The following is a 56,579-nucleotide window of genomic DNA, read 5'->3' as shown; positions in this document are numbered from 1 at the left end:
CGGCAGGTAGAACAGCAGCGAAAACATGATCGCGCCGGCCGCCACCGACAGTACGAACAACAATCGCAGGCTCGGCAAACTGAACAGCGCCGCCGGCAACAGCGCATGCGGGCAACGCCGCTCCCAATGCCACAGCGCGATGATCGCGGCCATGCAGCCCAGGCCCAGGGCGGCGCTCAACGCCAGGCTCGAATGCCCCAGCCACTCCACAAATAGCTGCAGGCTGCCCAGGGCCAGTGCGATCAATAGCGCGCCGGGCCAGTCCAGGCGAATGCCGCTGCGCTGCTGCGGGCGGTACCAGGGCAGAAAGCGCCAGGCGATCAACAGCGCCAGGCACCCCAGGGGCAGGTTGAGGTAGAACACCGAGCGCCAGCCAAAGGCGCCGGTCAAGTAACCCCCCAGGCCCGGCCCGATGGCATTGACCACGCTGAACAGCGCACTCAAGAGCATTTGCCAGCGCAGGCGTTGGCGGGTATCGGGAAACAGTTCGGGAATGCAGGCGAACGCGGTGCCGATCAGCATGCCGCCGCCCACGCCTTGCAAGGCGCGGCCGATCACCAGCAGCAGCATGTCATTGGCCACGGCGCAGGCCAGGGAGGCCAGGGTGAAAATCAACGTGGCGGCGAGCACGAACGGCTTGCGCCCGTAGTAATCCCCCAGCCGTCCGAAAATCGGAATGGTGACGATGGACGCCAACAGGTAGCCGGTGGCAACCCACGCGTAGAGTTCAAAGCCATCGAGCTCGGCGACGATGCTCGGCAAGGCGTTGCCGATCACCGTCTGGTCGAGTGCCGAGAGCATCAGCACCAGGGAGATGCCGAGCATGGCCAGCAAGGCCTGCTGGAAACTCAGGGGCGGGTGGGCTGCCACGGTCATGGTCGGCCCTCAGCGCAACGCGGCGACGGCGGCTTTGATGCGCGCACAGCCTTGGTCGAGGGTGGTGATCGCGGTAGCGATCGACATGCGGAAAAACGGCGCCAGGCCATACGCCGTGCCCGCCACAACTGCCACACCCTGGCTTTCCAGCAGGTACATCACGACGTCGCTGTCGGTGTGCAGCACCTTGCCCTCGGGCGTAGTTTTACCCAGCAGGCCAGCGCAATTCACATACAGGTAGAACGCACCATCGGGCTTGCGGCAACTGAGACCGGGAATGGCATTGAGCAGCTCCAGGCAGCGGTCGCGGCGTTGCTGGTAGACCCGCACGCTTTGCTGGACGAAGCTCTGGTCGCCGTTGAGCGCTTCCACCGCCGCCGCCTGGCTGATCGAGCAGGCGTTGCTGGTGGACTGCGATTGCAGGGTGGCCATGGCGCCGATCAGGTCGGTGGGGCCTGCGGCGTAACCGATGCGCCAGCCGGTCATGGCGTAGGTCTTGGACACGCCGTTGACCACCAGGCTGCGCTCGCTCAAGGCCGGCTCGATGGCGAGGATATGCGGGTTGTCCAGGCCGTCGAAACGGATGTGCTCGTAGATGTCATCGGTCATCAGCAGCACATGCGGATAGTCCAGCAGCACATCGGCCAGGGCGCGCAATTCGCTGTGGCTGTAGCTGGCGCCGGTGGGGTTGCTGGGGGAGTTGAGCAGCAGCCAGCGGGTACGCGGGGTGATCGCCGCGCGCAGCTGGCCTGGGGTCAGCTTGAAGCCGTTGTGTTCAGGGCAGGCGAGGGTCACGGGCTCGCCTTCGCAGGCCAGCACCATGTCCGGGTACGACACCCAGTACGGCGCCGGGATCAGCACCTCATCGCCGGCGCCGAGGGTGGCGGCGAAGGCGTTGAAGATCGCGCTCTTGGCGCCGCTGGTCACCAGCACCTGCTGGGCGGTGTAGATCAGGGCGTTTTCCCGTGCCAGCTTGTCGACGATGGCCTGGCGCAGCTCCGGAGTACCGGCGTTCTGGGTGTAGCGGGTTTCACCGCGCTCAATGGCGGCACTGGCGGCCTGGCGAATATTGGGTGGCGTATCGAAATCCGGCTCGCCCACCACCAGGTTGATGATGGACTGGCCCTGGCGACGCAGCTCGTTGGCGCGGTCGGACGCGGCGCTGCTGGGCGATGGTTTGATGCGTTGCACACGGGCGGCGATGCGGGAGGCAGTCACGGGCGTTCCTCGTTGATGGTGTTGACGGGGGTCACAGTACGAGGGGTGGGGGAGGGCGCCATAAGATGAGTTTGTTCTGGTTTGATAGGAAGTGCTTATGGCTGGCGCTGCGCTGTTGTGGTGCGTCCAGTCCTGGCTGCTCCGGGCGGGTGCTTTGGATGGAGGATCAGGGGCACCCATAGCAAAGCCTTATGGGTGGTTATACCGATGGCCTGTCTTTTGCAAACCTGCCAGGTGTACGCAAAACCAAATGTGGGAGGGGGCTTGCTCCCGATAGCAGTATGTCAGTCACAGATGCATCAACTGACACTGCCTCATCGGGAGCAAGCCCCCTCCCACATTTAAGGCATCACTTGTCCATTACATGAGCATCGCCATTTTGAACCTGCGCCGCCTGAAGTACTTCGTGAAACTGGTCGACATCGGCAGCATGACCCAGGCTGCCGATGTGCTGCATGTGGCGCAACCGGCGTTGAGCCAACAACTGGCAACCCTGGAAGCCGAGCTGCAACAGCAGCTGTTGATTCGCACCAAGCGTGGCGTCACGCCGACCGAGGCGGGCAAGGTGTTGTATGCCCATGCGCAGATTATTTTGCGCCAGTGTGAACAGGCGCAGAGCGATATCAATGCCACCGGCCAGGCGTTGTCCGGGCAGGTTTCGGTGGGGCTGGCGCCGGGCACTGCGGCGTCGGCGTTGTCATTGCCGCTGCTGCGCACCGTGCGTGAGCGCCACCCTGGCATCCTGCTGTACCTCAATGAAAACTTCGGTACCACCTTGAGCGAGCTGATCATGAACGGCCGCATGGACATGGCCGTGCTGTATGGCGGGCGCGAGGTGCATGGCCTGAGTTTTGTCTCGTTGTTGCGCGAGCCGCTGTACCTGGTGAGTGCCGACCCGGCGATTGCTACACGTGAAGAAGTGCCCCTGGCCGAACTGGCCGACATGGACATGCTGCTGCCGCGCCCCTACAACGTGATGCGTCGGCTGGTGGATGAAGCCTTTCTGCGCATCGGCCTGAGTGCGCGGGTGGTGGCCGAAATTGAATCCTCGACCACGCTGACCGCCGCCGTGGCCGACCATTTCGGCTCGACCATCCTGCCGGAATCGTCGGCGCGGGTGATGGTGGCGGCCACTTCGGTGCACATGTGCCGCATCGTCGAGCCCGAGGTGGAGGCGCCGCTGGCGCTGTGCCTGTCGGGGCATTTGCCGTTGTCGGTGCCGGCCCAGGCGGTCAAGGCGATCCTGCTGGAGCTGGTGGCGACGATGCGTGGCAGCCTGATTTGAGTGGTCATAAGGTCGGCTTATCACCCCAAAGCCAAAGCGTCTTGGCCGCTTTTCGAGGGGCTCGGTAGATTGGGCCCATCCACTCAAGACACGCTCGACAGGCAGGGGCCATACATGGATTCAGCACGTATCAAGGGGTTGATGGATTTGCTGGCCGAATCCGATCTGCTGGAACTGAGCCTGACCGAAGGCGACAGCACGCTGCGGCTGTTCAAGCAGGCAGGTCAGGTGATCACCAGCGTCGCGCCGGCCGTGACCGCAGCGCCAACACCCGCAACCCCCGTGGCCAGCTCCGCCGTGGAGATCAAGGCCAGCCTCTATGGCGTCCTGCACCTGACGCCCGCCGTCGGTGAAGCGCCGTTCGTCACCGTGGGCCAAGCCATTGAAGCCGGCCAGACCGTGGCGGTGATCGAGGCGATGAAGATGTTCCATCCGGTCAAGGCCAAGGTTGCCGGCAAGTTGGTTGAGATTCTTGCCCAGGCCGGCGTCGAAGTCGAAGCGGGCCAGGCCCTGTTCCGGCTCGGTTGACCCCCACGCGTATTCGTTATTCAGGTGAATTCAATGTTCGACAAAGTGCTGATCGCCAACCGTGGCGAAATCGCCCTGCGCATTCAGCGTGCCTGCCATGGCCTGGGCATCAAGACTGTGGCGGTGCACTCCGAAGCGGACCGTCATGCGCAGTATGTGCAAAACGCCGATGAGTCGCTGTGCATCGGCCCGGCCGCACCGGGCCTGAGCTACTTGAACCAGACGGCGCTGCTGTTTGCCGCCAAGGTCAGTGGTGCCCAGGCGATCCACCCCGGTTACGGGTTCCTGTCGGAAAACGCCGGGTTTGCCGAGCGCATCGAAGCGGCCGGGTTGACCTTTATCGGGCCGAGCGCCGCATGCATTCGCACCATGGGCGACAAGGTGGCAGCCAAGCGCGCCATGCGTGAAGCCGGTGTGCCGTGCGTGCCGGGGCCGGATTCGAGCATGCCGAGCGACGACGCGAGCATCCTCGCCATTGCCGCCGAAATCGGCTATCCGGTGATCGTCAAGGCCGCCGGTGGCGGCGGCGGTCGCGGCATGCGCGTGGTACAGGCAGAGGCCGAGTTGTTGGCCGCCATAGGTCTCACTCGCGAAGAAGCGCGGTTGGCGTTCGGCAACCCTGAACTGTATATCGAGAAATTCCTCGGCCACCCTCGGCACGTGGAAATCCAGGTGCTGTGTGATGCCCATGGCCATGCGATCTGGCTCGGCTGCCGCGACTGTTCCCTGCAACGTCGCCACCAGAAAGTCCTGGAAGAAGCGCCGGCGCCGGGCATCGATCCCGCGCTGATCGCCACGGTCGGCGAACGCTGCGCCGAGGCCTGCCGCCGCATCGGCTATCGCGGCGTGGGCACTTTCGAGTTTCTGTATGAGGACGGCGATTTCTTCTTCATCGAGATGAACACGCGCCTGCAAGTGGAGCATCCGGTCACCGAGATGACCACCGGCATCGACATCGTCCAGCAGCAACTGCGCATGGCCCGCGGTGAAGTGCTCAGCGTGCGCCAGGAGGACGTTCAACTGAACGGCCACTCCCTGGAGTGCCGCATCAACGCCGAGGACCCGCTGACCTTTATGCCGACCCCCGGCCTGATCCAGCGTTGGGAAGTGCCCGGCGGCTTTGGTGTGCGGGTCGATTCCCATGTCACCACCGGCTACCGCGTGCCGCCGTACTACGACTCGATGGTGGCCAAGGTCATCACCCACGGCGCCACGCGTGAAGAAGCCATGGCGCGCATGCGCCTGGCCCTGAGCGAGATGGTCGTGGAGGGCATCAGCACCAACATTTCGTTGCACCGCGACATTCTTGATGACCCGGCGTTCTGCGCCGGCGGCGTCGATATTCATCACCTGGAGCGCTGGTTGCAGCAAAGGAGTCCGACATGAACACCGCCCCTGTCATCAGCCTGCTGGGCTCCAGCGCCTTGCTGTTCGAGGCGCCGGGAGAACTGGACCTAGCCCCGCAGCAGCGTATCTGGCGCCTGGCCCTGCAAGCCGGCGAATGGCCCGAGATCCACGAAGCCGTGCCCGGCATGAACAACCTGATGCTCACCTTCCTCACGCCGCCGCGTGAACTGAACGGCCTGTGCCAGCGCCTGCTGGAGGCCTGGGAGATGAGCCAGCCGCTGCCCCTGGAGGGGCGCATCGTCGAATTGCCGGTGGTGTACGGCGGCGAGTTCGGCCCGCACATGGCGGATGTGATTGCCCACACCGGACTGGATATCGAGACCATCGCCAACCTGCACTGCGAACCGCTGTACCCGGTGTACGCGCTGGGCAGCCACCCCGGTTATTGCTACCTCGGTGGCATGGACCCGCGCCTGGCCACGCCTCGGCGCCAGGTGCCGGTGCTGAATATCGGGGCGGGCTCGGTGTCCATCGGCGGGGTGCAGACCGGGGTGTCCGCCTCGGCCGGCCCCAGCGGCTGGAACACCATCGGCCGCACTGAAATGGCGTTTTTCGACCCCGCCCAAACCCCGCCCGCGATCTTGCGGCCGGGTGATTTCCTGCGCTTGCGCATCGAGAGGATCATTCGATGATCGAGATCTTATCGGCCACCGCCCTGGCCACCGTGCAGGACTTCGGCCGCTTCGGCAGCCTGGGTTATGGCGTGGGCACATCGGGCGCCATGGACCACCTGGCCCTGGCCCTGGGCAACCTGTTGCTGGGCAATCCCGAAGACGCTGCCGCGATTGAAATACCGCTGTTCCCGTTCGAGGTACGGCTGCTGCAGGACTGTGCCTTTGCGGTGACCGGCGCCGCTTGCGACGCCACCCTGGACGCCCAGCCCTTGCCACCGAACTGGGTGTGCCAGGGCCGCGAAGGCCAGGTCTTGAGCCTGGGCTATCCGACGTCTGGCAGCCGTGCCTATCTGTGTTTGGCGGGCGGGGTGGATGTGCCGTCGGTGCTGGGTTCACGCAGCACTCAATTGCGCGGCGAGTTCGGCGGCCTCGACGGCCGCGCCCTGCAACAGGGTGATCGGCTGGGGGCACTGCGCCCCGGTATCAGCCCGTTTTCGCTGGATGTTGGGGTGTTGGCGCCAAGCCTGGCGCTGCCGTTGCAGGTTGATGGGGTGCCTGCCATGCGCGTGTTGCCCGCCGCCGAATACGAGCGCTTCCAGGAGGCTTCCCGCGCAGCGTTCTGGGCCGGTGAATGGAAGATCACCACCCAGAGCAATCGCTACGGCTACCGGATGGAAGGCCAACCGCTGCTGCCCATCGCCCCGATGGAAATTCGCTCCCACGGCATCGTGCCGGGGGTGATCCAGGTACCCCACGGCGGCCAGCCCATCATCCAGATGCGTGACGCCCAGCCCAGCGGCGGCTACCCCAAGTTCGGCAGTGTGATCGAGGCCGACCTTTGGCGCCTGGGCCAGGCGCCCATCGGCGGCAAGGTGCGCTTTATCGAGTGCAGCTACCTGGAGGCCGTCGAGGCCCTGGAAACCAATCGCGCGTATCTGCGTGAAGTCAGCCGCCTGCTGGAACTGCACCGTGAAGGAGTGAAAGCATGACCCTTGAGGAAATTCGTCAATTGGCGCTGTGGCTCAAGGAGCACCACCTGGCCGGTGCCGAAATGAGCCGCCCCGGTGTGCACCTGACGCTCAAGCGCGGTGCCTCGGCCGCTGCTGTTGCGGCGCCTGCCGTTGCCGTGGTTGAAGACCAGGTGCTGCGCGCCACCGGCCTGGGGCGCTTGCTGCTGACCCATCCCCAACTGGATCAACCGTTCGTGGCGGTGGGCGATCAGCTCAGCGCCGGGCAACTAGTCGCGCTGCTGCAAGTGGGTGAGTTGCTGTTGCCCTTGCGCGCGCCCCGCGCCGCACGGGTCGTCGATGTGCGCGTGCCGTGCGGCACCACCGTCGGCTACGGCGAAGCCTTCCTTGGTGTGGAGTACCCCGCATGAAGATTGATTTGAACGCCGACCTGGGCGAAGGCTTCGGCCCGTGGCGCATGGGCGAGGATGAAGCGCTGATGCGCCTGATTTCATCGGCCAATGTCGCCTGTGGTTTCCATGCCGGCGACCCGCTGATCATGGACAACACGGTGCGCCTGGCCAAGGCTGGTGGCATCGACCTGGGGGCACATGTGGGCTTCCCGGACCTGATGGGCTTTGGCCGTCGGCAGATGAACATCGAGATCAAGGAGCTCGCCACCCATGTGATCTACCAGCTCGGCGCGCTCGCCGGGATCGCGGCGGTCAACGGCCATCGCATGACCCACATGAGCTTCCACGGCGCCCTGGGCAATATGGCCGCCGCCGATGCGGCGTTGGCCGAGCCGTTGGTGCGGGCGGTGGCGGCGTTTGACCCGACGCTGATCATCAGCTCCTCCAGCAGCCGCGCCATCGAGGGCGCTGCCGAGAAATGCGGCCTGCGCGTCGCCACCACGTTTCTCGCCGACCGTGCCTATGACGATGATTGCCTGCTGGTGCCGCGCAAGGTCGACGGTTCGGTGATCAAGGAGCCGGCAGCGGTGCTGCGCCGGGTGCGGCAGTTACTGGAGGAGGGCACCGTGACCGCCCTCAGCGGCAAGGTGCTGCGGGTGCCGGCCCATTCGATCCTGCTGCATGGCGACACCCCCGGCGCGGTCGAACTGGCGCGCACCATTCGCGCCGAAATCGAGCAACTGGGCGGCCGGATCACGCCGATTTCCCAGCTGCTGGCCGCGTCATAAGCAGGCCTTATCGCCACACAATCATTGCGTCTTGGTCCAGCGCCCGAAGGCTGGATAGAGTCGCACCATAACCCGTAGCACAAGGACCACCCCATGCCATTTTCCGACTACAAAACCGCGCTGGTCACCGGGGCTTCCTCCGGCATCGGCGCCGCCGTTGTCGAGCGTCTGTGCCAGGAAGGCGTGCAGGTGCATGCCCTGGCCCGCAGCGCCGACAAGTTGCAGGAACTGGCGGCCAGGACCGGCTGCATCGCCCACGCCATCGACGTGACCGACCTTGCCGGGTTGACCCAATTGTTCGCCGAGAACACCTTCGACATCCTGGTCAACAACGCCGGCGTCGACAAACCCGGTTCCCTGCTCAAGGCCGACGCCGACGGCATCGACCTGCTGATCGACGTCAACCTGCGCGCCGTGTTGCACCTGGCACGGCTGGCGCTGCCGGGCATGGTCGAGCGCGACTGCGGGCACATCATCAACATCAGTTCGATCGCGGCGGCCTACAACTTTGGCGGCAACTCCACCTACCACGCGACCAAGGCCGCCGTGAGCATGCTTTCGCGCCAGTTGCGCATCGATGCGTTCGGCAAGCGCGTGCGGGTCACCGAGATCTGCCCGGGTCGGGTCGCCACGGATATTTTTGCCCACGTGCACGGCGATTCCGAAGCCACCTACAAGCGCTTCGTCGAGGGCTTTGAATTGCCCCAGGCCGAGGACATCGCCAATGCCATCGCCTTCGCGATTGCCGCGCCGATTGCGGTCAACATCGGGCACATGGAAATCACCCCGACCTTGCAGGTACCGGGCGGGCTTTCCACCGCGCGGCCCCAGGACTACCAGGGCTGAATCCGAGCCCCGGCAAAAGAACGGATCGATCCGTCAGCGCTGCATCCCGCCACGGCCACGCCGGGTGATTTTGATTTCTGCCCTAGCCCAATGCCGATAGGGATTGACCATGAAGCAAGACTTCGATTTGGCCGCGATTCTGCAAGGCGAGTACGCCGAGCTGATCGTCAAGGGCATCGAAATGACCTTGCAGCTGGCGCTGTTCGCCTGGCTGCTGGCGATGCTGCTGGCGCTGACACTGGTCACGGTGCGCCTGACCGGTAACAAGCTGGCCGACCGCCTGGTGGCGGGGTATGTGTCGTACCACCGCAATGTGCCGACCCTGGTGCAACTGATGCTGTGGTACTTCGGCGTGCCGACGCTGCTTGGCGAGTCCACGCAACTGTGGCTGGCCAACCACAACACTGAATACCTGTTCTCGGTGATCGCCCTGGGCCTGTGCCAGGCTGCGTATTTCTGTGAAGACATGCGCAGCGGCCTGCGCGCCATTCCCGCCGGGCAGACCGAAGCGTCCAGGGCCCTGGGCCTGGGCTACGTGCGTTCGATGCGCTACGTGATCCTGCCCCAGGGCGTGCGTAACTGCCTGCCGTCGCTGATCAACCACACCGTGCTGCTGTTCAAGAACACCAGCCTGGCGATGGCGATCGGCGTGATGGAACTGACCTACGCCAGCCGCGAAGTGGAGAACTACACGTTCCGCACCTTTGAGTCGTACCTGGTGGCCACGGTTTTCTACCTGGTGTTTTCACTGCTGCTGATGGGGGCCGGGGCGTTGCTCGCCCGCCACTTCAGCAAAGCCCTGGCGAGGTAGACCGCGATGTTCGATATGTTTTCAATCGTGCAGCAGAACTGGACGCTGTTCCTGATCGGCCAATACCCCCACGGCCCGCTGGGCGGCCTGGCGAGTACCCTGATCCTGGCGGCGCTGGCGTTGCTGCTGGCGTTCCCGTTCGGCCTGCTGCTGGCCTTGGCGCGGGTGTCGCCGTGGAAGGGGTTGTACTGGGTCGCGACAGTGTGGGTCTACGTGCTGCGTGGCATCCCGTTGCTGATGGTGATCTTCTGGACCTACTTCCTGGTGCCGTTGCTGATCGGCCATAACATCACCGGCTTCATGACCATGCTCTGCACCCTGGTGATCTACCAGAGCGCCTACCTGTGCGAAATCATTCGCGGCGGCATCCAGGCGCTGCCGGCCGGGCAGTACGAGGCGTCCCGCGCCCTGGGCCTGGGCTATGTGCGCACCACGGTCTGGGTGATCCTGCCCCAGGCGCTGTACAACGCGCTGCCGAGCCTGATCAGCCAGTTCATCTCGATCATCAAGGAAACCTCCCTGGGCTACGTGATCAACGTGCAGGAAGTGACCTTCGCCGCCAACCAGGTCAATAACCAGCTGCTGACCAAGCCGTTCCAGGTGTTTTTCATCCTGGCGATCATCTACTACCTGCTGTGTTTCGGCCTGACCCGCCTGGCCGGTTGGGTGGAGCAACGCATTGCCCGCAAGCGCCTGGGCGATGGCGGGCAAACCGTGGCGGGCGGTCCGTTGCTGACCACCGATAATTGAAGAGGGCTGCGCTCATGCATCCAATGATCATGTTTTCGAAAATCAATAAATGGTACGGCGAGTACCAGGCGCTCACCGACATCACCGCCGAGGTGCAACCCGGTGAAGTGGTGGTGCTGTGCGGCCCCTCGGGTTCTGGCAAGTCGACGCTGATCCGCACGGTCAACCGCCTGGAAGACATCCAGGCCGGCCAGATCCTGTTCGACGGGCAGGACGTGCACGGCACCGACGCGCAGATCAACCGCCTGCGCAGCCGCGTGGGGTTTGTGTTCCAGAGCTTCAACCTGTTCCCGCACCTGTCGGTGCTGGAAAACATCACCCTGGCGCCGAACAAGCTGCGCAACCTCAAGGGCGCCGCTGCCAAACAGAAGGCCATGGAATTGCTCGACCGCGTCGGCCTGGCCCATAAGGCCGGTGCTTACCCGGCGCAGTTGTCCGGCGGCCAGCAGCAGCGCGTGGCGATTGCCCGGGCATTGGCGATGGAACCGCCGGTGATGCTGTTCGACGAGCCCACCAGCGCCCTCGACCCGGAAATGGTCGGTGAAGTGCTGAGCGTGATGAAGGGCCTGGCCAAGGACGGCATGACCATGATGTGCGTGACCCACGAGATGAACTTCGCCCGTGAAGTGGCCGACACCATCTGGTTTATGGACGCGGGGCAGATTCTGGAAAAGAGCAGCCCCGACGCCTTCTTCACCCAGCCTTCGCACCCGCGAGCGCAACGTTTTATCGCCGACCTGCGGGCCCATTGAGCTGCGGCGGCTTTGCTCCCTCTGCCATTTTTGCTGGTCCAACTTTCTGGAGATTTCCCATGGGGATGAAGCATCTGTTTACCGCGCTGGCATTGGGGCCATTGGCGATCGCCGTCGCACAGGCCGACCAGTTGAGCGACATTATGGCCAAGCAGTCCCTGAGCTGCGGCGTCTACGCCGACGTGCCGCCATTCTCCGCGCCGGACCCGAAAACCCGCGAGCTGGTGGGCATGGATGTGGACCTGTGCAAGGCCCTGGCCAAGACCATGGGCGTGGCCCTGGAACTCAAGCCGCTGTCGGTTGAAGCGCGGATTCCCGAAGTGAAAATGGGCCGCGTCGACGTGATCTTTGCCAACCTGGCCTACACCAAGACCCGCGCCGAACAGATCCAGTTCAGCGACCCGTACTACATCGCCAAGGAAACCCTGGTGGTGCGCGCGGCGAATGCCGACCAGCCGAAAAGCTTCTTCAAGGACAAGCGCATCAGCTCCACCAAGGGCTCCACCTCCGAGCAGTCTATCCGCCTTGCCGGGGCCACCCCGGTGACCTTCCAGGACACCGGCTCGGCCTACATGGCGTTGCAACAGAACAAGGTGGTGGGCCTGGTGACCAACACCATGACCGCGCTGAAACTGGTCAACCAGGCCAAGGCCAGTGGTGTCGAACTGGCCCTGGCCAAGGAGCCGATGGCCCTCGAACCGATCGGCGCCGGCATGCGCCGCGATGAGCCGGCGTTTCTGGCCAAGGTCAACGATTCGTTGATGACGATGGAGAAGGCAGGGGAGATCGATGCGATCTGGGACCGCTGGATCGGCCCGAACACCGAATACAAGATGGTCCGCGAGGACAAGGTGCAGAGCTTGAGCGCCTTGAAGTTCGAGCCGTTGCCGTAAGCGCTGGCGGTTGTAAGAAAGCCCGCCGTGGGTGATGCACGGCGGGCTGTTTTTTTACGGTGTTCTGTACTGAGGGCGCAGGGCCTCATCAATCATCCAGTGCGGTTGGCCGGGCCTGATGCACGTTCCGCCCACCCAGCGTTCGTGGCTGGCATGATCGAGCCAGTACGCCTGTCCGTTGAGCACGCTATGGCCCAACGGGGTCAGCGACAGCGGGCGGCGGGGCCAATCCAGATGCGTCTCGGTTTCCGTCAGCAATGGCTGCTCGCCATCGATCAACGGCCGCAACAGCGCATGAAACATCATGTCCCCCAGGAACGGCAGCGGGTCGCGACTGGCCATCAGCTCGGCGAACACACGGCCAAATGGCAGCGGCCCGGCTTCGGCGAGGTAGGTCAGGGCCAGGCGTTCGGTCAGCGACAGGCCATCGTGTGTTCCCGGCAACTCCTGTAATTGACGCAACAGCGCCGGCGCCAGCAAGGGCAGGGCCGGGTGTTTGCCATGGGCAAGCTCGGCCAACTGAGTCGGTGAGCTGTCGCAATAGGCCGACCACGCCTGTTTGGCCAACTGCACGGCATCGTCACCGATCAGCCGCCGCTGGGGCCAGAGCCACGCCAATACATCGGGCGCCAGTTGGCCGATGCCGATAAAACGCTCGACGCCGGGAATGCAATCCACCTCGATCAGCTCCAGCTTGGGCGGTGCCTGCTCCAGGCCGGCCAGGGCACGGATCAGGAACAACTGGTCATAGGCATCCGCCTCGCACCACAGCACGCTGTGCTCGGCACTGGCCAAGGTGTGGAGCTGAGCGTATTCATCGTCGACGCGGCGCGTGACGTCCGCTAAGGGAATGGCAAAGGCCTGGCTGATGAACGCGCTGCGCAGGGCGCGGAACTCTGCGGCGGGCACGTCGCGCACCGGGCCCATGCACAGCGGGTCGCTCAGCATGTGGAATTGGCCCTTGAACCCGGCAATCTGAAGGCTATGGGCAATGTCATTGCCGCAGCGCCAATGGGTAGTGCGTGCTTCGTCGCTGGCGGCAAAGTCGGGATGGCGGGCGGCGAAGTCAATGGCGTCGACATGGGCCTTGAGCTTGGGCCAACTGCTGAAACCCAGTTGCTTGGCGATCTCCCACTGAGCCTGGGACAGGGTGGCGCTGGGGTCATGGGCTTTCAGCTGGCGTAACAGTTCCTTGGCGCGCTTGCGCTGCTGCTCAAGGTTGAGACGGCCATCGGTGTTGGAGGATACAGGGCGTTGCGACATACGATCTCCTTGCACAAACCTTTTCCGCTTTAAGGTTGGGAGTCGTAGAAATGAGGTAGAGCTTCATTGTCCTGGGCGCAGCCCTTTCCGCGGAAGGTGGCGTAGAGAGCGCCAGGCGGGAAATATAGGCACTGCGGCGTTTGATTGCAAATCGGGCTTGGGATCGAAGCCGTACTCTTTTTTTGGTTTGCATGGGGTCAAGTGTGGGAGGGGGCTTGCTCCCGATAGCGGCCTCTGGGCCGACCATTTTTTTGGATTGGACCGGGTACATATCCATTGCTGCGGTAACGGCTACTTAGGGTTCCGCTCTTACAGCGGGTCACTTTTGGAAGAGCGCCAAAAGTAACCAAAAACGCTTCGCCCCACCACTCGGCACCTCGCCTAGGCTCGGTGTGCCCGTAATCCGACAGTGATGTGGGGGGCCGCCGCCACGCGCCATCCATGGCGCGGGGCGGCTAAACCGGCATCCCTGCCGGTTTACCCCCCAAATCACTATCGAATTCCGGCCAGCGTGGTTAACGGGGCGCCTGAGATCAAGATCAAAAGCAAGATCAAGGGCGGCTCGCTTCGCATCGTGGTTAGCGTTGGCTGCTACACAGCAGTGTAGATAGCGCTGATAATCCCAGTCGTAGGGAGGGCACACCCTCACATTTTGAATTACGGTGTTCAGCGAGTATTTATCCTTGCGGGTATCCAGGATTTTCTGGTGCGCGGCGATCAAACCCGGCAGTGGTGGCGATAGTTTGAATTTTTTCATGAAAACTTCCCGCGTCTGCCGCACCATTGCGCCCAACAGGTTTTAAGAGGAACACCGCGTCCATGAGCGCACTGATAGAAACCCGCGCCCTCACGCGCATGGACGAGCGCCGCCAGGTGCTGTTGCTCCAACCCACGAATTTCACCCTGAACCGCGCCGACCGGGTGTCGATCACCGGTTCCTCCGGCTCTGGCAAAAGTGTGTTGCTGCGCGCATTGGCGTTGCTGGACGCCCCCACCAGCGGGCAGGTGCTGTGGAATAGCCAGCCGATTGTCGATGCGCAGATTCCGCACTACCGCAGCCATATCAGCTACCTGTCCCAACGCCCGGCGCTGCTCGAAGGCACGGTGGAGGACAACCTGCGTTTTCCCTTCAGTCTCAAGACCCTGCGCCAGCGCCGCTTCGACCCGGAAGCGGTGACCACTTTGCTGGGGCATGCCGGTAAGGCGGCGGATTTTTTGACCAAGAACGCGTTGGACCTGTCGGGTGGCGAGGCCCAGGTGGTCTCGCTGATCCGCACCCTGCAACTCAATCCCGAGGTGTTGCTGCTGGACGAGCCCACCGCCGCCCTCGACCCCACCTCATCCGGCGATGTGGAAGCGTTGATCAGCGCCTGGTTTGCCGGTGATAACGCCCGCGCCTATATCTGGGTGTCCCATGACCTCGATCAGGCGCGGCGCATGAGCGACATCCACTTGCACATGAGTGCCGGGGTGTTGAGCGAGGCGGTCCAGCCATGAACTATCAAAACCTCACCGCCCTGGACATGGGCATCGCCGCTTCGCTGATTCTGATCAACGGTGCGCTCTCCCTGCTGCTGCGCCTGGGCCTGGGCCGCCAGTTGCTGTGGGCGGCGGTGCGTACCGTGGTGCAACTGTTGGCCATCGGTTACCTGCTGGGCTGGGTGTTCGAGTTCGCCTACTGGTATGTGGTGCTGCCGTTGATGTGCGCAATGACCCTGATCGCCGGGCTGTCGGCGGCGGGACGTGGGCGCCGCACGTACCGTGGGCAAAGGGTCGACAGCATCCTGTCGGTGTGGGGCAGTTCGTGGCTGGTGACGGCAGTGGGCTTGTTTGCGGTGATCCGCATCCACCCGTGGTACGAGCCGCAGTACGCGATCCCGATCCTCGGCATGATCCTCGGCAACACCCTGACCGGTGTGTCCTTAGGGATTGAGCGCATGACCCAGGAACTGACCTCGGGGCGCAACACCATCGAGATGATCCTGGCCCTCGGCGGCTCACGCTGGGAGGCGGCGCAGGAAGCGATCCGCCAGGCGGTACGCGCGGGGATGATCCCGACGCTGAACCAGATGACCGTGGTCGGCATCGTCAGCCTGCCCGGCATGATGACCGGCCAGGTGCTGGCGGGGGAAAGCCCGGTGGACGCGGTGCGGTATCAGATCGTGATCATGTTCCTGATTGCCGCGTCGTCGGCGTTGGGCACGGTGGGGGCGGTGTTGCTGACCTATCGGCGGTTGTTTTCCAGGAGCCACCGGTTTTTGCGTGAGCGCTTGCAAGAGCGCTAAGCGTTCAGTTAAGCGAAAGTGATTCACTGTAGGAGCGAGCTTGCTCGCGAAGAACTCAGGGCCACCGCGCTTATCGAGAATGAACGCGTTGTCTGGGCGTTTTTCGCGAGCAAGCTCGCTCCTACAAAAAGCCTAGGGCAAGCCCGCTCGCCACAAAAATATGGCTGACCCGAAGGGCTCGTCACAGCGTCAAGGATGATCCGCCACGCCAAAATCCAACACCACCTTCATCGCCTGAGTCTTGTCCGCCGCCAATTCAAACGCCTGCACCGCCTGCTCGAACGGCACCGTGTGGGAGATCACCGGGCGTACGTCGACGACCTGGCGATTGAGCAAGTCCACCGCCTGGGCAAACTCGCTGTGGAAGCGGAAGGTGCCGCGCAGGTCGATCTCGCGGCTGACCAGCAGGTTCAGCGGCAGCGACACCTCGCCGCCCAAGCCGACAGTGACCAGCACGCCGCGCGGGGCGATGCAGTCCAGGCCGTTACGCAGGGCCTGGGCGCTGCCGGAGACTTCGAACATCACCTCGAAGTAACCCTTCTCGGCGGTATAGCGCTTGAGCGCGTCGATGCCGTCGGCGATGTTGTGGGTGCGCGTGGCGCCCATTTTTTCCGCGCAGGCCAGGGCGCTGGCGGACAGGTCCACCGCGACGATTTCAGCGGCACCGGCGGCGTGCAGGCTGCCGATCAGCAGGTTGCCGATGGGGCCGCAACCGGTCACCAGCACGCGCTTGCCGAACACTGCGCCGGCCCGTTGGATCGCATGCAACCCCACCGACAACGGCTCGGCCAGTGCACCTTCGGCGAGGCTGACGTGATCAGCCAGCACATGTGCCTGATGCGTCTCGATCACCAGGCTCTGGCGAAACGCGCCCTGGACATGCGGGAAGGGCATCGCGCTGCCGTAGAAGCGCATGTCCAGGCAGTGGTTGGGCAGGCCTTGATGGCAATAGCGGCAAGCGCCGCAGGGACGCGACGGCGATACGGCAATGCGCTGGCCGACCTTGAACCGGCCGGCGTCCGAGCCCACCGCGTCGATCACTGCCGACACTTCATGGCCGAGCACCATCGGCTCGCGCAGGCGCACAGTGCCGAAGCCGCCGTGCTGGTAATAGTGCAAGTCCGAGCCGCAGATACCGCCGCGGGCGATGCGCACGCGCAGTTGCTCGGGGCCCAGGCTGTGAGGTTCGTCCTGGGGGCTGACCCGCAGGTCTTTTGAGGCGTGGCAGACAATGGCGTGCATAAGGTTCTCCAGGGTTACAGCGACGCGGTGATGCCACCGTCGACATAGAGGATATGACCGTTGACGAAACTCGCCGCGTCGCTGGCCAGGAACACTGCCGCACCGGCCAACTCAGCGACGTCGCCCCAGCGTCGGCTCGGCGTGCGTTGCACCAGCCAGTCGCTGAATTCGGGGTTGGCCACCAGGTTGGCGTTCAACTCGGTCTTGAAGTAGCCGGGGCCGATACCGTTGACCGTCAGCCCGTGCGGGCCCCAGTCGATGGCCATGCCCTTGGTCAACATCTTCAGCGCGCCCTTGCTCGCCGCATACGGCGCGATGCCCGGGCGGCCCAATTCGCTTTGCACCGAACAGATATTGATGATGCGCCCCCGCTTGCGCGGGATCATCGCCCGCGCCACAGCCTGGCCCACCAGGAAGGCGCTGTCGAGGTTGGTGCTGATCAGTTCGCGCCAGTGCTGCTCGCTGTAGTCTTCCAGCGGCCCACGGCGCTGCATGCCTGCGTTGTTGACCAGGATGTCCAAGGGCCCGAGGCGTTCCTCGATAGCGGCCACGCCGGCCTGGATCGCCGCGCTGTCGGTCACATCGAACGCCTCGGTGTGCACCTCCAGGCCTTCCAGCGTCAGCAGGGCGGCGGCGTCGCGCAAGGTGCTGCGGTTACGCCCGTTGAGCACCACCCGTGCACCGGCCTGGGCCAGGCCTCGGGCGATGGCCAGGCCGATACCAGCGCTGGAGCCGGTGACCAGTGCCAGCCGGCCATCGAGGCGAAAGGTGTCTAGAACGCTTTGCATGGGCATATTTCTCCGGGCGCGCTGTGATAATCAAAACCTTGGCTGATGGGCTTAACTTCACTCCGGTGTAGGGCGCAGGTCCAATGTTCATTTATGATCGGCTGATCAATATCCGTGATAACCGTGGAGGCTGGATGGAACTCAAGCACTTGCGCGCCTTTGTGGTACTGGCCCAGGAGCTGCATTTCGGCCGGGCGGCGGCGCAGTTGTCGATTGTGCAACCGGCGCTGAGCATGCAGATCAAGCTGCTCGAAAGTGGCCTGGGCGTACGCCTGCTGGACCGCAATCGCCACTCGGTGACCTTGACCGATGCCGGTCGAGTGTTCCTGCCCGAAGCCCAGGCGACCCTGCACCAGGCCGCGCGGGCGGCGGAGGCGGCGCGAGCCTCCAACCGGGGGGAAATCGGCCGGGTGCGCCTGGGCTTTGTGTCGTCGGTATTGCCGCAACTGTTGCCCGAGTTGATCCGCACGGTGCATCAGCGCTACCCGCGTATCGAGCTGGAACTCAAGGACATGCCCGGCCCTGATCAAGCCGCCGCGTTGAAAAATGGTCGCCTGGATTTCGGCTTGATGCGCCTGCCCGCCGCCTATCCTGGGGTGCAGACCCGCGTGGTGTTGCGCGAGCCATTCTGCGTGGCCTTGCCGATGGATCATCCATTGGCCGCACGGGATTCGATCCAACCCGGCGACCTGCTCGATGTGCCGGTGTACATCCTCGCACGGCGGTATGCGCCGGGGTTCTACGACGAATTTATCCAGGTTGTCGGCATCCCCCTGCAGATCGCGTCCGAACTGGGCGAGTTCACCACCATGCTCGCGCTGGTCTGCGCCGGGTTGGGCGTCGGCGTCTTGCCGCAGCAGGCCGCGCGGGCATTGCCGGCCAATTGCGTGTCGCGGCCGCTGGCGTTGGGAGCGTTCCAGGCCAGCACGGGATTGGCCTGGACCGAGTTGGACAGTGCAGTGAAGACCACGCTGTTTACGCTGATCGTCGAATTGTTTGGCGAGTGATTGTTTCACCCGGTGAAATGTTGGATTGTAAAACCTGTTAATTCCACTGATCGGCGCCGCATCAGGGCATTCAACTTGAGGTGATCACCATGAACCCCATCGAACAATCCCCCTGGCATGCCGGCGAACGGCAGTTACAAGCAGCGGTCGGCGTGGCCGAGCGCATGGCGGTGGTCGGCCCCAAGGTGATACGCGATCACCTGCCGGAGCAGCATCGGGATTTCTACCCCTTGTTGCCGTACCTGATGCTCGGTGTGGTGGATGAGCAGGGGATCCCTTGGGCGACGATGGTCGAAGGCGCGCCGGGGTTTGCCCATTCTCCCGACCCTTATACTTTGCAGATTGACAGCCTGCCGTCTGCCAGCGACCCGGCGCGGGCGGCCTTGCACAAGGGCACCGCAGTGGGCCTGCTTGGCATCGACCTGAACACCCGGCGCCGCAACCGTATGAACGGCCGTGTCGGCGTGCTCGATCACGATGGCTTATCGGTCGACGTGGTGCAGAGCTACGGCAATTGCCCCAAATACATCCAGCTGCGGCCGGTCAATGGGGTTGCACGTAAACCCGGCACTCAGGTCGAGCGTATGGATGGCCTGGACGCCTGCGCCCAAGCGCTGATCCGCAACGCCGACACGTTCTTCGTCGCCAGCTACGTGGATGTCGACGGTGAACGTTCGGTGGACGTCTCCCATCGAGGCGGCAACACCGGCTTTGTGCGCGTGGAGGGCGACGTGCTGACCATCCCGGACTTTGCCGGCAACCTGTTTTTCAACACCCTGGGCAACCTGGCGGCCAACCCGGTGGCGGGGCTGTTGTTTATCGACTTTGAATCGGGGGATGTGCTGCAGATCGCCGGGCGAACCGCGCTGATCCTCGACGGGCCTGAAGTCGCCCGCGTCGAGGGCGCGCAGCGGTTATGGACGGTGACCGTGGAACACGTGGTCCGCCGCCCGGCGGCGTTGGCCTTGCGCTGGCAGTTCGCGGAGTTTTCGCCGTTCAGTCTGGCGATGGGACGTTGGTAGCGTCAGCGTATTTACCCGGCCTGGTGAAGATCCAGTGCGGGAGGTCCCACTGCATCTGTGGCGAGCGGGCTTGCCCCGCGTTGGGGTGCGAAGCGCCTCTGATCAAGACGAATGCGGTTTATCAGGCGCGCCTCTGCGCCTGGTTTTGGGGCTGCTGCGCAGCCCAACGCGGGACAAGCCCGCTCGCCACAAGAATGCGGTCGCCTGAAATTGTCTATGCAAGACTCAAGACTTCGCGGCGAGGTTCGTCAGACGCAACCCGAAAGTTGCGTAAGAGCGGTCCGATGAAGACCCGGATTGCACTGAGATAAGGGCCTCACCTCATTCGCCACAGAAGCAGCAGGCGGGCTACCACGATGCCAGCGCCGGCATTTGCGCCCACGCCCCTCCCAGCGCCGTATACAGGTTCACCTCCGCCACCAGCTGCGCCAGCCGGTCCACGATCAGCCCCTGTTGCGCACTGAACAGCGAGCGCTGCGCATCGAGGAATGTGAGGTTGCTGTCCACCCCGCTGCGATAGCGGTGTTGGGCCAGGTCGTAATACGCCTGGTTGGCTGCGACGAAGTCCCGTTGTGCGTTGAGCTGGTCGGTAAAAGTCTGGCGGGCGGCCAGGCCGTCGGCGACTTCCTGGAAGGCGGTCTGGATGGATTTTTCGTATTGGGCCACGCTGATGTCTTTTTGCAGTTTGGCGTAGTCCAGGCTGGCGCGCAGGCTGCCGGCGTTGAAGATCGGCAGGTTGATTTGCGGCTGGAAGGTCCAGGTGCCCGAGCCTCCCTTGAACAGCCCCGACAGTTCGGTGCTGGTGCTGCCGGCGTTGGCGGTGAGGCTGACTGACGGGAAAAACGCCGCGCGCGCCGCGCCGATGTTGGCGTTGGCGGCGCGCAGTTGATATTCGGCCTGGAGGATATCCGGACGGCGTTGCAACAGGGCCGACGGTAAACCGGCCGGTAGCCGCGCCACCAGGTCGTCAGCCAATGGGCGCGCTGGCAGGCTTTGATCCACCGGGGCGCCCACCAGCAGGGCCAGGTTGTTGAGGTCCTGGGCCACCTGGCGTGCGTAGCGGGCCACGCTGGCGCGGGTGCTTTCGACGCTGGTGCGTGCTTGCACCACGTCCAGTGCGGAAGCTTTACCGGCGGTTTTGCTGCGGCTGGTCAGGTGCAGGCTGTGGTCGTTGGCGGCCAGGGTCTGTTGGGCCAGGGCCAGCAGTTCCTGGTCGGCGCGCCAGGTCAGGTAGGCATTGGCGACGTTGGCTACCAGGCTCAGTTGCGCGCTGCGTCGTGCCTCTTCAGTCGCGAGGTAGGTGAGCATTGCCTGTTCGCTGAGGCTGCGCACGCGGCCGAACAGGTCCAGCTCATACGCGCTGAGTCCCAAGGTGGCGGAGTTGTTGGACGTGATCGCAGATTGACCGGTGCCGGTGACATCCCCCGGCAGCTTCTGGCGCTTGCCGGCACCCGTGGCCGAGACCGCCGGAAACAGGTCGGCACGCTGGATGCGGTACTGCGCCTGGAACGCCTCGACGTTCAGCGCAGCCACCCGCAGATCGCGGTTATTGATCAGGGCATCGCGGATCAACTGTTGCAGCGCAGGATCGTGGAACAACTGCTGCCAGTCCGATGAGTCGCTGCTGCTGCCGGCTTGTGCCAGGCCGTAGACCCCGCCCTTTGGGTATTGCGCCGGCATTGGCGCCTCGGGCCGCTGGTACTCGGGGATCAGCGAGCAGCCCCCGAGCATGCAGGCCATACCGATGCTGGTGAGTGTGCGTGTGTTCATCAGGCGCCCACCATCCATTTAGCCAGGCCATGCCGACCACTCACGCCCAGCTTGGCGGCGGCGCGCTTGAGGTAGGTTTCGATGGAGCTGTTTTTCACGCTGAGTTTTTCCGCGATTTGCGGCACGGTGCCGCCGGTCAGCAGGCCGAGGCACACTTCCTGCTCGCGCGCCGACAGGGTGATGTCGCCGAGGGACAGGCGCTTGTAGAACTCGCGCTGCAAGCGTGATTGCTCAAGCAGTGTCTGGGCCGGCTCCGCCTCGGCATGCGGTGCCTGGCGCAGCAGTTGCGCGTGGCGTTCGATCAGTGGCAACAGGGTGTCCGACAGGCACTTGAGAAACGACAATTCGGCCAAGGAAAACCCGCGCTGGGTCGGCGGCCGGTAGCATGAAATCACACAGCGCCGATTACCCTGGCGTGACACCAGGTTGCACTGGTGCGAAGTCCCTCGAGGGTGGGCGCTATTGGGTTTGGCGTTCATCTGGATCAGCAGCGGGTCTTGCATGCCGAGCATTTCCCGCAGCAGCGGGTGGTCATCCGGCGGCCGCAAGGCCAGGGGCGGCAGCAAGTCATGCTTCTGGCCGGCACTGCCGAGCAGCTTGATATCGAGCACGCGGTCGCGCGGCTCGTCGAGGGTCCATTCACTGAGGTCGACCAGGTGGATCGGCACCCATTTGCTGACCAGGTGCAACATATGGGCGGCGAAGTCCTCATGGCCGCTGTGTGTAATCAGCTCGCCCATTTCGGCGTAGAAATTCGGGCCTGGCGTGTTGCCCATGCTGCGTTTCAAACTCATAGCCATTTCATCCTTGATGTCGAAAACCGTCAACGAACTCCCTGGGCCTCTGGGGGGGCGATCCGTTCTTCATGAACGAGACTCGGCACTCAAGATTTCATTTGGCCAGGGGATTTATCCTACGTATGTAGCGGAAACGTGGGACACAACCTGCCATAAAAACAACGTCATTAATTCGACGTTTCTGAGAGGAAATTACCGGGACGAAAAGCGATGAGTCATCTTTAATTTTTATTAACTAATTGATAATTAAATAAAATATTCCATTTCGAGGCGTTTGCTGACAAACCCGCAGCGAGCAGATGTAGCCAATTTCCTACAGCGCTTTAATCGTTTCAGCGGTGAACCTTCAGCCAACCTGCATCCATCCATTTGGATGTCCGGGTTTAGGGTGACAGACAGCCCCCGACCCCCATGCTCAAATCCGGCAATTTCGCCGTAATGGGGCTCCCAGCGCGGCCAGTGCCTGACCCCCATGAGAAGGATCTTATGCAGCATTTTCCAAGCCCGCCGGCCAGCTTCCCGCTCACCGCCGCTCAACAGGACATCTGGCTCGACCAACTGCGGGCAGGCGATTCGCCGCTGTATAACATCGGCGGTTACGTCGACTTCGAAGGCCCGGTGGTGCCCGAGCTGATCCAGCGCGCCGTCGAGCAGTTGGTGGCCAGGCACGATGCGCTGCGCACCCAGTTGCACAGTGACGACAACGGCTTGCCTCGACAGACCTTCGTCCCTGCAGGGTTGCCGCAAGTGGACCAGCACGATTTCTGCGCGCTGCCCGACCCCGAGGCCGCGAGCCTGGCTTTGATGCAGGCGCACATGGCGCGGCCTTATCAGTTGGAAGGCGCGCCGCTGTTCCGCTTCTTCCTGGTCAAGCTCGACCAGAACCACTACCGCCTCGGCACCCAGGCCCATCACGTGATCCTCGACGGTTGGGGCTTTGGCCAGATGCTGCAATCCCTGGCGCACCTGTACACCGCGCTGGAACAAGGCCGGCCAGCCGCGCCGCCGGCACCGTCCTATGTTGAATTCATCGACGCCGACCAGCGCTACCACGCCTCGGCGCGCTTCGCTCGTGACCGCGCCTACTGGCTGGACAAGTACCGGGTGCTGCCGGAGCCGCTGTTCACGCCCCGGCCCACCGCCAAGGCCGTCAGCAACAGCCTGGTGCAAGGTTTTCCCAGCACCTTGCTCAGTCGCATGGAGCAACTGGCGCAGCGTTACCAGGCCTCGGCATTTCATGTGCTGCTGGCGGCGCTGTATGTGTATTTCACCCGCACCGCCCAACGTCGGGATTGGGCAGTGGGGCTGCCGATTCTGAACCGCTCCAGCGCGCGGTTTCGCGCCACCGTGGGCCAGTTTGCCCAGGTCAGCGCTGTGCATTTGCAGTTCGATGAGGCGTTGCCGTTCAGTGCACTGGTGCGCGGGGTGCGCGACCAACTCAAGCAGGATATGCGCCACCAGCGGTTCCCCTTGAGCGAGATGAACCGCGAACTGGGTTTGCACCGTGCGGATCGCGGCCAGTTGTTCGACGTGTCGGTGTCCTTCGAGCAGGACGACCATGAATTGCGCTACGGCGCCACCCAGGCCCGCGCGATCAAGGTGTCCAATCACCATGAACCGCTGCCGCTGGCGATCCACCTGCGCAGCAACCGTCAGCAGGGCACCGCGTGCCTGCATTGTGTGTACAACGAGGCGTACTTCCAGCACGACGAAGTGCGCGCGTTGGCGCAGCGGTTGACCGGGTTGCTGGAGCAGGGCCTGGATAACACCGGTTTGCAGGTTGGCGAGTTTTCCCTGGTCACGCCGGCTGAGCAGGCCCAACTGCAACAGTGGAACGCCACCGCCCAGGCCAACGCGCAGCCGCACACCCTGCACGCGCGGATCGAAGCCCAGGCCGCACGCACACCGGATGCCGTCGCCGCGATTTACCAGCAGCGCCAACTGACTTACGCCCAGCTCAACCAGCAAGCCAATGCCCTGGCCCATCAACTGATCGAGCACGGGGTGCGCCCGGATGATCGCGTGGCGATCCTGGCCCGGCGCGGGCTGGAGACTCTGGCAGGGCTGCTGGGGATTCTCAAGTCCGGCGCCTGCTATGTACCGATCGACCCGGCGCATCCCGCCGAGCGCGTGAACTATCTGCTGCAAGACAGCGCGCCGGTGGCGGTGTTGACCCAGCGGGATTTGTTGCCGCGCCTGCCGGCGTTGCAGATACCGGTGATCGAGCTGGACGGGCTGGCTGTTCAGTCGGGCACCAACCCCGGCGTGGCGGTCGAACCGTCGAACCTCGCCTACGTGATTTACACCTCCGGCTCCACCGGCTTGCCCAAAGGCGTGATGGTCGAGCACCACAGCGTCGCCAACCTGGTGGACTGGCACTGCCAGGCCTTCAACCTGCATGCGGGCAGCCATACCGCCAGCGTCGCCGGGTTTGGGTTTGACGCGATGGCCTGGGAAGTCTGGCCGGCGTTATGCGTGGGCGCCACCCTGCACCTGCCGCCGGCCCATGACGGCGCGGAGGATATTGATGCGCTGCTCGGTTGGTGGCGCGCGCAGCCGTTGGACGTGTGTTTCCTGCCGACCCCCGTGGCCGAATACGCCTTCAGCCAGGGCCTGCAACACCCGACCCTGCACACCTTGCTGATCGGCGGCGACCGCCTGCGCAGCTTCACCCGTGCGCAGACCTTTACGGTGATCAACAACTACGGCCCCACCGAGGCGACGGTGGTGGCTACCTCCGGCCGCGTCGACGTGGGCCAGCCCTTGCACATCGGCGCACCCGTCGCCAATGCCACGGTGTACCTGTTGGATGCACAGCAACGTCCGGTGCCCATCGGGGTGATGGGCGAGGTGTACGTCGGTGGCAAAGGCGTGGCGCGCGGTTACCTGAACCGCCCGGACCTGAGCGCCGAACGCTTTCTCGACGATCCCTTCGCGCCCGGTCGCATGTACCGCACCGGCGACCTGGCGCGCTGGCTGCCCGCGGGCCATCTTGAGTACCTGGGCCGCAATGATGACCAAGTGAAAATCCGTGGCGTGCGCATCGAATTGGGCGAAATCGAAGCCGCCTTGACCACCCACCCGGACGTTGAGGAAGCCGTGGTACTGTCTCGTGAAGGGCAGTTGCTCGCCTGGTTCATTCCGCGCCAGGCCGTGGCCATCGACACCCTGCGCGCGCACCTGCAACGCGCATTGCCCGACTACATGCTGCCAGCGGCCTTCATGCCACTGCCGGCGTGGCCCCTGACCGCCAACGGCAAGCTCGACCGCAAGGCCCTGCCGGCGCCGACCCAGGAGGCGTTCGTGACTCGCCTGTTCGAGGCGCCTCGAGCGGGTGCGGAAACCGTCCTGGCGCAGCTCTGGGCCGAGCTGTTGCAGGTGCGGCAGGTGGGCCGCCACGACCATTTCTTCGAGCTCGGCGGGCACTCCCTGCTGGCGGTGCAACTGGTGCAACGCATGCGCCAGGCCGGTTTGCACGCGGATGTGCAGGTGCTGTTCGGCCAGCCGACGTTGGCGGCCTTGGCGGCGGTGAGTACGGGCAGCGAGGTGGACGTGCCGGCCAATCGGGTTCCGGCGCAATGTGGTCATATCACCCCGGACCTGCTGGCCCTGGCCGAGCTGGATCAGGCCAGCATCGATCGCATCGTTGCCGACATTCCTGGAGGGGCGGCCAATGTGCAGGAGATCTACCCCCTGGCGCCGTTGCAGGAAGGCTTGCTCTACCACCACCTCACCGACGACCACGATCCGTATCAGCAAGAGGCACTGTTCAGCTTTGAGCGGCGCGAGCAGCTGGACGCCTTTGCCCAGGCCCTGCAACAGGTGATCGACCGCCACGACATCCTGCGCACCAGTCTGGCCTGGGAGGCGCTGGAGCAGCCGATGCAGGTGGTGTGGCGCGAGGCACGCCTGCCCGTGCAACCCTGGCGCGAGGGCGCAGCACCGCTGGATTTGCGCCAGGCGCCGTTGATGGTGCTGGAATATGCCGAAGAGCCTACGCGGTGGGTCGCCCGGCTGCGCTTTCATCACCTGGTGAACGACGCCACGTCGACCACGATTCTGATGCAGGAAATCCGCGCTCATCTGCTCGGCCAACAGGCGCAACTGCCGGCGCCGGTGCCTTATCGAAATGCGCTGGCGCAGTCTCGTTCGCCGGCGCGCCAGGCCGCCCACGAGGCGTTCTTTCGCGAGCAGTTGGGCGATCTCGACGAACCGACCCTGGCCTTCGGCGTGCAGGAGCGCCAGGCCAACCGTGCGGACACCGAAGAAGCCGCTCGCAGCCTGGACGCTTCGCTCAACCTGCGCTTGCGTGCCCAGGCGCGTGGCTTGGGCGTCAGTGCGGCCAGCCTGTTTCACCTGGCTTGGGCCCAGGTCCTCAGCCGTGTGGCGGGTCGCGATGACGGGGTGTTCGGCACCGTCCTGCTCGGCCGTTTGCACGCGGGCGAGGGCGCCGACCGCGCCCTGGGCATGTTCATCAATACCCTGCCGTTGCGCCTGCATTTGGCCGGACACAACGTGGCGGATGCGCTGCGCGACACCCACGCGCGGCTCAGCGCCTTGCTCGCCCATGAGCAAGCTTCGCTGGCGTTGGCCCAACGTTGCAGTGGCGCGGCGCCGCTGTTCAACAGCCTGCTCAACTACCGGCACACCGATGCCGAGCGGGACTTCAACCTGGTGCCGGGCATTGCCCTGGTCAGTGCCGAAGACATCCTCAGTTATCCGCTGATGATCAGCGTGGACGATAGCGCCAGCGCCTTTCAGCTCAAGGCCAAAGTCCCGCGCAAGGTCGGCGCCGAGCGGGTGTTGGACTACCTGGAAACCACCCTGGTCAATCTGGTGGATGCGCTGGAAAACGCGCCGAACATGCTGTTGCGTGACGTGCAGGTGCTGCCTGCCAGGGAACTGCACACCCTGCTGCAAACCTTCAATGCCACGGCAACCGACTACCCCGCAACCCTCACCGTCCAAGCCCTGTTTGAAGCCCAGGCGCGGCGCATTCCCCATGGTGTAGCCGTGCAGGCCGGTACGTTGCAACTGACCTATCGCGAGCTGAACGCGCGCGCCAACCAGCTCGCTTTCCACCTGCGCGAGCGCGGCGTGCAGCCGGACGCGCGCGTGGCGCTGTGCGTCGAGCGCGGCCTGGATCTGGTGGTGGGATTGCTGGCCATCCTCAAGGCCGGCGGCGCCTATGTGCCGTTGGACCCCGGCTACCCCCGCGAACGCCTCGCGTACATGCTTCACGACAGCCAGCCCGTCGCGCTGTTGGTGCACGCGGCCACCCGCGACTTGCCGGGCGAAGTGGCAATCCCGGTGATCGACTTTGACCACTGCGCCTGGCACCACGCGCCGGATGGCAACCCGTCGGTGCCGGGGCTCAGCGTCGCCAACCTCGCCTATGTGATGTACACCTCCGGCTCCACCGGCACGCCCAAGGGCGTGATGATCGAGCATCGCGGCCTGGGCAACCTGATGCACTGGGGCTCACTACTGTGCCCCAACGCCGAGGGCGGTGCGCTGTTGCAACGGGCACCGTTCAGCTTCGACGGCTCGGTCTGGGAGCTGTTCTGGCCGCTGGTCAACGGTATGCGCCTGGTCCTCGCACGGCCTGATGGGCATCGCGAGCCGGCTTACCTGGCGCAAGTGATTCGCGAGCAGCAGATCAGCGTGATCAAATTTGTACCGGCGATGTTGCAGCAGTTCCTCGAACTGCCAGAGTCCGCGCTGTGCACCAGCCTCACCGACGTGCTGTGCGGCGGCGGCGAACTCACCGAAGCCCTGGCCCGCGGCGTGCAGGCGCGCTTGCCCAAGGTGCGCCTGCACAACGTCTACGGCCCCACCGAAGCCACGGTGGACAGCAGCGCCTGGACCCTGGAACCGGGCGCACCGGTGCCCGCCTTGCAGCTGCCGATCGGCCGGGCGATCAACAATACGCGCCTGTATGTGCTGGACGAACACGATGCGCCGGTGCCCATGGGCGTCAGCGGCCAGTTGCACATCGGCGGTGTCGGCGTGGCCCGTGGGTATCTGGGCTTGCAACAGATGACGGCCGAGCGCTTTATCGACAGCCCGTTTGTTGACGGTGATCGTCTGTACCGTACCGGCGACCTCGTGCGTTATCTGCCCGACGGCAACCTGGAGTTCCTGGGGCGTAACGACTTTCAGGTCAAACTGCGCGGCGTGCGCCTGGAGCTGGGCGAAATTGAATCGCGCCTGCTCGCGCATCCGGCGTTGCGTGAGGTGGCGGTGCTGATCCGCGATGAACGTCTGCTCGCTTACTTCACCCTCCGCGGCCCGGCGCCGAGCCTGGAAGACCTGCGTGCTCACGTGCTGGAGCAGTTGCCGGAATACATGGTGCCGGGTGCCTTCGTGCAGTTGGAGGCGCTGCCCCTCAACCCCGCCGGCAAACTCGACCGCAAGGCATTGCCGGAGCCGGGGTTGGCGTCAGTGGTGAGCCGTGCCTACGAAGCGCCGGTCGGCGAAGTGGAAACATTGATGGCCGGTATTTGGGCCGAGGTCTTGAAGCTGGAACGGGTAGGGCGCCATGACCACTTCTTCGAACTGGGCGGGCATTCCCTGCTGGCCGTGAACCTGGTGGCACGGATGCGCAAGGCCGGGCTTGAGGTGGACGCGCGCAGCGTGTTCAGCCACCCGACGTTGGCCCAACTGGCCGTGCGCACGGTGGCGCAGGTGCAACGGGTGGACGTGCCGCAGACGGTGATTCCGCAGCTTGGTCGTCGGCGCCGGATTTAACGTCCGGCCCTTTGCCTGCTAAGTCAAAAGCGCTTCGCTATGCGATTTAGCTGTGTGATTAGTTATTAACCAATACTAATCATTGGGTAGCTACTTCATTACTGGCCGGGATTAATCAACGCCCTTGCGCACTGTAATGAGCGACCGTGCGCATCCGCTGGCCACCCCAGACGAAGCCTGCACGTCTCGCTTCTGGAGCGTCTCATCGTATGAAGTTCAAAGAAAAGTCGACACCAAGCGCAATTTGCAGAGTTAGCTTGACCAGTGGGTAAAACTGACACCATTGGTCGGATTTTTTTCTGCAGTTTTGGGATGTGCATTTCATATCTAAAGTTGCTAATTAGTTAGACGTTGTTTAAATGTGTAGGGCAGCAGTAGGTAATGTGTTGATTTTAATATAGTTGGTTATGTTGCTGATTTGATGGGTAGCGTTTAATTTTTAATTCGGTTCTGATAGTCATGAGTGAAATTTCCTAATTTGAATGGTTAATATTCCTACGTCGACATTTTGAAAAAGTTGAAATTTTTTTTGAGCCGACTAAGTTTTGCTTGTCACTTGTGTGAGTGGCTCAATTCAATCAATGATGTGATTTAGGAGTCAAAAATGAAAAATGACGAGTTTGGAGAGTTGGTTTTAAGTTTTGAGAATGAGCATGGATTCAATCCCTATGCAGGTAATGCTGGTGCGTCTGGAAGCCAAGGTGGATGTGGTGGCAGTGGAGGTTGTGGAGGAGGTGGCGGATGTAATGGAGGTAGTGGCGGCTGCGCTAATGGGATAGTGGAACTGCCAATCGCCGATGAATAGTTTCAATAATTACCCACATGACGAGGCTTTCTGGTCTTAGCCGGAAAGCCTTCCGGGGGACAGCACTATGAATATAATAGTACCTGATTATCAGATCTTGAATTTCGAAACGGAAAGTCTAGTTATATCTGATCTGGGGATGTCAAAAGTGCACTCACAACCTCTGCTGAGCGCAATTCGGCAGATTAAGTTATCGAATTTAATTACCAGGGAGGAGTTGGAAGAGGTGCTTTCGGAAAACGGCTTGAATGTAAAAGATGCATTTGAGTTCTTGGAAAGAATCATTCCCCTTAAGGGGGTTGACGAAATATATTTTGAAAAGACGATAATTGTGCATGACTGGGAGGGCAAATCTTATATTGAGTCGATTTTTAGGAACGAACTGTCTGGAGCAGTGGAGTTTCAAAGGTTTTCAGATGATGTGGTGGAACTAGCAAGAGATAGCAGGTGTTTTATAGTGCTTTTGTGCGATTTCTATGATTACGAAAATATAAAGAAACTGTATTTTGATTTGGTGAAAATCTCTCCAAAAAGTGCTGTTAGCGTTTGCTGGCGAATAGGCGCTCTATTTTGCATAGGACAACCATATATTGCAGAGATAGGAAACCCCTGTCATTTTTGTATGGTTGATAGACTTATTAATAATGAGTCTATAATGCCCGCAAAAAGCAGATGGACAAGTATTTTAGCATTTTGTAAAAATAAGCATGTCAGTGTTCCCTCTAAACCTCTAAGTCTATATCAGGAGATGATCGTAATTGGCGCTATCGTTAGACAAGTCAAATTTTTTGTCGAGGCTGATGGTGGGCATAAATTCCAAGATGACGTTCTCCATACCTCGTACGTTCAGCTAAGCGACGGAAAAATTTTTGAGGAGGCTAATTCACACTGGTATATGTGTGATTGCTTAGGGACAGACTCATGAAAAATATTCCGCACGATTATTATCTAAGGTTTGTAGATGCTTCGGTATATGAGGATGTGCTTGATTTTCATAGTAAGGGGAATTTTGTATTTCATAAGGCGTTTGAGACACGCACGGGTTTGCATTGTTTGAGTGAAGAGTACTTAAAGCAGTTAACTGGAAATGAACTGACTCTATATCCAGATATGGACTTGACAACCGATTTGGAGTCGTCTGATGAGGAGAGGGGTAGGTGGCTGTATCGAAATGAATCATGTGAACGATTTTTACCTTCATCGTTAGATTTTTCAGATGTTAAAAAATTAATGTTTCCATTACTTTCGAGGTGTAGAGGCACTTATAAAAGAGGATATCCAAGCGGTGGAGCACTTTACCCGGCTGAAATTTTCCTTTGCTCGCTTACCAAGGAAAACTCTACTTGGCCAGGTGTCGGAACGATTCTGCATTTGCTTCCTGTATCTAGGAAATTTGAAATAATGCAGTTGGAGGTTGATGTCGAAAAGCTGAAGGCTGCTTTGCTATCCTCGCCTAACGATATTGGGGATCCTAGTCTGGCAATTATATACGTCGCGTATATGCCTAAGAACTTATTCAAATATCGATATCGTGGGTACCGAATGGCACTCATGGAAATTGGCTCAATCTATATGCTCGTGGAGCTCCAAGCCAAATCTCTTGGGCTGGCCTGCCGGCTCTGGTCTGCGTATACGGACTCGATGCTTTGTAAAGTTCTAGGCGTTAACCCGGCTTTGTTCTTTCCTATGTGCGTTCATTTTATAGGTAAGCAACATGAAAATGATTAACTCGATGCAGAAGCCTGATCTCCCGGGAACATTGCTGTTTCAGCCCGCAGGCTTACTCGCTTTGCCTAACGCTGCAGAAGTATCAGACGTTTTATCGGTAAACGGGTCAGGTGTGGGAGGGGGGGCGAACTCAATCAAGACTGCCTTGGGGGAGTATTTTGAGCGTCGCCATTTTTACAGAGAGATTCTTTCAAAAAAAACAGGGGTACTTGGTGAGTTTCTAACGGACACGGAAGTCGCTAGTTTTATAGGCGCATTTCGTCAAACGGCATCCAGTCGTATTTCTATCGAGGCTTTGGAAACGCATAGATTTACCCTCACTCAAGTAGTGAGAACTTTAGATTTTTCCACCTGTTTCATTCCGACGATCTGTATTTCACTTTCGTCGCACGGTCTTCAAAATGATAATTTTATTTACCCCCGAAGAGATACTTGCGGGTGCAGCTTTCACTGGTGTGCAGATTTCGCATTCTTAGGCGCTGTGAAGGAGTATCTTGAGCGTCAGTTTCTTTTAAAATTTTGGTTGACAAAGAGATGCCGTTCACGTGTTTGCCTTATACGAACAGCAGAGCTCTTGGTGCATGGAAATGTAAAACATCTATATGATTTACTTGCCGCTTCAGGTGAGGTCGCCGTTTTCGATATTTCAGATTCTACGTTCCCAGGAGTTTGTATATTAGTCGTGTATGGACGAAGCAAGGATCGCCATCATGTAAAATATTGCGCGGGGATGTCCTATGCGCCGAGCATGGCGGAAGCTTTGGTGAAATCAATACTTGAGCTTTGGCAAACTTATCGATTTATTAACTTATTCGAATCGACTGATGCTGATCCGAACAAAGTTGAGGATGATTATCTTAGGTATTTTTTAGATTGCAATTCATATGAGACATATCAGGAGGTCAGCGATGTTCTCGTTTCTGGTGGCGATAAAGAAGAGAGAGGGGCGGTGGATTTTACATTGCTCACGTTACTGTCTCTATTGAATGATCAAGGTGTTGCAGGTTATTTGTATTCAAGGCAGTCAAAGGTCAATGGCGTCGCCGGTGTTTTCTGTAAATATGTTTCGCCTGATCTTTTTTTACATATGGATAGCTCGCAAAATATAAATGGAGTTAATAAGTACTCTAAGCGTTTTGCTGCTGAAATACTCCCATCTCGAATGGGTAAAATGGTTCCGTTTCCATGAGGTGATTGATGAGTTATTATCTAGTGCTCAAACCATTCAAGCTCGCGGTACTTTTCATCAAGGAACAATTGAAGGAGCCTGTTGCCCTTTTTTGGATTGTGATTTCTCCAGTGGTGACTTTCTACTTAATACTCTATGCAAGGGCGCCGAGCACTGCAGAATCCGCCAGTTACGTCGCTAGTACCTCATGGTTTTATGCGTTTGTGTCCTCAAGTGTAGCTTTGTTTGGTCTGGCGTTTTACATCGTCGGGCGCAGGGAAAGTGGATTTTTGCGTTCATTTGTCTATACGCGCCGTACAAAATCTATCTTTCTTCTCGGGCAGTTTCTGGCGTATTCTGTAATAGCTATAGTTTACTCTTCAGTTTTTTATACTTTTACTCGACTCTATTTTGGCGGGATGGAGTGGTTTGAATTAGCGACGGTCATTGGTAGGTTCTATGTGTGCTTTCTTCTGTTTTCCACGTTGTCGCTTTTGCTGACACTCATTCCCATGGGATTTCAGAATACGAATACTGTCTTTTCGATCCTGTCCTTCCTGATGTTGGCATTAGGAATAGTTAGCGTAAACTCGCCTCACTCTTTGCCAGGGGGGGTGACGCTCTTTAACCCGATGTGGTGGGCGAACCAGATTATGTTAGAGGGGGTGATAGCGTCCTCGCGAGTCGTTAGGGTGGTGGTGGCTTCATTCTGCTTATCGTTGTGGGTGACTTATCGATTTTTATTGATTAATCCAGTCTGGAGTCGTTACTGATGAAGCAGCTTTTGGTGAAGTCTCTTGATGTCAGATATGCGAATCACATCTTGTTCGACAAGGCATCCATCAAGGTTGAAGCGGGTTTTATTTCAGGGCTATTGGGGCCTAATGGTTCTGGGAAAACGACGTTTTTTGATGTGATTTGTTTGCTGAAGAAAATGCATGGCGGTGAAATATATAATTCATTTTCCAAGCTGCTTTATCTTTCGCAAATAATCGCGACGCCACCTGTACTTCGCATGTTCGATATCTTTAATATGATGATGCTTTTTTGTGCAGATTCCTTAGTAACTCAACGGGATGCGTTACGAAAAATCGAACGGTGGAGCCCTGGCGTGGCCGAACGTTATTGCGACATCTGGCAGAAAAAATCTTCCTTATGCAGTTATGGAGAAAAACGTTGGTTTTTCACGTTGTCGCTACTCTCCGTTAACGCTGATCTGGTGATATTGGATGAGCCTACTGCGGGTGTAGATCCCGAGTTTCGTTACCATATTTGGAGGTGCCTAGAGGGGGCTGCAGCCGAGGGGGTTGCTGTACTTGTTTCTTCGCATAATGTCGATGAAATCGTCAGTCACTGCGACGATTTTTATATGCTAAGTCAGCGGCGCTTCAATCATTTCACTGACGCCAAAGGCTTCATGCGTGCGTATGGCGCTAACAGTTTGGATGAGGCCTTCATTCATGCGGCCGGGTTGCCAACGGGCTAAGCAGTCATTTTCGTATCGCTATTTACCCACTGGGATAAACGCCACACTGCCCTCTTCACGCGGGTGAAACAGCCGTTCGCCATTGTCCGGCTGGGTGGTGATCCGCTGATGGTCGGCACCCAGATAGGCCAGCGGTGTCGGATCATCCTTGGAAAACTGCGCGACGATGATCGTACGGTGCGGGTCGAAGGCCTGGCCGCTGGTTTTTTCCAGCCAGGCCATCAGCGCGGCGCTGTCGCCCTGGCGGGGGAAGTCCTGGGTTTCGGCGATGTAGTAGAACGGCTTTCCGCCATTTTGCAGGTACATCGGCAGTTTGTTATCGACCTCTACCAGCACCATTTGCCATTGATTCCAGGGCGCGGTTTTGCGCGCTTGGGCTTGCACATCGTCGGCGAAGCGGGTCACGCCGCCATTGCTGTTGGACCAGGGATAGGCCACACCCAGGATCAACAGCATGAGTGCGGCCGCGATACCCAAACCCTTCTGCCAGCGCGGCCAGCTGGCGGGCTGTTTCAACACGCGCTCACTCACCCACCACGCCGCCAGCAACTGGGCAAATGGCACCAGCGGCAGCACGTAGTAGCTGCGCCGGCTGCCGCTGGCGGTGAAGAACACAAACAATAGGCCCAGGCCCCACACCAGCCAGCGCACATTCGGCGGGGTATGGCGCCAGTGCCGCACCGCCAGCCATAGGCCGAGCAGCCAGCACGGGGTCCAGGGCAGGGTGTAGGCGGGCAGGTAGATCAGGTAGGTGTAGATCGGCCCCATATGGTCGAACGGGTCGAAGAACCGCACCACGTTTTCCCGGAACACCAACGCCAGGCCGCTCGCGCCATAGGTCGGTGCGCCGTAGTAGTGCGACAGCATAAATGGCACGGCATACACCGCTGCGGCGATCAGCACGGCCAGCACCAGGCGCAGGTTGAGGTGGCGCTTGTAGCGTTGCTCGCTGAGCAGGTGCGGCAGCAGCACCAGGCCGGGCAGCACAAAGCCGATCAGGCCTTTCAACAGCGACGTCAGGGCCAGCAGCAGGAAAAACACCGTGTAGCGCCACAGCCGTGTGTCGTCGGGGCCACGCCAATACCAGGCGACCGCTGCCAGCACGCCGCACACGGTGAGCACATCCGCCGTGGCCACGCGGGCCCAGAACAGAAAGTAGAACGTGGTGGCGAGCATCCAACCGGCGATCAGCCCCGTGCCCTTGCGGAACAGGCGTTCGCCGATCAGGTACACCAGCCACACACTCAACCACGCGCCGATCACCGACGGCAGGCGCAACGACCAGGGCCCAAGGCCCCCCATCAGGTGGGCCGCGCCGGTGATCAGCCAGTAGGAGGGCAGGGGTTTGTCGTAATACGGCACGCCCTTGAGGTACGGGTCGAAATAGTCACCGCTCTGCAGCATCTGCAAGGCGATGTTCGCCCAGCGGGTTTCCGGGCCCCACAGGTCGCGCGCGCCCAGGCCGGTGAACAGCAGCAGGGCCGAGACGCCCAGCAACAGCAGCAGGGCGCCGCGTTCGGTCTTGAAATAACCCGGCATCATGGCGTCTGCGGGTAGAGGATAAGTTCGAGGTAGCCCTTGTAGTAACGTTTACCTCCGGGCGGCAATTGCCCGGCCTCGCGCATTTCACTGGTGCTGTTGACCCGCAGCAGCACGCCGACCGAGCCGTGCTGGCGCGCCTCTTTGAGCCAGCCCTGAACCTGTTCCAGCTCCACTTTGCGTTTTACCGAGCCGGCGTATTGCAAGCCGTAGCGCAACTCGCCTTCGGTGTCATACAGCGCCACGTCGGCGCGTTGCAGGCGCCAGGACAATGCGCTGGCGCTCCCCAGTTCATTGCTCAGCAGTGCATGGGTGTGCTGCAACTCATCCAGATGCTCCAACACGAATTGGTCAGGCATTTCGTTATCTGCGATATAGGCCGGCATGCTCGACGGCAGCAGCACCACCAGCAGGCCGATGCCCAGGGCCGGCATGGCCCACAGCGTCAGGGGGCGCACGCTTTGCAACAGGTTGGTGAGGATCCAGCCCAGCAGCACGATAAACGCCAGCGACAGGCTGAACATCTCTGCATGGCTGTTGCTGTACAGCGGCCTGGCGATTTGCAGGTAGATCAGGCTGATCATGGCGGCCATGCCGATGACGAAGTTGAACAGGCCATTGAGGCGCAGGGTGCGGGTTTTGCCTTGGCTGACCAGGTCGCTCAAGGTATGCCCCATCAGCAACGCCAGGGGCAGCAGGCACGGCATGATGTAGGTCGGCAGTTTGCCGTTGCTCAGGCTGAGCAAGCCCAGCGGCAGCAGCAACCACAGGGCCAGGAAGGCGATCGCCGGCTGGCGTTTTTGTTTCCAGGCCTGGTGCAGGGTGTTGGGCAGCAACCCGCTCCACGGCAGGCAGGCCACCGCCATGATCGGCAGGAAGAACCACCATGGCCGCACGTGTTGGGCGTCGTCGGCGCTGAAGCGGCGGATGTGTTCATTCCAGAAAAAGAAGCGCCAGAAGTCCGGTTCCTGGTTGTGGATCGCCAGCACCCAGGGCAAGCACACCAGCACGGCCACGCCGATGGCCAGCGGGCCATACCGCAGCAACTCGCCCAGGCGCCGTTGCCAGAGCATATAGGGCAGGGCGATCAACACCGGCAGCGCCCACGCCAGGAAACCCTTGGTCATGAACCCCATGGCACAGGCAAATCCCAACACGGCCCAGGCCCCCAGGCGGCTGCGCAGCGTGCGGCTGTCGAGGGCAAACCACAGCGCCACCAGGCTCAGGTTGACCCACAGGGTGAATTGCGGATCGAGGTTGGAGTACCCCGCTTGCCCGGCCACCAGGCCAAAACTCAGGTAGAGCAGGGCGCAGGCGAAAGACTTGCGTGGGTCGTTCCACAGGCGCCGGGCGATCAGGTACGCCAGCAGCACGCTCAATCCGGTGGTCAGGGCCGACGCGATGCGTACACCGAACAGGTTCTGACCAAACACCGCCTGGCCGAGGGCGATCAGCCAGTAACCGGCGGACGGTTTTTCGAAATAACGGATACCCATGAAGTGCGGTGTCACCCAGTTGCCGCTTTGGAGCATCTCCTGGCTGATCTGGGCGTAACGGGTTTCATCCGGTATCCACAAACCATGCAGGCCCAGGGGTAATAGATAAAACGCGACGAAGGCGAGTAATAACACCGGTAGGGGTTTAAAGCGGGTCATGACAACGTCGCTCCTTGACGTCTGGTGGTGGTTTTTTCAACTAATGAAGTAAAGGCAAAAGTCGTCACAGCGTTCACTGAATAACGGGAAATAGTCATAACGACCTTAATAAAAGGGCGCAACTAAACATGCCAGAAGAGGGCTGTCTTTTTGCTGAACATAAGCCGTAGTGGCGGGAAGGGAATGCTTAGATTTGTTTGAGCGCGGCCGGCCAATCCTGGTTTTTCATGATGCCCAGGGCCTTGAACTTGCCGTTGGCCAGCACCTGCACGAACAGCGCGCTGCCGTACTCGGAAAACTTGGCGTGGGGGAAGCCCAGGGCGGTTTCGAAGTCGGCAATGCAACCGCTGTGGGTGACGAAGACGAGGTTGCGTCCGACCTGTTTGTGGCTGAGTAACTCTTCGCCCATGGCCTTGCCGCAGACGGCTTGTTCGCTGGCGGTCATCTCGGTTTTGCCGAACATGAAGCGCGAGGTCTGGGCGGTGCGAATGGCCGGGCTGGAGAGTACGTCGGTGCCGTCCATGCCCAATGATTTAAAGGCTTTTCCCAGGTTTTCCGCGTGCTGGCTGCCATTGATCGTCACGCCTTCCACCGGGCCCAGGCAAGGGTTGCTCGAACGGTCGCAGCGCTCCTCATGACGCACCAGCACGATCAGGTCGCCGTCACGCCACAGCGGCAGCACCTGGGACGTCAGCAGGCGATCGCCTACGCCCAGGTCCCGTGGCGAGGTCGGCCAGAACAGCGCGCAAGTGAGCAGCACTGTGACCACGGCAAGCCCGATCCAGAGCGGTTTGAGGCGCTTGAAAAAGGCTCGGCGCGAGCGTGGTTTAATCAGGGTAATGTCAACCACTTCATTCACCTTGGACGCTGTTGGCAATCTTGTATTAGTTAGGCGCAACGTGTTGGCGAATAGCCGTAGTGGAGCAGAAGGCTGTCACAGGGCTGCTGTCTTTTCGCTGAACATGCTGCAGTTAAAAGTTGCCAGGGGTGGCAACTAAGAAGTTGCCGACGAGTGACGCTTGGCCGGCAATTTAAAGTGCGGTGGGTCGGTGGCCGGTGAAAAGCATGTGAAAAATTTGCGTGGCCTCGATCCCCAGCCGTTATTCTCGATAGCCACCCCTCCGATGAGTGTTCCCATGCTGCAGGTGCAAGGTGTTTTCAAAAGCTACGCCACCCCCCAGGGCCCGTTGCCGGTGTTGGCGGGAGTCGATTTGCACCTGGCCGCGCGCAGCAGCCTGGCGTTGATGGGCGAATCCGGCAGTGGCAAGAGCACCTTGTTGCACTTGGTGGCCGGGCTCGATCGGGTGGACAGCGGCCGTATCCAGGTGGGCGAACAGCGCCTCGACCAGATGAGCGAGGCGCACCTGGCGCACTGGCGGCGTACCGAAATCGGTCTGGTGTTCCAGCAGTTCAACCTGATCGGCAGCCTGCGCGTCGAGGACAACCTGGCGTTCCAGGCCCGCTTGGCGGGGCGTTTTGATCCGCAGTGGCAGGCGCAATTGGTTGAGCGCCTGGGCCTGGGGGACTTGCTCAAGCGTTACCCGGAACAACTCTCGGGCGGCCAGCAGCAACGGGTGGCGGTGGGGCGGGCGCTGGCCTCGCGCCCAGGTTTACTGTTGGCCGACGAGCCCACCGGCAACCTCGACGAAGCCACCAGCGATGAGGTGTTGCAGCTGTTGCTGGACCTGTTGCGCGACAGCCCTACCAGCCTGTTGATGGTCACCCACAGCCCACGCATCGCCGCGCGCCTGGACCGGCAGGTGGTGCTGCATCATGGAAAGGTCGTGCCGACGTGAGGGTGTTTTACTGGACCTTGCGCGCTTTGCTCAGCCATTGGCGCCGGCATCCGGTGCAGTTCTTCAGCGTGCTCACCGGCCTGTGGCTGGCCACCGCGCTGCTGACCGGGGTGCAGGCCCTCAACAGCCAGGCTCGCGACAGCTACGCGCGCGCCAGCCAATTGATCGGCGGCGAACCCCAGGCCAGCCTGAGTGCGCCGGACGCTGCCAGTTTCGCGCAAACGCGCTTTGCCGAACTGCGCCGCGCCGGTTGGCCGGTGTCGCCGGTGGTACAGGGGCGCCTGCAACTCAGGGGGCATGAGGACGTGCGCCTGCAATTGATGGGCATTGAGCCGCTGTCGTTGCCCGGCAGCGGCGTGGTGGCGGGGCAGCGCTTGAGTCAGGCGCAGATGCTGGCCTTCTTTGAACCGCCGGGGCGCACCTGGATCGCAGCGCAAACGTTGCAGGCCCTGGGGCTGCGCGCAGGCCAGCAACCGCTCACGCTGAACGGGCAACGCCTGCCGCCGTTGCAGGTCCAGCCGGATATGGCGCCCGGCCTGTTGCTCACCGATATCGGTTTTGCCCAGGTGCTGCTGGAGATGCCCGGTCAGCTCTCGCGCCTGCTGGTGGACAAGGCCTTCGCCGCGCGCCATCCCACACCGCCCGCTGGGTTGCAGCTCAAGCAGGGCGAGGAGAATAACCTTGCGCGGTTGACCGAGAGCTTTCACCTGAACCTTGATGCGCTGGGCTTCCTGTCGTTTGTGGTGGGGCTGTTTATCGTGCACGCGGCCATCGGCCTGGCCCTGGAGCAGCGGCGCGGGCTGTTGCGCACCTTGCGCGCCTGCGGGGTGAGTGCGCGGATGCTGATCCTCGGCCTGGGGGTGGAGCTGGGTGCCTTGTCGGTACTGGGGGGGGTGCTCGGCGTCGCCAGCGGTTACCTGCTGGCCAGCCTGTTGCTGCCGGATGTGGCCGCCAGCCTGCGTGGTTTGTATGGCGCCGAGGTGCCGGGCCAATTGAGCTTGAGCCCAGGGTGGTGGGTGGCTGGGTTGGGCTTGAGTTTGCTCGGCGCCTTGCTTGCCGGCGCCAGCAGCCTGTGGCGGGCGGCGCGTCTGCCGTTGCTGGCGCTGGCCAACGCCCAGGCCTGGCACGAGGCCCATGGACGTTGGTTGCGGCGTCAGGGCTGGGTCGCGGCTACGGCCTTGCTGATCGCGTTGTTGGCGTTATGGCTGGGCGACAGCCTGGCCGCCGGGTTTGTGTTGATGGCGGCCTTGCTGCTCGGCGCTGCTCTGGGCTTGCCGGTGTTGCTCAATGGCCTGTTGGAGGCGTTGCTGGGGCGCAGCCGTTCGGTGCTCGGCCAATGGTTTCTGGCCGACTGCCGTCAACAGCTGCCGGCCCTGAGCCTGGCATTGATGGCGCTGCTGTTGGCCCTGGCGGCGAATATCGGCGCAGGCTCCATGACCTCGGGCTTTCGCCACACTTTCAATAACTGGCTGGAGCAACGCCTCACCGCCGAGCTGTACCTCAACCCGCAAAGCCCGGCCCAGGCAGAGCAACTCAGCGCCTGGCTGGCGCAGCAACCGTTGGTGCAAACCGTGTTGCCCACCTGGCAGGTCGCGGTGCAATTGCAGGGTTGGCCGGCGGACCTGTTTGGCGTGGTCGACGACCCTACCTATCGCCAGCACTGGCCGTTGCTGGAAGCAGTGAGCGCGCCGTGGGACCAGTTGCAGCAAGGCGAGACGCTGATGCTCAGCGAACAACTGGCGCGGCGGCTCGGCGTGAAGCTGGGTGACACGGTGAGCATTCCCACGCCGCACGGTGTGTGGTCGCCTACCGTGGTGGGGGTGTACGCCGATTACGGCAACCCCAAGGGCCATGTGCTGGTCAACGCCCGAAACCTGCTGGCCCACTGGCCGACACTGACGCCGGCGCGTTTCAACCTGCGGGTGTTACCGGAAAACGTGGCGCCGCTGGTGGGTGAAGTGCAGCGCGCCTTTGCCCTGGAAGACAGTCGGATTGTCGATCAACAGCAACTCAAGGGCTGGTCGAGCCAGGTATTCGAACGCACTTTCGCCGCCACCGCCGCGCTCAATAGCCTGACCTTGGGCGTGGCCGGCGTGGCGCTGTTCATCAGCCTGCTGACCCAGAGCCAGAGCCGCCTCGGCCAACTTGCTCCGCTGTGGGCGTTGGGGGTGACGCGGCGGCAATTGATGCTGCTGAACCTGGGGCAAACCTGGCTGCTGGCGGTGCTCACGTTGCTGCTGGCGTTGCCGCTGGGCCTGTTGCTGGCGTGGTGCCTGGACGCGGTGATCAACGTGCAGGCCTTTGGCTGGCGCCTGCCGTTGCAAGTGTTCCCGTGGCAGCTCGCACAATTGCTGGGGCTGGCGATGTTGGCCACGTTGCTGGCGTCGGCCTGGCCGCTATGGCAGCTGTATCGAAGCCGTCCGGCGGATTTGTTGAGGACGTTTGCCCATGAAGATTAAGCCCCTGTTCCTGGCTGTCCTCTCTGTAGGCGCGAGCTTGCTCGCGAAAAACCCGAGAGCGCCGCGTGCAGCCGGAATGCCCGCGTTATCGTTGACGTTTTTCGCGAGCAAGCTCGCTCCTACAGGGCTTCTTCTGTTGCTGTTAGGCGCGTGCGACCAACAACCTGCGCCGCCGGAAAGCTTCGCCGGCCTGGGCAGTGATGCGGCCGATTTTGCCCAGGTGCTGCCCGGCAAGGTCTTCAGCTTTCCCGAGGACCATGGCCCCCACGATGGCTTTCGGATCGAGTGGTGGTACGTCACCGCCAACCTCAAGGACGCCCAAGGCAATGTGTTCGGCGTGCAATGGACGCTGTTTCGCAACGCCCTCAAAGCTGGGCCGACGCAAGCGGGCTGGCACGACTCGACCGTATGGCTCGGCCACGCCGCCGTCACCTCCGCCACCCACCACTATGCCGCCGAACGCTTCGCCCGTGGCGGCGTCGGCCAGGCCGGGGCGCAGGCAGTGCCGTTCAACGCCTGGATCGACGACTGGAATTTCGCCAGCCAACCCGGTGCCGCGAGCGCGTTGGCGGACATGCAACTCAAGGCCAACGGTGCGCAATTTGCCTACGACCTGCGCCTGACCTCCAGCCGCCCGCTGGTGCTGCAGGGCGACAACGGCTACAGCCGAAAATCCGACCAGGGCCAGGCGTCGTATTACTACAGCCAGCCGTTTTTTACCGCCAATGGCAGCGTCAGCATCGACGGCACAACGTATCAAGTCAGCGGCCCGGCCTGGCTCGACCGCGAATGGAGCAGCCAACCGTTGACCGCCAGCCAGACCGGTTGGGACTGGTTCTCCCTGCACCTGGATCGAGGCGAGCAGTTGATGCTGTTTCGTGTGCGGCAAACCGACGGCGCATCCTACCTGACCGGCACCTGGATCGACCGCGAAGGCCACACCCAGACCCTGCACAACGCCGATATCCAACTGGCACCGCTGGACACAACAGTCATCGACGGACGCCACATTCCTACACGCTGGTCGCTGAAGATTCCCAGCAAGCAGCTGGATATCACCACCCAGGCTGTCAACCCGAACGCCTGGATGAACCTGAGTATTCCGTACTGGGAAGGACCGGTGCGGTTTGACGGTGGGGTGGGTTACCTGGAGATGACCGGTTATTAGGGTTGTTTCTGTAGGCGCTGTTTCTTCGTGAAGTAGGCAACTTCCCAAATGCAATTCGACCCACCTGTGCTTGTGTTCGGGGCGTAGGTGCTTGCTTATATTTCGACGCCATCTTCTTTGCATCTCGGATGTAGGGCATGGCGCAGAGCTATATCAACGACCGCACAACGGACTACACCCATTTGAAATCCCGCCTCATGGGCGGCGCCCCGAGCCAGCAGCGCTCCGATCATTTTGATGTGCTCAACCGGCACCTGCGCCCCGGTCTGGTCGCGCCGGGTCAATTGGTGATTATTCCCGATCCGTACAGCGTGAGCTGTTCGAGCGAGGAAGCCTGGTTGATGCGCCATGCCGAAACAGTTCGGCGCAATCTGGAAATGGATACCTCGGCGGGCAGGGAGTTGATCGGCAACTATGACTTGCTGCAGAGCTTCATGGCCTACGGATCGATTGGTATCGGCAGTGCGACATCGGCCTGGTCGCGGCATCTCAATGAGGTGGCGCAGACCCTGGAGGAAATCGAGCGGTTGCATCAGCGCTTGAAGGACGGTGCGTTGGACCGGGATGGCTTTATCAAACAGCGCCAGGCCTTGTTCCGGCGCTTGGATCTGCAACTGCAAGGCGCGGCACGGTTCGGCACGGGGTTGCAGGGCAATGAGTCGTTGAAGAAGGTGCTGGGGATTTCGACCAAAAGCTATCTGCATAAAGGCGAGATCGCGGGGTATGCAAAGCGCATGCGCGAGATTGCGCAGATGTCCAAGTGGTTGGGAAACGGGACTTTCATGGGGATAGCGCTGGATGTGGGCGTGACCGGGCTGGAGATCAAGGAGGCGTGTGTGACGGGACGGGAGGCGCAGTGCAGGAGGGCTAAGTATGTGGAGACGGGGAGGTTGGTGGGGGGAGTGGCGGGGGCGGCTGTCGGGGGAAAGTATGGTGCAGCCTTCGCTCTTCGTGCTTGTCACCTATTTTTGGGTATTTCGATGAAGGGCCAAGGTGCGCTTGCGTGCGCAGTTATTGGCGGCGCTGCGGCTGGGCAGGCGGTAGGCTCTGGTCTAGGTGATGAAGGTGCCTTATTGGGTGGAAAGATCCTGGAGGTCAACGGTGATTTGATCTTCGAGCCAGAGGGGGCTTAATCGTGTCGTTTTTTCTTGCCTTCACCATTGTGCATTTTGTTGGGGCGTTTGTCGTTTTGGGGCTGGCGCTGTTTGCCGAATATACAAAGCTCGACGAGGTGGAAGGTTATTTCAGTCATAACGAAAGGGTCCGCGCCAATAAGCGATTCTGGATACGAAACCGATGGATCGACAGGCAATACCGCATGCTGTTGATGTTTGATTTCCTATCTGACTCGGCACGCTATGTGAAAGCAGGTGTTGTGACCGAGGCCGAGCTGGCGTCTGTTCCATTAGGACTGAAGCGTTGGGTGTTGTGGCCCTATTACGTTGGCTTTATTTGGGTTATCGCAACAGTCGTTTGGACTGTTTGGCGTAGATGGGCCGACATCCCCATCTGAAAGGGGCTGCATTTTTTTCATAAAAATACTGTACATCCATCCAGCATTATCCTACATTCCATCCCAGGTGACCGGATGTCACCTGACCTTCAGTTTTTAACTATGGATGGATAAAAAATGAAATCGAAAAAAGCTTTTATGCTGGGCGCGGCCATGGCGGCCTCCTGCTTTGTCTCGGCCTTTGCCCTCGCTGAGCAATACCCTCACCTGGCTGCGCAAGCGGCGTCTCCCGCCGTCAAGCAAGCGTTGAAAAACGGTGCCAAGATCAAGGCCAACAAGGCAACGGCGGCCTTCAAGCAGCAACTGCTGTCGGGGGCCCAACTGAAGGCGCCGGTGGTTGGTGTCAAGGCCATTGCCGACTCGGTGGTGGAAGACAACAGCGCGCCGGCCAGGGTAACCCAGGTACAAAAAGCGACCGCCCAGCAAGCGACCGCCGTGCAGGCGGCGCTGGTCCAGGGCTGTGAGCAGACGCTGGACGTCAACTCGCTCTATACGATCAATGGGGTGCAAACCGGCGACCTGCTGTGCTATCACTTCAACCTGCCGCAGAAGGCGCGGATCAACGTTTTGCTGGTCAACCAGACGGCAGGCACCGACATGTCGTTGTCGCTGTTCCAGGACGACGGCCAGGGCAATCCGTTGCCCCTGGGCACCTCCAATAACCCCGGCACTGGCGATGAAAGCCTTGGCGGCGTGGTGCCTGCCGGTGATTACTACTGGTTCATGGAAGCCAACGCGGCGGTGCAGGGTTCGAGCTTCCAGTTCGGTGTTGCGGTCGATACCAACCTCGATGCCTTTGAACCCAATGACACCCCAGACACGGCCTTCCAACTGCCGGACACCCTCAACTACATCAACGGCAATGCCGACAGCCTGGATGACGTCGATTACTTCGATTTCACCGCAGTCCGTGGCCAGAGTGTCGGGATTGCGCTGACGGCGGATACGGCCAGTGGCAGCACGCGCAACAAATGGATTCTTGAGCGTTTCGACGGTACCCAGTGGGTCACCGTGGGCGCCAACGTCGTGTCGACCTCGGTCCCGAGCCCGGGTATCGGCGGCGTGGTCAAGGTGCGTGTGCGGCCCAACCAGCACCCGAATGAGCCGTGGAGCGCCACGGGCAAGTACAACCTGTCGTTTGGTTCCAACCCTCGGGTCAACAGCCCGGATGTGAAGGGCGAGGCGAACGTGTTGCGCATCCCGTACTCGGCTTCCAACGTGGGCTACGGCTACATGACCACCCAGGCCTATCGGAACCTGAGCTGGACCATGGGGCTGTCGGACAGCACCGGTGCACCGCTGGTGGGGCTGCACCCGATTGTCTATCTCGACCAGCACATCGACCCGGCCACCGGCAAGATCGTCTACAAGGCGTATTCGGCCGCGACCGACAGTGCGGGCCAAGCGGCGGGCACGATCAACGTAGGCACCTGCTCCGGTGATTTCCAGACCACCTTTGTCGATTACTCCCAGGGCTACAACAACACCTGGCGTACCGACTTCAATTACGGCGTGTGGCGCATGGAAGTACTGGAGTACCCGGGCATCGGCGTCGGTGGTGACAACACCGAGTTCGTCAGCTTCGGTCACCTGTGCAAGCAGACCTTGCTGAGCAGCACCAAGAGCTGAACATGAGTGATCCGTAGTACCCAGGGCATACAGGCCAGGCGCCTGTATGCCCTTTTTGCGTTATTGCGCCAACGCCAGCTTCAACGGCAAGCGCGCCATGCTCGTATTCTTCAGCGATCCCAGGTACAGCCAGTCGCCATACTCCCGGGCCGTGGTGATGGGCGAGTAATTGCCCGCGCTGCCATCCTGCAAATTAGCGATGACCTTGCCCTCGGTATCCAGCCCCAGCACAAAGGCTTTGCGCTCGATGGGCTTGGGCACCACCATCAGTGCGCGCACCATCACCTTGCGCAGTAATGGGTAGCCGGCAAAGCTGTCCAGCAGCGGGTTGCGTGGTGAGTACAGCGCCACCCAGAAGCGGTCCTGGCCGTTGAAACTGAGGTTGTCCGGCAGGCCGGGCAGGTTGTCGATAAACAGGTCGTGTTTGCCTTCGCGCTCCCCTTTGAGCCAGTAACGGCTGATGCGATAGGCGCCGGTCTCATTGACCAGCACGTAGTTTTCATCCGGGCCGAGTGCCACGCCGTTGGCGAATTGCAGTTGGTCCAGCAGCACCTCGGTGCTGCCGTTGCGCAAGTCATAACGCAGCAGGCGACCATCGCCACCATGCTCGATCACCGCCTCGCCATCCTGGCCATAACCCCAGCGGCTCGAAGCATCGCTGAAGTACGCATAGCGTCCGCTGGCATCCACTGTCACGTCATTGGTAAAGCCAAAGGCCACGCCGTTGGCGGCGGTGCTCAGGACGGTGAGTTGGCGCTGGGGATCCAACGCGAGCAAGCCCTTGACCCCGTCGGCAATGATCAAGCGCCCGTCAGGGTGCAGCGCCATGCCCAGTGGCCGCCCACCGGTGTTGGCCAGCACTTCCAGGGTGGGGCTGTCGGGTGAAGTGCGGATGATGCGCCCGTCATGCAGCCCGCTGATCAGAAGACCCTGGGCATCCAACAGCAAGGCCTCTGGCCCGGCGATGTCCTGGGCACCGATTTTCTGCACACCCTTGAGCCGCTGGTTTTCGGCAAAAGGCCCTTCCTTCATCGAAGGTGCCGTGGGCGGGGCCCAGTTCACCGGTTGCACCTTGGTCGGCATCAGCAGCAGAAAAGCGATCACCGCCAGCAGCAGCACAAACAGCAGATGACGGATTTTTTTTCGACGGGTACTCATGACGATTCCTGGTTGTCGTTGGGGTTCGGTTCCCAGTGCAAGGTGCCGAACAGGTAATCCATCAGCGGGAGGACGATATTGAAATTGCGCCCCTGCATCAGTTCGCGGCGGTGATGCAGGGCATGCAGTTGGTGCATCTGGCGAATCCACGGCAGGCGCGCCAACGCGTGGTTGGCCGGCAAATGCTCGCCGGCGTGGAACACCTCGTAGAGCAGGTAGCCGAGGATCATGCACCCGGCGAACAGACCGGCGACATTGGGGCTTATCTGCTGGAGCAACCACCAGGCGGGCAGGGTGATGACCAGGCTGTGCAGCACGATCAGCCACGCCGGGAAGAGAATCACGCGCCAGTCCCGTGGGCTGTCGTAGGTCATGTGGCCGGGGGTGAAGAAGCTGTGGTGATCGCCGGTGTGGCGCGCATAGAACAAGCGCGCCAAGGCGTGTTTGTGGTGGCCGAGGTGGCGGTGCACGAGGTAGATACAGAGGTTGAAGAACACCAGGGTCAACGGCACGGTCAGCCATTGCAGCACAGTGATCTGCGCGGTGCAGGACCAGGCCAGGGTGATGCAGACGATGCCGTAACCCAGCACAAAACCTGCATGGAGCCAGGGGTTGTAGCGCGGGGAGACGGTGGCGCGATAGCGCTCGCGAAAAGCCTCGGTAGCGTGGGGCATGGTCGGGGCTCATAGTCTTTTTGGGTGGTGACTGAGCTTAGCCGGCCTTCGCGATTGTGCTAGTCAACCGCGCGTTTCACATCAACGGATCCCAGCGTTGCGACCAGTCACTTTCGGCCTTGACCACCTCGCGCAGCAACCCCAGGGCCTGTTGCAACACCGCCGAATCCCGCGCCCGCGAGTACACCAGGAACGTCGGGAAGCTGAACTCCGGAGCCTTGGGCACGCGCTGCATCACGCCGCTGTCCAGGTAACTCTGTACCACCCGTGTGCGGAAATACCCGGCGCCGCCGTTCTCCAGAATGTACTGCAACGCCAGCGGCCCCAGATTGAAACTCACCGCAGCACGGGCCCGATCGGGCAGGGCAGCGTCGTGCTGCTGGCGGAAACCCGGGCCCCAATCGATGTAGACGTACGGGTCCGGCTTGCTCACCAACTGCACCAGGATGAGTTTTTCTTCCAGCACCTGCTCCACCTGCAACCCCGGCCAGTACTGCGGCTGGAACACCAGCGCCGCATCGAGTACGCCGAGCTCCAATTGCCGCAGCAGGTACTCGCCTTCACGCACTTCGGCACGCAGGGCATGCCCGGGAATCTGTTCGCGCAGGGCCTGGGCCCAGCCGAGCATCAGCGGGTTGCACAGGCTGACTTCACCGCCGATATGCAGCACATTGCGATAGCCATCGGGCAACGGCAGGTCGCGGCGCGCGGCTTCCCAGGTTTGCAGCAACTGGTTGGCGTACACCACAAACGCCTCGCCGTCGGCGGTCAGGCGCGCACCGGCGCGGTTACGCACGAACAGCGTACTGCCCAGCTGGTTTTCCAGGTTTTTGACGCGTGCGGTGATGGCGGTCTGGGTGACGTGCAATTTCTCGGCGGCGGCGGCCAGGCTGCCGCAGCGGGTGATTTCCAGGAAAGTGCGTGCCAGTTCGATGTCCATGAAGCCCCCGGGGATGAATGGGGGACATTGTAGAGGCAGGGGATTGGCATGCGGTCAGAAAATGTGGTGTCAGCGCTTTAGGCGCCCGCAAGAGGAACAACGGGGGGAGATTTACTTGGATTTTGCCAAGCGGTACTTGGGCATGAACTTCACGGCAGTGTCGGCAGGCAGTAGCGCCCACCGAAAATAGTGCACGGAGCCTCGATAGATATTGTTGTTCATGTCGCCCAGGGTCAAACCGTCCTTGGGTTCTGCCCACAAATCCTGATCCACCACGAAGTAGCTCTGGCCAGCCTTGACGGACAAGTCAAACTGGCGCGTGGCTTCGTCCGTGAGGATTGAGGTTTTGTTGGAGCTGACGCGGTGCACGCCGGCTGGCAAGTCCACCTTGAAGTAGCCGCCGGTAGGCAGCCCCCCAAGACTCTTGCCATCGACGTGGACTTCGGTGATGAAGTGCGGGCTCATGAGGCGATACTCGCGCACGAAGTAAACGGTTGCCTTGTCGCTGGCTGTTTGGGCTGGCTGTGTGAAGTAAGGCTGACCCAGCAGTGGGTCGGTGTGCGCGCAGCCTTGCAAGCAGGCAAGCGCCAAGAAAAGACCTATCGATGTGAGTGTTCTTGGCATTGCGTAAAACTCCTGAAAACGTTGAGGGCGCGAGAATAGCACTGAGTCAGGCGTCAACGCATTCCGCAGGCACAGTGGCTATTTGTCAGACCGGGGCCTGCAAGTGTCGGGTTGGAAATGCTCGCGCATACACCTGGCATACCTTCAACACCTGCTCATCGGCAAACCGCGCGCCCACCACATGCAACCCCACCGGCAAGCCATTCGCCGCCAACCCGCAGGGCACCGACGCCGCCGGTTGCTGGGTGAGGTTGAAGGGGTAGGTGAACGGCGTCCACTGCGTCCATTCCTGCATCCCGGAACCGGGTGGTACGTTGTGCCCCGCTTCGAACGCGGTGATCGGCATCATCGGCGAGACCAGCACGTCGTAGTGCTCATGGAACGCCGCCATGCGGGCCACCAGTGCCGCTCGCGCTTCCAGGGCCGCAGTGAAGTCATCCAGGCTCAACTGTTCGCCGCGCTGGGCAATGCGCAGCAGGCCAGGGTCCAGCAGGTATTTTTGCGCCTCGCTCATGGCCCCGGTCAGGCGCGCCGCACCCGCCGCCCACAAGGTGCTGAACACCTCCAGCGGATCGCTGAAACCGGGGTCGATCTGCTCGACATGGGCGCCCAACTGCACCAGGCCCTCGACCGCCTGGGCAACCACCTTGGCCACCTGCGGGTCGACATCCACGTAGCCAAACGTGGGGCTGTAGGCCACGCGCAGGCCTTTTAAATCCGCGGCCGGCGTGAGCCATGGCGTGGTCCTCGGCGCACCGAGCAGGCCGTCCCGCGCATCCGGTTGTGCGACGGCCTGCAGCATCAACACGCTGTCTTCCACGGTGCGGGTCATCGGCCCCAGGTGCGAGAGGATGGTCATCGAACTGGCCGGCCATTGCGGTACATAGCCGAACGTCGGCTTGATCCCGAAGGTGCCGGTAAACGCACAGGGGATGCGGATCGAGCCGCCGGCATCGCTGCCCTGGTGCAGCACGCCCAGGTTCAATGCAGCTGCCGCGCCCGCGCCGCCAGACGAGCCGCCTGCGGTGGTGCGCGTGTCCCACGGGTTGCGCGTGATGCCGTACAGCGGGTTGTCGGTGACGCCTTTCCAGCCGAATTCCGGGGTGGTGGTCTTGCCCAGCAGCACCGCGCCGGCCTGGCGCATAAAGGCCGGGAAGGGCGCGTCGACGTCCCACGGGCCCTCGGCCGAGGTGGTGCGCGAGCCTTTGCGGGTGGGCATGCCGATCGTCAGCGTGAGGTCCTTGATCGACGCCGGTACGCCGTCCAGCGCACCGCAGGGCGCGCCTTTGAACCAGCGTGCTTGCGACGCACGCGCCGCGTGCAGCGCACCCTCGGGGTCGACATGGCAGTAGGCGTTCACCACCGGGTTGTAGCGTTCGATGCGCAGCAGCGCGTCTTCGGTGACTTCCACCGGCGACAGGGTCTTATCGCGAAAATGCGCCAGCAGTTGTACGGCCGTCAGCTCACCTATCTCACTCATGCCTGCTCCCCCTGCGCCGCATTGACCATGGCGCGCAGCAACACTGCGCAGCCCGCCGCCAGGTCATCCGGCGCGGCGTTCTCGATTTCGTTATGGCTGATGCCGCCTTCGCACGGCACAAAGATCATCCCGGCCGGGCCCAGTTCGGCGACGAAAATCGCGTCATGCCCGGCGCCGCTGACGATGTCCATATGGCTCAGGCCCAAGGCCGCCGCCGCATCGCGCACGGCGTTGACGCAGGCCGGGTGGAAGTCCAGCGGCGGGAAGTCGGCGGTGGGTGTCAGCTCAACGCTCAGGCCATGGCGCAGGGCGGTGGCGTCGATCACGCCGCGCACTTCATCGACCATGGCTTGCAGCTTATCGGCATGCAGGTGGCGCAGGTCTATGGTCATGTGCACCTGGCCGGGAATCACATTGCGCGAGCCCGGGTGCAGGCTCAGGCAGCCAACGGTGCCGCAGGCGTGAGGTTGTTGTTGATGGGCGATACGGTTGACCGCGCTGACCACCTCGGCGGCGCCCACCAGGGCGTCCTTGCGCAAGTGCATGGGCGTCGGGCCGGCATGGGCTTCCACGCCTGTGAGAGTCAGGTCGAACCACTTCTGGCCGAGGCAACCCATCACCACCCCGAGGGTGATGGCCTGGTCTTCCAGCACCGGGCCCTGTTCGATATGCGCTTCGAAATACGCACCGACCGTGTGGCCCAACACCGCGCGGGCACCGGCATAGCCGATGCGCTGCAATTCGGCGCCCACCGACAGGCCTTGCTCGTCCTGCTTGTCGAGGGTGTCCTGCAAGTCGAACTTACCGGCAAATACCCCGGAGCCCATCATGCACGGCGGGAAGCGCGAGCCTTCTTCATTGGTCCACACCACCACTTCGAGCGGCGCTTCGGTCTCGATCTTCAAGTCATTGAGGGTGCGGATCACTTCCAGACCGGCCATCACCCCGTAGCAGCCATCGAACTTGCCACCGGTGGGCTGGGTGTCGATATGGCTACCGGTCATCACCGGCGGCAGGGCCGGATTGCGCCCAGGGCGACGGGCGAAAATATTGCCGATGGCGTCGACACTGACACTGCACCCGGCGGCTTCGCACCACTGTACAAACAGGTCACGGGCCTGGCGGTCCAGGTCGGTGAGGGCCAGGCGGCACACGCCGCCTTTGACCGTGGCGCCGAGTTGGGCCAGGTCCATCAGCGATTGCCACAGGCGGTCGCGGTTGATCAGCGGGGCGTTGCTCTGGAGCGGTTGCGCAAAACTGTTCATGTGCAATCTCCCATCAGGCGCTTAGGGCCAGGTAGCGGTTCTTGATTGTCGGGTCGGCGCGGAAGGCGGCGGCGCTGCCCTCGTAGACCACACGGCCCTGTTCGAGGACGTAATGGCGGTCGGCGAGCTTGTCGCAGACCATCAGGTTCTGTTCCACCAGCAGCACTGGCAGGCCGTCGTCCTTGACCTTGCGCAGGATCTTCACCAGTTCGTCGACGATCACCGGAGCGAGGCCTTCGGTGGGTTCGTCAAGGATCAGCAGCTTGGGGTCGTTGAGCAGGGCGCGGGCGATGGCGAGCATCTGTTGCTCGCCGCCGGAGAGCGCATGGCCGGCGTTTTTGCGCCGTTCCTTGAGGCGCGGGAACATGCCGTACACGTCTTCGAGCTGCCAGCGGCTACTCTTGCGCGCGGCAATGCGCAGATTTTCCTCGACGGTGAGCAGGCGGAAGATCCCGCGATTCTCCGGCACCAGCGCCAGGCCCTGACGCGCGATTTCAAAGATTTTCTGCCCCACCAGCGCCTGGCCGTTGAAGTGGATCTGGCCCTGGCGCGGGCAGATGATGCCGAGGATGCTGCGCAAGGTGGTGGTCTTGCCCGCACCATTGCGCCCGAGCAGCGTCACCAGTTCGCCAGGGTTGACGGTCAGCGACACGCCTTCAAGCACATGGCTCTTGTCATAGTAGGAATGGATATTCTCGACGATCAGCATCAGGCAGCCTCCCCAAGATAAGCCGTGCGCACACGTTCATCGGCACGCACGAACTCCGGCGTGCCTTCCACCAGGATTTGCCCGTGGCTCATCACCGTGATGCGTTGGCTGATGGACATGACGATGCTCATGTTGTGTTCGATCAACAGCACCGTGTGGTCGCGGCCGAGGTCGCTGATCAACTGGGTCATGATCGGGATGTCATCGATGCCCATGCCCGAGGTGGGCTCGTCGAGCATCAACAATTTCGGCTTGGAGCAGATCGACATGCCCACCTCCAGCACCCGTTGCTGGCCGTGGGACAACTCGCCGGCCAGGGTCTCGGCGCGAGCGGTAAGTTGCAGGCGTTCGAGCACCTGGTCGGCCATCTCCAGGTGTTCGCGCCGGCTGTCCACGCGGCGCCAGAAGTTCAGCGCGCGCGCACCGTCGCGGCCTTGGGCGGCCAGGCGCAGGTTCTCGCGCACGCTGAGGTTCTGGAACAGGCTGGTGAGCTGGAACGAGCGCGCCATGCCCAGGCCGACGCGCGCGTGGGCCGGCTTGCGCATCAGGTTTTTGCCGTCGAAGTGAATCGCCCCGGCCGTGGCCTGGCGTTCACCGGTCAGGCAGTGGAACAGGCTGGTCTTGCCCGCGCCGTTGGGGCCGATGATGGTGTGGATGGTGCCGGCTTCGACCTTGAGGTTCACGCCGTTCACCGCACGGAACGCGCCATAGGCCAGTTCCAGGTCTTTGGTTTCCAGCAGGATGCTCATAGCCCTTCCTCCTTGGCGACGACGGCTGCCTTGCGACTGCCGCGCACGCGCTCGAACAACGCAGCCAGGCCGCCCCACAAACCGCCGCGCATGAAGATCACCACCAGGATCAGGATCACCCCCAGCAGCATCAACCAGCGCGGCCACAGGTCGGAGAGAAAATCCCCCAGCAGCACGATGGAACCGGCGCCCAGCAACGAGCCGAACAGCGAGCCGGTGCCGCCGATGATGGTCATGATCAGGATGTTCTCGGACATCGCCAGGTCGATATTCGACAGCGGCACAAAGTGCAGCAGCATGGCGTACAGCGCCCCGGCGATGCCGGTGACCGCGCCCGACAGCACGAACACCAGGATCTTGAAGTGCCGCGTGTCGTAGCCGATGGCCGAGGCGCGGGTTTCGTTTTCGCGGATCGCCATCAACGTGCTGCCGAACGGCGAGGCGATCACCCGGCGTGCGCCGATGAAGATCAGCAGGAACAGCACCGCGACAAAACCATAGAACGCGCGGGCATCGGCCAGGGACAACAGCACGGTGTCGCCGATGCGGATTTCCGGGCGTGGCACGCTGAGCAGGCCGTTATCGCCGCCGGTCCAGTCGCTCAAGGTGTAGGCGACGAAGTAGGCCATCTGGCTGAACGCCAACGTGAGCATCACGAAGTAGATGCCGGTGCGCCGGATCGCCAGGGCGCCCACCAGCAGGGCCAGGAAACCACCGGCGAAGGCAGCGCCGAGCAACGCGGTGAACAAACCCAGTTGCAGGTGGATCATCAGCAGCGCCGCGCAGTAGGCGCCGGCACCAAAGAAGATGCCTTGGCCGAATGACAGCAGCCCGGTGTAGCCCAGCAACAGGTTGCAGGCCAGGGCGGCCATGGCGAAGATCAGGATCTCGGTGGCCAGGGTCGCCGAGGGCAATATCAAGGGCAGGCCGATCAGCACCGCCAATACCCACAACACCATGGCGCGCGATTGCGTTTTGGCAAACGGCAGAGGATTTTTCTCGCTCATGTCAGGCTCTCCCAAACAGGCCGTAAGGGCGTACCAGAATCACCACGGCCATGGCGCCGTAGATCATCAGGCTCGCGCCTTGGGGCCAGAGTGTGGTCATCAGGCTTTGCACCACGCCCACCAGCAAACCGCCGACCAGGGCACCGCTGAACGAGCCCATGCCGCCGATCACCACCACCACGAAGGCGATGCCGAGGATCTCCGGGCCAACGAACGGCTGGGCGCCGCGCAACGGTGCGAACAGCACGCCTGCCATGCCGGCCAGGCCCACGCCGAGGGCAAAGGTCATGGAGAACAGGCGAAAGATATTCGTGCCGAGCAGCGACACGGTCTCGGTGCTTTCACTGCCGGCGCGCACCAGGGCGCCGAAGCGCGTGCGTTCCAGCAGCAGCCACAGGCCCAGGCCAATCAAAGCGGAAAACACAATCAGGAACAGGCGGTAGTAGGGGTAGACGAAATCACCCACCACCAGCACGCCGCGCAGCAGTTCCGGTACGGCGACGCTTTTGCCCACCGGGCCCCAGATCATCACGCTGGCTTCCTGGATGATCAGCGCGATGCCCAGCGTGACCAGGATCTGGAACATGTGCGGCAAGTGATAGATCCGCTGGATCAACAAGCGCTCGATCACCCAGGCCAACGCGGCCACTACCAGCGGCGCAATCAGCAGCGCCAGCCAGAAGTTGCCGGTGAGGCTCACGGCGGTGTAGCAGATGTAGGCGCCCAGCAGGAAGAACGCGCCGTGGGCGAAGTTGACGAAGTTGAGCAGGCCGAAAATGATCGTCAGCCCGACCGCGATCAGGAAGTAGATCATCCCCAATCCAAGGCCGTTGAGTATCTGGAACAGGTAAAGATTAAGCATGCAGGAACCCTCGAACAGGTGGCCGCCGGGGCGGCCCTGCCGTGTACAACCGGTGATGTTTTAACGGATCAGGCGAGCGTGCAGCCCGTGGCTTCCACCGGCGGGAATGACTGGCCGGCGCTGAGCACCTTGGCCAGGTCATCCTTGTCGGCCATGTCGCCGGCGGCCTTGCCGACCAGCAGGTAGTAGTCCTTGATCACCTGGTGGTCGCCGGCGCGGATCGATTCCTTGCCGGTGGGGCCGTCGAAGCTCAGGCCCTGCATGGCCTTGGCCACGGTCGGCCCGTCGAAGCTGCCGGTGGCGATGATGGTGTCGAGCATGACCTTGGTGCTGATGTAGTCGGCGGCCAGCGGGTAGGTGGGGTTGATGCCGTACTTGGCCTGGGTCAGCTTGACCAGTTCGCGGTTGAGTGGGGTATCGACCTGGTGCCAGTACTGCGCGCCGAGGTACACGCCGTCGAGGATGTCGCTGCCCAGTTCCTGGAACTGGTCGAGGCCGGCGGACCACACCAGCAGCACTTTCATGCGCTCCTTGATGCCGAAGTTCACTGCCTGGCGCAGGGTGTTGGACGATTGGCTGCCGAAATTCAGCAACACCAGCACGTCGGGTTTGGTGGAGATGGCGTTGGTCAGGTAGCCGGAGAATTCCTGTTCCTGCAGCGAGTGGTAGCTGTTGCCGACGTGTTCCAGGCCGTGTTCCTTGAGTACGTTTTTGGCGCCTTCGAGCAGTGCTTCGCCGAACACATATTGGGGCGTGATGGTGTACCAGCGCTTGGCGTCCGGCAGCAGCTTGATCAGCGGCACCATGGTTTCGCGGATCGCGCCGTAGGTGGGCACCGACCAGCGAAACGTGGCGTGGTTGCAGTCTTTGCCGGTGACCTCATCGGCACCCACCGGGGTCATGAACACGCCGCCGACCTTGTCGACCTCCTTGGCCACCGCCAGCGCCGACGACGACAGTGTGCAGCCCTGGAAGAAGCGTGCGCCGTCCTGCTGGATCGCCTCCTGCACCTTGCGCACGGCCTTGCCGGCGTTGCCCTCGGTGTCGATGACCTTGTAGTTCAACGGGCGGCCCAGCAGCTCGGTGTGTTGTGCCACCGCCAGGCGCGAACCC

Annotated in this window: 51 protein-coding genes and 1 pseudogene (2 of these 52 only partly in view); 29 read left to right on the top strand and 23 right to left on the bottom strand. The window is 61.7% G+C overall.

Annotated features, from left to right (window positions below):
- Together J1G35_RS04120 and J1G35_RS04115 are read right to left on the bottom strand one after the other, a co-directional pair.
- Window positions 1–876: the 5' portion of an MFS transporter gene (locus J1G35_RS04120; RefSeq protein WP_223013659.1), read on the bottom strand. The gene continues 675 nt to the left of window position 1, outside the view; only the first 876 of its 1,551 coding nucleotides appear in the window; it begins with the start codon at window positions 874–876; the stop codon falls past the left edge of the window.
- A gap of 9 nt (window positions 877–885) precedes the next feature.
- Window positions 886–2,094, bottom strand: a complete 1,209-nt coding sequence (locus J1G35_RS04115; protein ID WP_053138793.1) for an aspartate transaminase — start codon at window positions 2,092–2,094, stop codon at window positions 886–888.
- A gap of 379 nt (window positions 2,095–2,473) precedes the next feature.
- On the opposite strand from J1G35_RS04115, the gene nac reads away from it, so the two are divergent.
- The 12 genes from nac (at window position 2,474) to J1G35_RS04055 (ending at window position 12,128) form a co-directional block, all read left to right on the top strand.
- Window positions 2,474–3,379, top strand: coding sequence for a nitrogen assimilation transcriptional regulator NAC (gene nac / locus J1G35_RS04110; protein ID WP_223013706.1), 906 nt, complete (start codon window positions 2,474–2,476; stop codon window positions 3,377–3,379).
- 114 nt (window positions 3,380–3,493) lie between these two features.
- Window positions 3,494–3,907 (top strand): acetyl-CoA carboxylase biotin carboxyl carrier protein subunit, encoded by a 414-nt coding sequence (locus tag J1G35_RS04105; RefSeq protein ID WP_223013657.1) that lies wholly within the window; start codon window positions 3,494–3,496, stop codon window positions 3,905–3,907.
- A 33-nt stretch (window positions 3,908–3,940) separates the two neighbouring features.
- Window positions 3,941–5,293: an acetyl-CoA carboxylase biotin carboxylase subunit gene (accC, locus tag J1G35_RS04100; RefSeq protein ID WP_223013655.1), complete on the top strand. Its 1,353-nt coding sequence runs from the start codon at window positions 3,941–3,943 to the stop codon at window positions 5,291–5,293.
- On the top strand, window positions 5,290–5,946 hold the full coding sequence (gene pxpB / locus J1G35_RS04095) for a 5-oxoprolinase subunit PxpB (protein ID WP_053138784.1): 657 nt from the start codon (window positions 5,290–5,292) through the stop codon (window positions 5,944–5,946). Before accC ends, pxpB begins: the two co-directional genes overlap by 4 nt.
- Window positions 5,943–6,917, top strand: coding sequence for a biotin-dependent carboxyltransferase family protein (locus J1G35_RS04090; RefSeq protein WP_223013653.1), 975 nt, complete (start codon window positions 5,943–5,945; stop codon window positions 6,915–6,917). Before pxpB ends, J1G35_RS04090 begins: the two co-directional genes overlap by 4 nt.
- The gene (locus tag J1G35_RS04085; RefSeq protein ID WP_053138777.1) at window positions 6,914–7,306 is read left to right on the top strand and encodes an acetyl-CoA carboxylase; all 393 of its coding nucleotides are present in this window, start codon (window positions 6,914–6,916) and stop codon (window positions 7,304–7,306) included. Before J1G35_RS04090 ends, J1G35_RS04085 begins: the two co-directional genes overlap by 4 nt.
- Window positions 7,303–8,076: a 5-oxoprolinase subunit PxpA gene (locus tag J1G35_RS04080; RefSeq protein WP_223013651.1), complete on the top strand. Its 774-nt coding sequence runs from the start codon at window positions 7,303–7,305 to the stop codon at window positions 8,074–8,076. Before J1G35_RS04085 ends, J1G35_RS04080 begins: the two co-directional genes overlap by 4 nt.
- A gap of 93 nt (window positions 8,077–8,169) precedes the next feature.
- Complete coding sequence (locus J1G35_RS04075; protein WP_053138772.1) at window positions 8,170–8,922, top strand: SDR family oxidoreductase; 753 nt, start codon at window positions 8,170–8,172, stop codon at window positions 8,920–8,922.
- Window positions 8,923–9,031: 109 nt separating this feature from the next.
- Entirely contained in the window at window positions 9,032–9,733 is a 702-nt protein-coding gene (locus J1G35_RS04070) for an amino acid ABC transporter permease (RefSeq protein ID WP_065940245.1), read from the top strand.
- A gap of 6 nt (window positions 9,734–9,739) precedes the next feature.
- Window positions 9,740–10,483 (top strand): amino acid ABC transporter permease, encoded by a 744-nt coding sequence (locus J1G35_RS04065; protein ID WP_053138766.1) that lies wholly within the window; start codon window positions 9,740–9,742, stop codon window positions 10,481–10,483.
- A gap of 23 nt (window positions 10,484–10,506) precedes the next feature.
- Complete coding sequence (locus tag J1G35_RS04060) at window positions 10,507–11,235, top strand: amino acid ABC transporter ATP-binding protein (protein ID WP_169899070.1); 729 nt, start codon at window positions 10,507–10,509, stop codon at window positions 11,233–11,235.
- Between the two features lie 59 nt (window positions 11,236–11,294).
- Complete coding sequence (locus J1G35_RS04055) at window positions 11,295–12,128, top strand: ABC transporter substrate-binding protein (protein ID WP_223013649.1); 834 nt, start codon at window positions 11,295–11,297, stop codon at window positions 12,126–12,128.
- 54 nt (window positions 12,129–12,182) lie between these two features.
- Here J1G35_RS04055 and J1G35_RS04050 read toward each other — a convergent pair whose 3' ends face one another.
- Entirely contained in the window at window positions 12,183–13,391 is a 1,209-nt protein-coding gene (locus J1G35_RS04050) for a DUF1835 domain-containing protein (protein WP_223013647.1), read from the bottom strand.
- Window positions 13,392–13,710: 319 nt separating this feature from the next.
- Window positions 13,711–14,148, bottom strand: a complete 438-nt coding sequence (locus J1G35_RS04045) for a hypothetical protein (protein ID WP_223013645.1) — start codon at window positions 14,146–14,148, stop codon at window positions 13,711–13,713.
- A 62-nt stretch (window positions 14,149–14,210) separates the two neighbouring features.
- Here J1G35_RS04045 and J1G35_RS04040 point away from each other — a divergent pair, with 62 nt between their 5' ends.
- Together J1G35_RS04040 and fetB are read left to right on the top strand one after the other, a co-directional pair.
- The gene (locus J1G35_RS04040; RefSeq protein ID WP_223013643.1) at window positions 14,211–14,888 is read left to right on the top strand and encodes an ATP-binding cassette domain-containing protein; all 678 of its coding nucleotides are present in this window, start codon (window positions 14,211–14,213) and stop codon (window positions 14,886–14,888) included.
- A complete protein-coding gene (gene fetB, locus J1G35_RS04035; protein ID WP_223013641.1) occupies window positions 14,885–15,676 on the top strand; it encodes an iron export ABC transporter permease subunit FetB in 792 nt (263 codons plus the stop codon). Before J1G35_RS04040 ends, fetB begins: the two co-directional genes overlap by 4 nt.
- Window positions 15,677–15,865: 189 nt before the next feature.
- On the opposite strand, the gene J1G35_RS04030 is transcribed toward fetB, so the two are convergent.
- Complete coding sequence (locus J1G35_RS04030; RefSeq protein WP_223013639.1) at window positions 15,866–16,918, bottom strand: L-idonate 5-dehydrogenase; 1,053 nt, start codon at window positions 16,916–16,918, stop codon at window positions 15,866–15,868.
- A 14-nt stretch (window positions 16,919–16,932) separates the two neighbouring features.
- Window positions 16,933–17,706 (bottom strand): glucose 1-dehydrogenase, encoded by a 774-nt coding sequence (locus J1G35_RS04025; protein ID WP_027606142.1) that lies wholly within the window; start codon window positions 17,704–17,706, stop codon window positions 16,933–16,935.
- A gap of 134 nt (window positions 17,707–17,840) precedes the next feature.
- Between J1G35_RS04025 and J1G35_RS04020 the strand changes: the two genes are divergently transcribed.
- Both J1G35_RS04020 and J1G35_RS04015 read left to right on the top strand, forming a co-directional pair.
- Window positions 17,841–18,713 (top strand): LysR family transcriptional regulator, encoded by an 873-nt coding sequence (locus tag J1G35_RS04020; RefSeq protein WP_223013704.1) that lies wholly within the window; start codon window positions 17,841–17,843, stop codon window positions 18,711–18,713.
- Window positions 18,714–18,802: 89 nt separating this feature from the next.
- On the top strand, window positions 18,803–19,735 hold the full coding sequence (locus J1G35_RS04015) for a pyridoxamine 5'-phosphate oxidase family protein (RefSeq protein WP_223013637.1): 933 nt from the start codon (window positions 18,803–18,805) through the stop codon (window positions 19,733–19,735).
- Window positions 19,736–20,083: 348 nt separating this feature from the next.
- Here J1G35_RS04015 and adeC read toward each other — a convergent pair whose 3' ends face one another.
- Together adeC and J1G35_RS04005 are read right to left on the bottom strand one after the other, a co-directional pair.
- Window positions 20,084–21,505 (bottom strand): AdeC/AdeK/OprM family multidrug efflux complex outer membrane factor, encoded by a 1,422-nt coding sequence (gene adeC / locus J1G35_RS04010; RefSeq protein ID WP_223013635.1) that lies wholly within the window; start codon window positions 21,503–21,505, stop codon window positions 20,084–20,086.
- On the bottom strand, window positions 21,505–22,299 hold the full coding sequence (locus tag J1G35_RS04005; protein WP_223013634.1) for a helix-turn-helix transcriptional regulator: 795 nt from the start codon (window positions 22,297–22,299) through the stop codon (window positions 21,505–21,507). The genes adeC and J1G35_RS04005 overlap by 1 nt, the downstream gene beginning before the upstream one ends.
- A gap of 489 nt (window positions 22,300–22,788) precedes the next feature.
- Between J1G35_RS04005 and J1G35_RS04000 the strand changes: the two genes are divergently transcribed.
- From J1G35_RS04000 to J1G35_RS03970, 7 genes are all read left to right on the top strand, one after another.
- Complete coding sequence (locus tag J1G35_RS04000) at window positions 22,789–29,052, top strand: non-ribosomal peptide synthetase (protein WP_223013632.1); 6,264 nt, start codon at window positions 22,789–22,791, stop codon at window positions 29,050–29,052.
- A gap of 604 nt (window positions 29,053–29,656) precedes the next feature.
- Window positions 29,657–29,857 carry a hypothetical protein gene (locus J1G35_RS03995; protein WP_141155496.1) on the top strand — a complete coding sequence of 67 codons (201 nt, stop codon included), beginning with the start codon at window positions 29,657–29,659 and terminating at the stop codon, window positions 29,855–29,857.
- Between the two features lie 67 nt (window positions 29,858–29,924).
- The gene (locus J1G35_RS03990; protein ID WP_223013630.1) at window positions 29,925–30,782 is read left to right on the top strand and encodes an McbB family protein; all 858 of its coding nucleotides are present in this window, start codon (window positions 29,925–29,927) and stop codon (window positions 30,780–30,782) included.
- Window positions 30,779–31,585, top strand: coding sequence for a SagB/ThcOx family dehydrogenase (locus tag J1G35_RS03985; protein WP_223013628.1), 807 nt, complete (start codon window positions 30,779–30,781; stop codon window positions 31,583–31,585). The genes J1G35_RS03990 and J1G35_RS03985 overlap by 4 nt, the downstream gene beginning before the upstream one ends.
- Complete coding sequence (locus tag J1G35_RS03980; RefSeq protein ID WP_223013626.1) at window positions 31,572–32,774, top strand: YcaO-like family protein; 1,203 nt, start codon at window positions 31,572–31,574, stop codon at window positions 32,772–32,774. The genes J1G35_RS03985 and J1G35_RS03980 overlap by 14 nt, the downstream gene beginning before the upstream one ends.
- Window positions 32,775–32,782: 8 nt before the next feature.
- Window positions 32,783–33,526: an ABC transporter permease gene (locus J1G35_RS03975; RefSeq protein WP_223013624.1), complete on the top strand. Its 744-nt coding sequence runs from the start codon at window positions 32,783–32,785 to the stop codon at window positions 33,524–33,526.
- Window positions 33,526–34,239: an AAA family ATPase gene (locus tag J1G35_RS03970; RefSeq protein ID WP_141155491.1), complete on the top strand. Its 714-nt coding sequence runs from the start codon at window positions 33,526–33,528 to the stop codon at window positions 34,237–34,239. The genes J1G35_RS03975 and J1G35_RS03970 overlap by 1 nt, the downstream gene beginning before the upstream one ends.
- A gap of 18 nt (window positions 34,240–34,257) precedes the next feature.
- Here J1G35_RS03970 and J1G35_RS03965 read toward each other — a convergent pair whose 3' ends face one another.
- From J1G35_RS03965 to J1G35_RS03955, 3 genes are all read right to left on the bottom strand, one after another.
- Complete coding sequence (locus J1G35_RS03965) at window positions 34,258–35,778, bottom strand: glycosyltransferase family 39 protein (RefSeq protein WP_223013702.1); 1,521 nt, start codon at window positions 35,776–35,778, stop codon at window positions 34,258–34,260.
- Complete coding sequence (gene arnT, locus J1G35_RS03960; protein ID WP_053138722.1) at window positions 35,778–37,433, bottom strand: lipid IV(A) 4-amino-4-deoxy-L-arabinosyltransferase; 1,656 nt, start codon at window positions 37,431–37,433, stop codon at window positions 35,778–35,780. Before arnT ends, J1G35_RS03965 begins: the two co-directional genes overlap by 1 nt.
- Window positions 37,434–37,620: 187 nt before the next feature.
- On the bottom strand, window positions 37,621–38,292 hold the full coding sequence (locus J1G35_RS03955) for a histidine phosphatase family protein (protein WP_256243944.1): 672 nt from the start codon (window positions 38,290–38,292) through the stop codon (window positions 37,621–37,623).
- A 277-nt stretch (window positions 38,293–38,569) separates the two neighbouring features.
- On the opposite strand from J1G35_RS03955, the gene J1G35_RS03950 reads away from it, so the two are divergent.
- A complete protein-coding gene (locus tag J1G35_RS03950; RefSeq protein WP_053138716.1) occupies window positions 38,570–39,229 on the top strand; it encodes an ABC transporter ATP-binding protein in 660 nt (219 codons plus the stop codon).
- Entirely contained in the window at window positions 39,226–41,688 is a 2,463-nt protein-coding gene (locus J1G35_RS03945; protein WP_223013622.1) for an ABC transporter permease, read from the top strand. Before J1G35_RS03950 ends, J1G35_RS03945 begins: the two co-directional genes overlap by 4 nt.
- Window positions 41,689–41,712: 24 nt before the next feature.
- On the opposite strand, the pseudogene J1G35_RS30835 reads toward J1G35_RS03945, so the two are convergent.
- Window positions 41,713–41,799: pseudogene (locus J1G35_RS30835) on the bottom strand (outer membrane lipoprotein carrier protein LolA); the annotation flags it as partial.
- Between J1G35_RS30835 and J1G35_RS03940 the strand changes: the two are divergent.
- The 4 genes from J1G35_RS03940 to J1G35_RS03925 all read left to right on the top strand — a co-directional run bounded on the left by J1G35_RS03940 (window position 41,765) and on the right by J1G35_RS03925 (window position 45,998).
- A complete protein-coding gene (locus J1G35_RS03940; RefSeq protein ID WP_223013700.1) occupies window positions 41,765–42,856 on the top strand; it encodes a lipocalin-like domain-containing protein in 1,092 nt (363 codons plus the stop codon). The pseudogene J1G35_RS30835 and the gene J1G35_RS03940 sit on opposite strands and share 35 nt — an antisense overlap.
- A gap of 137 nt (window positions 42,857–42,993) precedes the next feature.
- Window positions 42,994–43,989, top strand: coding sequence for a hypothetical protein (locus J1G35_RS03935; protein ID WP_223013620.1), 996 nt, complete (start codon window positions 42,994–42,996; stop codon window positions 43,987–43,989).
- 2 nt (window positions 43,990–43,991) lie between these two features.
- Window positions 43,992–44,369 (top strand): hypothetical protein, encoded by a 378-nt coding sequence (locus tag J1G35_RS03930; protein WP_223013618.1) that lies wholly within the window; start codon window positions 43,992–43,994, stop codon window positions 44,367–44,369.
- A 117-nt stretch (window positions 44,370–44,486) separates the two neighbouring features.
- Entirely contained in the window at window positions 44,487–45,998 is a 1,512-nt protein-coding gene (locus J1G35_RS03925) for a hypothetical protein (protein WP_223013616.1), read from the top strand.
- 60 nt (window positions 45,999–46,058) lie between these two features.
- On the opposite strand, the gene J1G35_RS03920 is transcribed toward J1G35_RS03925, so the two are convergent.
- From J1G35_RS03920 to J1G35_RS03870, 11 genes are all read right to left on the bottom strand, one after another.
- On the bottom strand, window positions 46,059–47,156 hold the full coding sequence (locus tag J1G35_RS03920) for an SMP-30/gluconolactonase/LRE family protein (protein ID WP_223013614.1): 1,098 nt from the start codon (window positions 47,154–47,156) through the stop codon (window positions 46,059–46,061).
- Window positions 47,153–47,830 carry a sterol desaturase family protein gene (locus J1G35_RS03915; protein ID WP_223013612.1) on the bottom strand — a complete coding sequence of 226 codons (678 nt, stop codon included), beginning with the start codon at window positions 47,828–47,830 and terminating at the stop codon, window positions 47,153–47,155. Before J1G35_RS03915 ends, J1G35_RS03920 begins: the two co-directional genes overlap by 4 nt.
- A 76-nt stretch (window positions 47,831–47,906) precedes the next feature.
- A complete protein-coding gene (locus tag J1G35_RS03910; protein ID WP_223013610.1) occupies window positions 47,907–48,770 on the bottom strand; it encodes a LysR family transcriptional regulator in 864 nt (287 codons plus the stop codon).
- Window positions 48,771–48,881: 111 nt separating this feature from the next.
- Window positions 48,882–49,394, bottom strand: a complete 513-nt coding sequence (locus J1G35_RS03905) for a DUF2846 domain-containing protein (protein WP_262417128.1) — start codon at window positions 49,392–49,394, stop codon at window positions 48,882–48,884.
- Window positions 49,395–49,479: 85 nt separating this feature from the next.
- Window positions 49,480–50,874: an amidase gene (locus J1G35_RS03900; RefSeq protein WP_223013607.1), complete on the bottom strand. Its 1,395-nt coding sequence runs from the start codon at window positions 50,872–50,874 to the stop codon at window positions 49,480–49,482.
- Window positions 50,871–52,139 carry a Zn-dependent hydrolase gene (locus J1G35_RS03895; RefSeq protein ID WP_223013605.1) on the bottom strand — a complete coding sequence of 423 codons (1,269 nt, stop codon included), beginning with the start codon at window positions 52,137–52,139 and terminating at the stop codon, window positions 50,871–50,873. The genes J1G35_RS03900 and J1G35_RS03895 overlap by 4 nt, the downstream gene beginning before the upstream one ends.
- A gap of 13 nt (window positions 52,140–52,152) precedes the next feature.
- Entirely contained in the window at window positions 52,153–52,848 is a 696-nt protein-coding gene (locus J1G35_RS03890; RefSeq protein WP_053138685.1) for an ABC transporter ATP-binding protein, read from the bottom strand.
- Window positions 52,848–53,597, bottom strand: a complete 750-nt coding sequence (locus J1G35_RS03885) for an ABC transporter ATP-binding protein (protein WP_223013603.1) — start codon at window positions 53,595–53,597, stop codon at window positions 52,848–52,850. The genes J1G35_RS03890 and J1G35_RS03885 overlap by 1 nt, the downstream gene beginning before the upstream one ends.
- The gene (locus J1G35_RS03880) at window positions 53,594–54,604 is read right to left on the bottom strand and encodes a branched-chain amino acid ABC transporter permease (protein WP_223013601.1); all 1,011 of its coding nucleotides are present in this window, start codon (window positions 54,602–54,604) and stop codon (window positions 53,594–53,596) included. Before J1G35_RS03880 ends, J1G35_RS03885 begins: the two co-directional genes overlap by 4 nt.
- 1 nt (window position 54,605) lies before the next feature.
- Entirely contained in the window at window positions 54,606–55,466 is an 861-nt protein-coding gene (locus tag J1G35_RS03875; protein ID WP_223013599.1) for a branched-chain amino acid ABC transporter permease, read from the bottom strand.
- 68 nt (window positions 55,467–55,534) lie between these two features.
- Window positions 55,535–56,579, bottom strand: partial view of an ABC transporter substrate-binding protein gene (locus tag J1G35_RS03870; protein WP_223013597.1) — the 3' portion only. The gene runs 158 nt beyond the window's last position; 1,045 of the gene's 1,203 nt are visible here — the last part of the coding sequence; its start codon lies beyond the right edge, outside the window; its stop codon occupies window positions 55,535–55,537.

The sequence above is a fragment of the Pseudomonas sp. SH10-3B genome, assembly GCF_019891415.1.
Lineage (GTDB): Bacteria > Pseudomonadota > Gammaproteobacteria > Pseudomonadales > Pseudomonadaceae > Aquipseudomonas.
The sequence above is the reverse complement of the archived record's forward strand: the minus strand, read 5'-3'. Positions and strand labels throughout refer to the sequence as shown.

Excerpts from the sequence above, each read along its gene's own strand:
- J1G35_RS03905 (WP_262417128.1), bottom strand. The coding sequence starts at position 49,394 with ATGCCAAGAACACTCACATCGATAGGTCTTTTCTTGGCGCTTGCCTGC.
- J1G35_RS04080 (WP_223013651.1), top strand. The coding sequence starts at position 7,303 with ATGAAGATTGATTTGAACGCCGACCTGGGCGAAGGCTTCGGCCCGTGG.
- J1G35_RS03915 (WP_223013612.1), bottom strand. The coding sequence starts at position 47,830 with ATGCCCCACGCTACCGAGGCTTTTCGCGAGCGCTATCGCGCCACCGTC.
- J1G35_RS04005 (WP_223013634.1), bottom strand. The coding sequence starts at position 22,299 with ATGAGTTTGAAACGCAGCATGGGCAACACGCCAGGCCCGAATTTCTAC.
- J1G35_RS04105 (WP_223013657.1), top strand. The coding sequence starts at position 3,494 with ATGGATTCAGCACGTATCAAGGGGTTGATGGATTTGCTGGCCGAATCC.
- accC (WP_223013655.1), top strand. The coding sequence starts at position 3,941 with ATGTTCGACAAAGTGCTGATCGCCAACCGTGGCGAAATCGCCCTGCGC.
- J1G35_RS03940 (WP_223013700.1), top strand. The coding sequence starts at position 41,765 with ATGCCCGCGTTATCGTTGACGTTTTTCGCGAGCAAGCTCGCTCCTACA.
- J1G35_RS03980 (WP_223013626.1), top strand. The coding sequence starts at position 31,572 with ATGAAAATGATTAACTCGATGCAGAAGCCTGATCTCCCGGGAACATTG.
- J1G35_RS04070 (WP_065940245.1), top strand. The coding sequence starts at position 9,032 with ATGAAGCAAGACTTCGATTTGGCCGCGATTCTGCAAGGCGAGTACGCC.
- J1G35_RS04025 (WP_027606142.1), bottom strand. The coding sequence starts at position 17,706 with ATGCAAAGCGTTCTAGACACCTTTCGCCTCGATGGCCGGCTGGCACTG.
- J1G35_RS03975 (WP_223013624.1), top strand. The coding sequence starts at position 32,783 with ATGAGTTATTATCTAGTGCTCAAACCATTCAAGCTCGCGGTACTTTTC.
- J1G35_RS04015 (WP_223013637.1), top strand. The coding sequence starts at position 18,803 with ATGAACCCCATCGAACAATCCCCCTGGCATGCCGGCGAACGGCAGTTA.
- J1G35_RS04000 (WP_223013632.1), top strand. The coding sequence starts at position 22,789 with ATGCAGCATTTTCCAAGCCCGCCGGCCAGCTTCCCGCTCACCGCCGCT.
- J1G35_RS03990 (WP_223013630.1), top strand. The coding sequence starts at position 29,925 with ATGAATATAATAGTACCTGATTATCAGATCTTGAATTTCGAAACGGAA.
- J1G35_RS04055 (WP_223013649.1), top strand. The coding sequence starts at position 11,295 with ATGGGGATGAAGCATCTGTTTACCGCGCTGGCATTGGGGCCATTGGCG.
- J1G35_RS03995 (WP_141155496.1), top strand. The coding sequence starts at position 29,657 with ATGAAAAATGACGAGTTTGGAGAGTTGGTTTTAAGTTTTGAGAATGAG.
- J1G35_RS03985 (WP_223013628.1), top strand. The coding sequence starts at position 30,779 with ATGAAAAATATTCCGCACGATTATTATCTAAGGTTTGTAGATGCTTCG.
- J1G35_RS04060 (WP_169899070.1), top strand. The coding sequence starts at position 10,507 with ATGATCATGTTTTCGAAAATCAATAAATGGTACGGCGAGTACCAGGCG.
- J1G35_RS03880 (WP_223013601.1), bottom strand. The coding sequence starts at position 54,604 with ATGAGCGAGAAAAATCCTCTGCCGTTTGCCAAAACGCAATCGCGCGCC.
- J1G35_RS03910 (WP_223013610.1), bottom strand. The coding sequence starts at position 48,770 with ATGGACATCGAACTGGCACGCACTTTCCTGGAAATCACCCGCTGCGGC.
- arnT (WP_053138722.1), bottom strand. The coding sequence starts at position 37,433 with ATGACCCGCTTTAAACCCCTACCGGTGTTATTACTCGCCTTCGTCGCG.
- J1G35_RS03900 (WP_223013607.1), bottom strand. The coding sequence starts at position 50,874 with ATGAGTGAGATAGGTGAGCTGACGGCCGTACAACTGCTGGCGCATTTT.
- J1G35_RS04040 (WP_223013643.1), top strand. The coding sequence starts at position 14,211 with ATGAGCGCACTGATAGAAACCCGCGCCCTCACGCGCATGGACGAGCGC.
- J1G35_RS04065 (WP_053138766.1), top strand. The coding sequence starts at position 9,740 with ATGTTCGATATGTTTTCAATCGTGCAGCAGAACTGGACGCTGTTCCTG.
- J1G35_RS03920 (WP_223013614.1), bottom strand. The coding sequence starts at position 47,156 with ATGAGTACCCGTCGAAAAAAAATCCGTCATCTGCTGTTTGTGCTGCTG.
- fetB (WP_223013641.1), top strand. The coding sequence starts at position 14,885 with ATGAACTATCAAAACCTCACCGCCCTGGACATGGGCATCGCCGCTTCG.
- J1G35_RS03875 (WP_223013599.1), bottom strand. The coding sequence starts at position 55,466 with ATGCTTAATCTTTACCTGTTCCAGATACTCAACGGCCTTGGATTGGGG.
- J1G35_RS04075 (WP_053138772.1), top strand. The coding sequence starts at position 8,170 with ATGCCATTTTCCGACTACAAAACCGCGCTGGTCACCGGGGCTTCCTCC.
- J1G35_RS04050 (WP_223013647.1), bottom strand. The coding sequence starts at position 13,391 with ATGTCGCAACGCCCTGTATCCTCCAACACCGATGGCCGTCTCAACCTT.
- J1G35_RS04045 (WP_223013645.1), bottom strand. The coding sequence starts at position 14,148 with ATGAAAAAATTCAAACTATCGCCACCACTGCCGGGTTTGATCGCCGCG.
- J1G35_RS03890 (WP_053138685.1), bottom strand. The coding sequence starts at position 52,848 with ATGCTGATCGTCGAGAATATCCATTCCTACTATGACAAGAGCCATGTG.
- adeC (WP_223013635.1), bottom strand. The coding sequence starts at position 21,505 with ATGAACACACGCACACTCACCAGCATCGGTATGGCCTGCATGCTCGGG.
- J1G35_RS04030 (WP_223013639.1), bottom strand. The coding sequence starts at position 16,918 with ATGCACGCCATTGTCTGCCACGCCTCAAAAGACCTGCGGGTCAGCCCC.
- J1G35_RS03935 (WP_223013620.1), top strand. The coding sequence starts at position 42,994 with ATGGCGCAGAGCTATATCAACGACCGCACAACGGACTACACCCATTTG.
- J1G35_RS04090 (WP_223013653.1), top strand. The coding sequence starts at position 5,943 with ATGATCGAGATCTTATCGGCCACCGCCCTGGCCACCGTGCAGGACTTC.
- J1G35_RS03925 (WP_223013616.1), top strand. The coding sequence starts at position 44,487 with ATGAAATCGAAAAAAGCTTTTATGCTGGGCGCGGCCATGGCGGCCTCC.
- J1G35_RS03950 (WP_053138716.1), top strand. The coding sequence starts at position 38,570 with ATGCTGCAGGTGCAAGGTGTTTTCAAAAGCTACGCCACCCCCCAGGGC.
- J1G35_RS03885 (WP_223013603.1), bottom strand. The coding sequence starts at position 53,597 with ATGAGCATCCTGCTGGAAACCAAAGACCTGGAACTGGCCTATGGCGCG.
- pxpB (WP_053138784.1), top strand. The coding sequence starts at position 5,290 with ATGAACACCGCCCCTGTCATCAGCCTGCTGGGCTCCAGCGCCTTGCTG.
- J1G35_RS03895 (WP_223013605.1), bottom strand. The coding sequence starts at position 52,139 with ATGAACAGTTTTGCGCAACCGCTCCAGAGCAACGCCCCGCTGATCAAC.
- J1G35_RS04020 (WP_223013704.1), top strand. The coding sequence starts at position 17,841 with ATGGAACTCAAGCACTTGCGCGCCTTTGTGGTACTGGCCCAGGAGCTG.
- J1G35_RS03970 (WP_141155491.1), top strand. The coding sequence starts at position 33,526 with ATGAAGCAGCTTTTGGTGAAGTCTCTTGATGTCAGATATGCGAATCAC.
- J1G35_RS04085 (WP_053138777.1), top strand. The coding sequence starts at position 6,914 with ATGACCCTTGAGGAAATTCGTCAATTGGCGCTGTGGCTCAAGGAGCAC.
- J1G35_RS03965 (WP_223013702.1), bottom strand. The coding sequence starts at position 35,778 with ATGCCGGGTTATTTCAAGACCGAACGCGGCGCCCTGCTGCTGTTGCTG.